This window comes from Streptomyces sp. A0592 (assembly GCF_004795115.1).
Classification (GTDB): domain Bacteria; phylum Actinomycetota; class Actinomycetes; order Streptomycetales; family Streptomycetaceae; genus Streptomyces; species Streptomyces erythrochromogenes.
In genome coordinates, this window is sequence record NZ_SSBM01000037.1 from 1 (window position 1) to 55,127 (window position 55,127).

The window sequence follows — 55,127 nt, forward strand, 5'->3', positions numbered from 1 at the left end:
AAGGCCCGACAGGTCTTTTTCAAAGGAACCTCATCCACCGAAGTGGACGGGGTATCAACTTCTGGCGTTGATTTTTGGCACGCTGTTGAGTTCTCAAGGAACGGACGCTTCCTTTGTACTCACCCTCAGCAACATCGGCTGGGGCTTTCCTCCGGGCTTTCGTTCTGCTGTCTTGCGTTTCCAACTCTACCAGATCATTTCCGCGCCCTGCTTCTCGAAAGTCGCAGTGGCTTCGGATTTGAATTCGGTGACCGTTGGGGGTCTTTGCCTTTCGGCTTCCACCACGTTAGCGCTTTTCCCTTGTGACGCATAATCGAGTCACCGGCCGGGAATTCGGGCATGCCGAATAGAACCCCGCCAGGGGGTAAGTCGTAGGTAGTGGGTTGGCCGCTCGGAGGTCTGCCGATGGCAGTGCCCCGTAAAAGCGGCTCGAGCTACGTTAGGCGTCCGGCAAGGCCGAGTCAAGTTGAGCGGCGGCGTGGCGCGTGGGCTCGGTACGGGCTCACCGTCGGGTCGCGGGTGATCCAGAAGCGGTACGGGTGCTCCGCGCCGGCTCCGCCCACTCCCGTGCGCGGACCACTGCTCACCAGGTCGGGCGAGGTGGGAGTGCCCGTGAGGAGGGACAGGGGGGACTCGGGCCCCCCGCAGAGGTCGGTCCCGTCCAGCGAGCGGTCCACGTCCAGGGCCGTGGCCAGGCGGGCCGGCCCTTTGGCGAGTTCTCGCGGGCTTCTGGCGGAAAGTCGACGTTTGGCGGCGAGCTCGGCCCCTGTGGTGATCTCCCCGGCGCGCAGCAGGACACCGCTCGCGTGGCCGCGCGGGCCGCACACCAGGTTGAGGCTGAACCACATGCCGTAGATGAAGTAGACGTACGCGTGTCCGGGTGGGCCGAACATCGATGCGTTCCGTGGCGTGCGCCCGCGGTAGGCGTGCGAGCCCGGATCGGACTCCCCTTCGTACGCCTCCACCTCTGTGATGCGCAGTTCCAGGGGGCCCTCCTCCGTACGGCGCACGAGGGTGCGGCCGAGGAGGTCCGGGGCCACAGTGAGGACCGGGCGGTCGAAGAAGGACCGGGAAAGGGGCGTACGGTCGGGACGCGCGCTCATCCGGTCGAGCGTAGTGGACCGCGCCCACCTGCAACCGGGACCTAGGGTTCCGCGTTTGTAAGGGGTAGTCGCGGCGTAGTCGCCAGATCGTTCAAGGGGAGTTTGAGCATGGGCTTCAAGAAGCTGTTCGCGAGCCTGGGTGCCGGTGGTGCTTCGGTGGACACGATCATCACCGAGCCGAACGTCGTTCCGGGCGGGATCGTCCAGGGCGAGGTGCGGATCCAGGGCGGATCCGTGGAGCAGCAGATCGAGGGTCTGTCCGTCGGACTGCAGGCGCGGGTCGAGGTCGAGGGCGGTGACCAGGAGTACAAGCAGGACGTCGTCTTCACCAAGCAGCGCCTCGGCGGTGCCTTCCAGGTACAGGCCGGTGCGCTGCACGTGGTGCCGTTCGCGCTGGAGATCCCCTGGGAGACGCCGATCACCCACTTCGCGGGTCAGCACCTGCACGGCATGAACATCGGGGTCAGCACCGAGCTGGAGATCGCGCGCGCGGTGGACGCGGGCGACCTGGACGCGATCAACGTGCACCCGGTGCCGGCGCAGCAGGCGATCCTGGACGCCTTCCGCCAGCTCGGCTTCACCTTCCGCAGCGCGGACATGGAGCGGGGGCACATCCGCGGGACGCGGCAGACGCTGCCCTTCTACCAGGAGATCGAGTTCCTGCCGCCGTCGCAGTACCGGGGGCTGAACCAGGTCGAGCTGACCTTCATCTCGGACGGCCGGGAGATGGACGTCGTCCTGGAGATGGACAAGAAGCCCGGGCTGTTCAGCGAGGGCAGCGACACCTACCGCTGCTTCCAGGTGGGTCTGCAGTCGTACCAGGGGACGGACTGGACCGCGTACCTGAACCAGTGGATCGCCTCGGTGGGCTCGCAGCGCAACTGGTTCTGACCTGCGTGTGAAGCCAGGGACGACAGGGACGGGCCCCGGACGCCAGTGGCGTCCGGGGCCCGTCCCCGTTCCGCGGGTGCGGGGCTACATGCGGGCGTAGCCCGTGGCGGTGATCTTCTCGAAGGAGAGGTGGGCCACCGTGGCGCGGTCGGTCGCGGGCACCGTGTTGCCGGCCCGCAGGGCCGTGGTCTCGGTGTCCGAGAGGGCCCGGCGGACGAGGGTGAACTCGTCGAGGGAGCCTTTGAAGCGGGACGGTCCGTAGCCGTCGGGGCGGGCACCGAGGTGGAAGCCGGTCACCTTGAAGGCGTCGCCGTGGGTGAGGGAGCCGGGTCGGCAGGTACCGGGGGCCGGCGGGCAGGACAGCGGTTCGGTTCCGTCGACGGCGTTCGCCCGGGAGCCGTCGATGCTCAGGGTCAGCCTGCCCGCCTCCCGCTTGAGCACCACGTGGTGGAACTGGTCCTTGGCGGTGCGGAACGGGCTGTCGGGGATGCTCGCCACGGTGGTGGCGTTAGACGATCTTGTACGTTTCACGTTCCGCACGGTAAGTAACGATCTTGCCGGAGCCATAGGCTCCGTGTTGACCGCGATTCCCGATTCCGACCAGGAGGTTTCGACGTGACCGAACGTGACAGGCCGCCGCTCCCGCACGATTTCCACCCCGAGGTGCACGGGTTCACCGTGACGAGCGAGGACGTCTCCCACGGCGGCGACCTGCACGCCGCCCAGGTCCTGACGGGGAAGAACGTCTCGCCGCAGCTGCGCTGGGAGGGCTTCCCCGAGGGGACGAAGAGCTTCGCCGTGACCTGTTTCGACCCGGACGCGCCGACGGGCAGCGGGTTCTGGCACTGGGTCCTCTTCGACCTGCCCGTTTCGGTGACGGAGCTGCCGGCCGGGGCGGGCACCGGGGACTTCCCCGGTCTGCCGGAGGGTGCCGTGCACGCGCGCAACGACTACGGGACGAGGGACTTCGGCGGGGCGGCCCCGCCGCGCGGGGAGCGCCACCGCTACGTGTTCACCGTGTACGCGGTGGACCGGGAGCAGCTCGGCCCGGACGAGGACTCGTCTCCGGCGGTCGTCGGTTTCCATCTGCGCTTCCACGCGCTGGGGCGTGCGCAGCTCGTCGCCGAGTACGAGGCGCCCGCGGCGCGCTGATCGTTCGTCCGGCGTTTGCCCGGTCCTGGTCTAAAGAAGGCCGGGACCGGGCATTTTTATTGCGTTGTCCCGCGTGGCGCGCGCGGCCAGAGTGGTTCCGGGCCCTGCCGCCATGGTGGTCGCGGGCCTGCACACGGGAGGTGGGCGAGATGCGGGACACGCTGGTGCTGAATGCGAGCTTCGAGCCGCTGTCGACGGTGACGCTGAACCGGGCTGTGGTCCTGGTGCTCCAGGACAAGGCCGTCGTCGAACAGTCGCACCCGGATCTGCGTGTCCGCGCCGCCACCATGGATCTTCCGATGCCCCGGGTGATCAGGCTCTGCCGGTACGTCAGGGTGCCCTTCCGAAGACATGCTCCCTGGTCACGGAGGGGGGTGCTGGTCCGGGACCAGCACCGGTGCGCGTACTGCGGCCGGCGCGCTACCACGGTGGACCACGTACTCCCGAGGGCTCAGGGTGGTGGCGACACCTGGCTGAACACGGTGGCCTCCTGCGCCGAGGACAACCACCGCAAAGCGGCCCGGACTCCGGAGGAGGCGGGGATGCCGCTCCTCCGGAAGCCCTTCGTGCCGTCGCCGGCGGACGCCATGCTCCTCGCGCTGGGGGTGGCCGGGCAGGAGGGGCTCCCGGAGTGGCTGGAGCGTTCCGCTTAGGACGCCTGCGCTGAGTGGCGTAGATCTGCTACGTCACTCAGCGGATGAGCAGTTGGACGATCGCGAGGATGCCGACCGTCACGATGACTCCGCGCAGGATGGTCGGCGGGAGACGGCGGCCGACCTTGGCGCCGATCTGGCCGCCGATCGTCGAGCCGACGGCGATGAGCAGCACGGCCGTCCAGTCGAACTCGGCGACGAAGAGGAAGAAGACGGCCGCGATGCCGTTCACGAGGGCGGCGATGACGTTCTTGACGGCGTTGATGCGTTGCAGGTCGTCCTGGAGCAGCAGGCCCATGAGGCCGAGGTAGAGCACGCCCTGGGCCGCGCCGAAGTAGCCGCCGTAGGCGCTGGAGAACAGCATGCCGCCGAGCAGGAGCGGGCCGCCGTCGGGGTGGCCGGTGTCGCCTCCGGCGGCTTCCTGGCGTCGGCGCAGGGAAGCGGCGAGCCGGGGCTGCAGGACGACGAGGACGAGGGCCAGTGCGATCAGTACGGGCACGATCGTGTCGAAGGAGTCGGACGGCAGGGCGAGGAGCAGGGCAGCCCCCGCGAGTCCTCCGACCAGGGAGACCGAGCCGAGGCGCAGGATGCGGGCGCGCTGCCCCCGGAGTTCCTTGCGGTAGCCGATGGCCCCGCTGATCGAACCGGGCACCAGGCCGAGGGTGTTGGACACGTTGGCGGTGACCGGCGGCAGGCCGGTGGCCAGCAGCACCGGGAAGGTGATGAGGGTGCCGGAGCCGACGATGGTGTTGATCGTGCCCGCGCCGATGCCGGCGGCGAGGACCGCGAGTGATTCCCAGATGGACATGGACGGTGCCATCCCCTTTGCATGAGTGAGTCGCCTCCCCGCCGTGAAGGTCGAGGGGCCTCACCGATCATGCATCAGGGGGCTTATGGGGTCAGTCGATGGGGGGCTGCTCGCGGCGCTCGGCGCCGTCCTTGTCCCGTGCGGCCGGGATGCCGCCGCCGTCCTTGCCGGAGTTCTGCGGGTTGAAGCCCGAACCGCCGCCCAGGGGGCCGAAGTTGCCCATGGCTCCGGAGAGGCCCTTGAGTGCGTCGCCGATCTCGCTGGGGACGATCCACAGCTTGTTGGCGTCGCCTTCGGCGATCTTCGGGAGCATCTGGAGGTACTGGTAGGCGAGGAGCTTCTGGTCGGCGTCGCCGGCGTGGATCGACTCGAAGACCGTACGGATGGCCTGCGCTTCACCCTCGGCCCTGAGTGCGGCGGCCTTGGCCTCACCCTCGGCGCGCAGGATGGAGGACTGCTTCTCGCCCTCGGCGCGCAGGATCTCGGACTGCCGGACGCCCTCGGCCTGGAGGATCGCGGCGCGCTTGTCGCGGTCGGCGCGCATCTGCTTCTCCATCGAGTCCTGGATGGAGGTCGGCGGCTCGATGGCCTTGAGCTCGACGCGGTTGACGCGGATGCCCCACTTGCCGGTGGCCTCGTCGAGGACCCCGCGCAGGGCGGCGTTGATCTCCTCGCGGGAGGTGAGGGTCCGCTCCAGGTCCATGCCGCCGATGATGTTGCGCAGCGTGGTGACGGTGAGCTGCTCGATGGCCTGGATGTAGCTGGCCACTTCGTACGTCGCCGCCCGGGCGTCGGTCACCTGGTAGTAGATGACGGTGTCGATGTTGACGACGAGGTTGTCCTGGGTGATGACGGGCTGCGGCGGGAACGGGACGACCTGTTCACGCAGGTCGATCCGGTTGCGGATCGAGTCGATGAACGGGACGACGATGTTGAGGCCCGCGTTGAGGGTGCGGGTGTAGCGGCCGAACCGCTCGACGATGGCGGCGCTGGCCTGCGGGATCACCTGGATCGTCTTGACCAGTGCGATGAAGACCAGAACCACCAGAATGATCAGGACGATGATGATCGGTTGCATGCGGTTCCCCGTGCCCTTCCGGCTGTCTGTGCTGCCCCGTTGATCGGAGTCTCGCAGACCTGGGGGCCGCGAGCAGGCTGCTTGTTCACATCACGACGGCGGTCGCCCCGTCGATCTCCACCACGTCGACGGACTGGCCGGGTTCGAAGCTGGTGCCGGTGTCGAGCGCGCGGGCGGACCAGACCTCGCCGGCGAGCTTGATGCGGCCGCCGCTGCCGTCGACGCGTTCGAGGACGACGGCCGTCCTGCCCCTCAACGCGTCGATTCCGCTGCGGTGTTGGGGGCGCTGGTCGCGGTGCCGGTGGGCGATGGGCCGGACGACGGCGATGAGCGCGACCGACACGACCACGAAGACCAGGACTTGGGCCACCACTCCCCCGCCGAGTGCCGCCGTGACGGCTGCCGCCACCGCCCCGACGGCGAACATGCCGAACTCCGGCATGGCGGTCAGGACCAGGGGGATGCCCAGTCCGACCGCACCGATGAGCCACCACACCCACGCGTCGATGTCCACGTGGTCATGGTAGGTCGGGTGGGCGCGGTCGGGACAGGGTGCGGGGGCCCGCACCCGGAGGGTGACCGGGGCCGGCTGCCCTCATCGGTGGCCGTCAGCCGAGCGGGAGGCCCTGGGCGGTCCAGCGGTCGGTCCCGTTGCGCGCCACGACCAGGGGGAGGCCGAAGCAGAGCGAGAGGTTGCGGGAGGTCAGTTCGAGGTCGATGGGACCGGCGGCGACGACCTTGCCCTGACGGATCATCAGGACGTGGGTGAAGCCGGGGGCGATCTCCTCGACGTGGTGCGTGACCATGACCATGGAGGGGGCGAACGGGTCGCGGGCGAGGCGGCCGAGGCGGCGTACGAGGTCCTCGCGGCCGCCGAGGTCGAGGCCTGCGGCGGGCTCGTCGAGGAGCAGCAGCTCGGGGTCGGTCATCAGCGCGCGGGCGATCAGCGTGCGCTTGCGCTCGCCCTCGGAGAGGGTGCCGAACTTCCGGTCGAGGTACTCGGTCATGCCGAGCCGGTCCAGGAAGGCGCGGGCGCGCTGCTCGTCGACCGCCTCGTACTCCTCCTGCCAGGTCGCCGTCATGCCGTAGGCGGCGGTGAGGACGGTCTGCAGGACGGTCTGCCGCTTCGGGAGCTTGTCGGCCATCGCGATGCCGGCCATGCCGATGCGGGGGCGCAGCTCGAAGACGTCGACCTTGCCGAGGGTGCTGCCGAGGATGGTGGCGGAGCCCTTGGTGGGGAAGAGGTAGCTGGAGGCGAGGTTCAGCAGTGTGGTCTTGCCGGCGCCGTTGGGTCCGAGGATCACCCAGCGCTCGCCCTCCTTCACCGACCAGGAGACCTGGTCCACCAGAGCCCGGCCCTCGCGGACCACGGATACGTCCACCAGCTCCAGAACATCGCTCATGAGCGTGTTGTCACCCCTTGCAGTCACGGTTCACTGTGCGCCGGTAGACGCAGCCCCAGGGGAAAACCTACGCCACTCGGGATGGGGTCCGGGGCCGGGGCCCGATGCGGGTGGTGATCCGTAAAGTGGGGGGATGCTTTTCGAACCACGTTCAGGGCGGCTGGCCGCCTGGGGGAACGCTCTGCTGGCCGGTCTGGTCTCGCCCGACGAGGCCGCGATGTCGATCGTGGGCGAGGACGCCGTGCACCGGGTGGAGGGTCTGCCGGGCGAGTCGGGTCCGGTGGGGCTCACCCTGGCGCTCGGCCGGCTCCGCGCGCTGGGGGTGAGCGGGCTGCGGGTGGCGCTGCCGACGCCCGGGCACCCGCTGGGGCTGAGCGGCCCGCCGGAGTTCAACGCGCGGGCGCTGGAGGCCGAGGAGGCCGCCGTCGCGGTGGGGGCGGCGGTGGGGCTGGTGCCGGAGGTGGCCGAGGCAGGTCCGGCCGGGGACGTCCACGTGTCGGTGACCTGGCACTGCCTGCCGGTACGGGAGGCACCGCCGGCGGACGTGCCGTCGCTCGGCGAGGCGGAGCGGGAGCTGGCGGAGGCGCTGCGCGAGGCGACCGTGGTACTGACGCGGTTGGACGTGGCGGGGTCGGGTCCGGTGGCCGATGCGGCGCTGTCGGCGTACCGGGCGCGGGCGGAGGCGGGACGGGAAGCACTGGCACCGGGGTATCCGCCGCGGGCGGTGCGGGTGCTGGCGCTGGCGCAGCGGGTGGACCTGATGGTGTCGCTGGCGTACGAGAGCGGGCACGGGGGTGCGGTGGCCGCCTCGGAGATGGCGGCGCGGGCGGAGGCGCTGCGGCCGGTGGAGCGGGTCGCCCGGCGGGCGCTCGTGGCGGCGTACAACGCGGCCGTCGAGGCGCGCGAGCGGGACTGACGGCTCACTGGGCGCCGCCGCGGGGGTTCGCGCCGGGCTGCCGCCCGGGCTTCGTGGGGCTCCGCCCTACACCCCGGGCCTGGAACGCCGGCGGGGCTCAGTTCGCGACGCCGGTCGGGCCGTCGCCGACCCGGACGGTGGCCGTGGTCCGGGACGTTCTGGTGTCGATCACCGACAGGGTGTCCGAGTCGACGTTGCGGCCGAGCCGCTCGGACGGTGCGGCCGTCGTGCCCGTCAGGACCGCCGCCGCGCAGAGCACGGCGGCGGCCCGACCGGCGGTGTCCCGGTTCCTCGTCATGCGGGTCACGCCAGGACTGCCGGTGGGGCGGCGAGGCGGGGCTCGCGCGGGGATCACCCGACCGACGTGCCGGTACGGCCCCGCTTCCAGGGGAGAGGGGGAAGCGGAGCCGCAGGTCCGAACGGGTCAGGCGTTGACGCCGCTGTTGCCGAACGCGCCGTTGAGCAGGCCGATCACGTTGACCGTGTTGCCCACGACGTTCACGGGGACGTGCACCGGGGCCTGGATCAGGTTCCCGGAGGCCACACCGGGCGAGTTCAGGGCCTCGCCCTCCGCCGACGCACCGCCGTGCGCCGAGGAGACACCGGCGCCGGCGGCGAGGAGGCCGCCCGCGATCATGGTGACGGCTGCGGCCTTCTTGAAGTTCTTCACGTTCTCGTCCTCCAGTACGTCGGCCGCGACCAGCCGTCGCGGCACGCCATGGAGAACGGCCGGTCCGGGCCCGGGGGTACGCCATGTGGGCTACATACACCCGACCGTATGAATCTCAGCCCGGAAGGAGACGGTCCGATTCGGGCGTCCTAGTCGGCGATTCCGTGCCTGACCGCCCACAATGCGGCCTGGGTCCGGTCGGAAAGGTCCAACTTCATCAGGATGTTCGAGACGTGGGTCTTGACCGTCTTCTCGGACAGCACCAGGGCGCGGGCGATCTCACGGTTGGAACGGCCGTCCGCGATCAGGCCGAGGACCTCGCGCTCTCGGTCGGTCAGTGATCCGGGCCGGCCCGCCGGGGAGCCCTGCTCCTCCTGGGAGAGCAGGGCCTCCGCCACCTCCGGCTGGAGCAGGACGTGGCCGGCGTGGACGGAGCGGATGGCTCCGGCCAGGGCGTCGGGGTCGATGTCCTTGTAGACGTATCCCGCCGCGCCCGCGCGCAGAGCGGGCACCACGGTGCGCTGCTCCGTGAAGCTGGTGACGACCAGGACCCGCGCGGGGTTCGCCAGCCCGCGCAGCCGGCGCAGGGCCTCGATGCCGTCGGTGCCCGGCATCTTCACGTCCATGAGGATCACGTCGGGCCGCAGCTCCTCGGCGCGGGCGATGCCCTCGTCGCCGTCGGAGGCCTCCCCGACCACCTCGATGTCCTCCTGGACCTCCAGGAAGGTGCGCAGGCCCCTCCGGACCACCTGGTGGTCGTCCACGAGCAGGACACGGATACGGCTGCCGCGGCCGCCGCTTCGGCCGGTGCTGTCAGCCACCGGGAACCTCCATCTCGATCGTGGTGCCCCGACCGGGCTCCGAGTGCACGGTGAGGCCGCCTCCGACACCGCTCGCGCGGTCCCGCATGGAGACCAGGCCCAGATGGCGGCCCGCACGGCGGACGGCCCGGGGGTCGAAGCCCTTGCCGGAGTCGACGACCTTGAGGACCGCTCCCCCGGTGGGGGTGCGGGCCAGGGTGACCTCGACGCGGTCCCCGTCCGAGTGGCGCAGGGCGTTGTGGAGGGCCTCCTGGGCGACGCGGAGCACCGCCTCCTCCTGGGCCGCGGGAAGGACACGTACGCCGTCGCAGGTGAAGGTGACGTGTGCGGTGTGGGCGCGGTCGAGTACGTGCACGTGGGTGCGCAGGGTGGCCACCAGGCCGTCCTCGTCCAGGGCCGCCGGGCGCAGCTCGGTCACGGCGGCCCGCAGTTCGTCGGCGGCCTCCGCGGCGAGGGCGGCCACCTGCTGGAGCTCGTCCTTGGCCCGGGCCGGGTCGCGGTCGACGAGGGCCGCGGCGGCCTGGGCGGTGAGGCGCAGGGAGAAGAGCTTCTGGCTGACGGCGTCGTGCAGCTCGTGCGCGAGGCGGGAGCGCTCCTCGGCGATGGTGAGCTCGCGGCTGCGTTCGTAGAGCCGGGCGTTGGTGAGGGCGATCGCCGCGTGCTGTGCGAGGAGGGAGAGGAGTTCCTGGTCCTCGTCGGTGAAGACCCGGTCGGCACCGTCGGGGGCGCTGCGCTTGTTCGCGAGGAAGATCGCTCCGAGGATCTCGTCGCCGTCGCGGACGGGTATGCCCAGGAAGTCGGACATCTCGGGGTGGGCGGAGGGCCAGCCGCCGAAGCGGGGGTCCTTGCGTACGTCGGCCAGTCGCTCGGGGCCGTTCTCGTGGAGCATCGCGGCGAGGATGCCGTGCTGCCGGGGCAGCGGGCCGATCTGCCGCCACTGTTCGGCGCTGATGCCGTCGACGACGAACTGGGCGAAGCCGCCGTGGTCGTCCGGGACGCCCAGGGCCGCGTACTCGGCGTCCAGCAGTTCGCGGGCCGACACCACGATCGTGCGCAGGACGTCGCGGACCTCCAGGCGGCGGCTCATGGCCAGCAGTGCGGTGCTCACGGCGGCCAGGCCGCTGCGGGGCCCGCCCTGCAGGGGGCTTGAGGTCATGGCCTCACCGTACCGGCGGGCCGTGACCTGCGGGATCGGGCGGTGGGGGGACCCGGGGCGGGCCGCAGGGCGTAGGTCCAAGGGACCTGTACGGGTGGGGCCGGCGGCCGACGCGGCGGGAGGCCGCCCCTTCCTAGGTTGAGGGCATCTGCTGATCGGAACGAAGGCGAGGTGCTGTCATGTCGGTGGCGATCGTGACGGGGGCTTCCAGGGGGCTCGGCCGGGCGCTGGCCGGGGAGCTGGCGGCGCGCGGCTGGGACCTGGTGCTGAGTGCGCGGGGCGCGGCGGCGCTGGAGGAGGCGGCGGCCGGGCTGGAGCGGGCCGCGGGGGCGCGGGTCGTGGCGGTGGCCGGGGACGTGTCCTCGGAGGCGCACCGGGCGGCGCTGGTGGCGACCGCGCGGGGGCTGGGCGGGTTGGACCTGCTGGTGAACAACGCGGGGGTGCTCGGGGCCGAGCCGCTGGTGCCGCTGGCGGTGCAGCCGCCGGCCGGGCTGCGCGAGGCGTTCGAGGTCAATGTGCTGGGGCCGCTGGGGCTGGTCCAGGAGGGGCTGGCGCTGCTGCGGGCCTCGGCGGCGGGGGCGGTGCTGAACATCAGCTCGGACGCCGCGGTCGTTCCGTACGCCACGTGGGGTGCGTACGGGGCGACCAAGGCGGCCGTGGACCTGCTGTCGGCGGTGCTGGCGGTGGAGGAGCCGGGGCTGCGGGTGTGGTGGGCGGATCCGGGCTCGATGCGGACGCGGATGATGGCGGCGGCCGAGCCGGACGAGGACCTGGCGGGGCTGCCGGCTCCGGAGGAGGTGGCTCCGGTGCTGCTGCGGCTGCTGGAGCGGGGCCTGCCGAGCGGGCGGTACACGGCGGAGGGGCTGGCCGCGGCCCCGGCGGGCGGCGGGGCGCGGCGATGAGCGGGAACGGTGGCGGGGGCCGGGACGGGGGCCGGACCGGGACGGGGAGTCGGGTGGCGGTGTCGGTGGGAAGTGAGGAGTCGATTTCGGGACTGTATATAACGGACATACCTCGCGAACTGTTGGCCCGGGTTCCGGCCGAGCAGCGGGGGCCGGGGCTGGGGCGGGACGCGGTGCGGCTGCTGGTGTCCCGGGGCAGCACGCAGGTCTCGCTGCACGCCTTCCGGGAGCTGCCGCACCTGCTGCGGGCCGGTGACGTGCTGGCGGTGAACACCTCGGCCACCCTCGCGGCGGCCGTGGACGCCCGGCTGGGCGGCGAGGACCTGGTCGTGCACTTCTCGACCCGCGGGGACGACGGCCGCTGGGCGGTGGAGCTGCGCACCCCGGCGGGCCGCGGGACGACCCGGCCGCACCCCGGCGGCCCGGCCGGTGCGGTGGTGGAGCTGCCGGGCGGCCGCCGCCTGGTCCTGGAGGAGCCCCTCGCCGCGGACGCGGACCGGCTGTGGTGGGCGCGGCCCTCCCCCGTGCCGTACGCGGTTGCGGAGCTGCTGCGGGAGCACGGGCGGCCGATCCGGTACGCCTACACGGAGCGGGACCAGCCGCTGTCGGCGTACCAGACGGTGTTCGCGGTGCCGGCGGCCGACGGGGCGGGGTCGGCGGAGATGCCGAGCGCGGGCCGGCCCTTCACGGCGGAGCTGGTGGCGCGGCTGGTGAGCCGGGGGGTGCAGTTCGCGCCGCTGACCCTGCACACGGGGGTGGCCTCGCAGGAGGCGCACGAGCCGCCGTACCCCGAGCGGTACGCGGTGCCGGCCGCAACGGCGGCGCTGGTGAACGCCGCGCGGGCCGGGGGCGGGCGGGTGATCGCGGTGGGGACCACCGCGGTACGGGCCCTGGAGTCGGCGGCGGACTCGCGGGGCGTGGTCCGCGCGTCGGGCGGGTGGACCGATCTGGTGGTGACGCCGGAGCGCGGGGTGCGGGTGGTGGACGGCCTGCTGACCGGGCTGCACGAGCCCGAGGCCTCCCACCTCCTGATGCTGGAGGCGGTGGCGGGGCGTGCCGCCGTACGCCTCGGGTATGCGCAGGCGCTGGCCCGGCTCTGCCTCTGGCACGAGTTCGGCGACGTCCACCTCCTCCTGAAGGATGACAATCGTCACGGAACGCATTGCTGAAGCAACTCATGGTGAGAACGGCGTAAGGGCGGTGTGAGCCCCGGCATAGGACCCACATCACTTACGAAGCTCCCTAGTGGAAGAGCCCAGGTCCCGCCAGGGCGGACAGGGCGGGAGGAGGGGCCGGAAATCGACCCTCCGCGCCCGCCCCTGATCCACTAAGCAGGATCGTACGTCACACCTTTGCCACAGGATTTTGCCGCCGCTAAGAATTGCTCCCGTCGCCAGGCGCCGCGGATCCCGGATCCGCAAGGCGCCTTCCTGCGGCCCCCGCTATTCGAAGAGGTTGCCCCGCCATGTCTGCTTCCCGCACCCCCGGTCACAGTCGTCTGACGAAGGCACACAAGCTGTCCATCGCCGGTGTCGCCACGCTGAGCGCCGCCGCCGTCGCCTTCTCCCTCGTCCCCGCCGACGCCGCCGAGGCCGAGACCATCTCGGCCGCCCCCGTCGCCTGGACCCAGGCCGTGAACGGCACGCAGACCCAGGCGCTGTACGGTCACCTCTCCACGCAGCAGGTCATCGCCAACGCCAACGCCAAGGCCGCCGCCGTCGCCGCCAAGGCGAAGGCCGACGCCGACGCCAAGGCCAAGGCCGAGGCCGCCGCGAAGAAGGCCCGCGAGCAGAAGGCCGCCGCGAGCCGCTCCGCCGCCCGCACCCCGGTGTTCGCGAACAACCTGGACGGCTGGATCAAGGAAGCCCTCTTCATCATGAAGAAGGAAGGCATTCCGGGCACCTACGCCGGCATCCACAAGAACATCATGCGCGAGTCCAGCGGCAACCCGATGGCGATCAACAACTGGGACATCAACGCCCAGAACGGCATCCCCAGCAAGGGTCTGCTCCAGGTCATCCTCCCGACCTTCAAGGCGTACCACGTCAAGGGCACCAAGTTCGACCAGTACGACCCGGTCGCCAACATCGTCGCCGCCTGCAACTACGCGGCCGACCGGTACGGCTCGATGGACAACGTCAACAGCGCCTACTAGGCCTGCGGCGGTCCTCGCCCCACCCCCACACGCGCCGAAGGGCGGCACCCGGATCCCGGGTGCCGCCCTTCGGCCGTCTGCCGTCCGGTGTCACTTGCCCGCGCGCATGACCTCGGGCTCGTGGCGGCGCAGCAGGCGCTGCACCAGGAACCCGCAGGCGATGCCGAGGGCCAGCAGGATGATGATGTTCAGGCTCCACTGGCCGACCGTGGCGTCCCAGAGCGGGTCGGTGTTGGTCGGGTTGTCCTGGTCCCACGGCGGCATGAGCTTGCCGAGGTTCAGCGTGGTGCCGGCGGCGGCGACCGCCCAGCGGGACGGCATCAGCCAGGCGAACTGCTCCAGGCCCGGGGAGTCGTAGACCTGGAAGAGGATGCCGGTGAAGACGACCTGGACGATCGCGAACATGACCAGCAGCGGCATCGTCTTCTCGGCGGTCTTCACCAGCGAGGAGATCACCAGGCCGAACATCATCGAGGTGAAGCCGAGCGCGATCACCGACACGCACAGCTCGACGGCCGGCGGCATCAGCAGGCCCTCGGTGGGCAGGTCGCGCGGGGCGAAGCCGATCGCGCAGATGACCACGCCCTGGATGGCCGTGATGAAGCCGAGGACGATCACCTTCGACATGAGGTACGCCGACCGGGACAGGCCGGTCGCGCGCTCACGCTCGTAGATGACGCGTTCCTTGATCAGCTCACGGACCGAGTTGGCGGCACCGGAGAAGCACATGCCGACCGCGAGGATCAGCATGATCGTGCCCGCGTCGCCGTTGAAGCGCGACGGCGGGGTCGGCGGTGCCAGGCCGAAGGTCGCGGGGATGACCGTGGAGACCACGCCCAGGACCGCCGGCAGGATCAGCATCAGGCCCATGAAGCCCTTGTCCGACGCGATCACCGAGACGTAGCGGCGGACCAGCGTCCACAGCTGCGAGCCCCAGCCCTGCGGCTTGGTCGGGCGCATCTGCTGGGCCGACGGCATGACGACCGGCTGCGGGGCGACCGCGTCGAGCTCGGCGGCGTACAGCTGGTAGTGCTGGGAGCCCTTCCAGCGGCCGGCCCAGTCGTAGTCGCGGTAGTTCTCGAAGGCCGAGAAGACGTCCGCCCACGTGCTGTAGCCGAAGAAGTTCAGCGCCTCGTCCGGCGGGCCGAAGTAGGCGACGGACCCGCCCGGGGCCATGACCAGCAGCTTGTCGCAGAGCGACAGCTCGGCGACGGAGTGCGTGACGACCAGGACCGTGCGGCCGTCGTCGGCGAGGCCGCGCAGCAGCTGCATGACGTCGCGGTCCATGCCCGGGTCGAGGCCGGAGGTCGGCTCGTCCAGGAAGATCAGCGAGGGCTTGGTGAGCAGCTCCAGGGCGACGGAGACGCGCTTGCGCTGACCACCGGAGAGCGCGGTGATCTTCTTGTCCTTGTGGATGTCGAGCTTGAGCTCGCGCAGCACCTCGTCGACGCGAGCGGCGCGCTCGGACTCGGCGGTGTCGCCAGGGAAGCGGAGTTTGGCCGCGTACTTGAGCGCCGTGCTGACCTTCAGCTCCTTGTGCAGGATGTCGTCCTGCGGGACCAGGCCGATGCGCTGGCGGAGCTCCGCGAACTGCTTGTACAGGTTGCGGTTGTCGTAGAGGACGTCGCCCTGGTCGGCGGGCCGGTAGCCGGTCAGCGCCTTGAGCAGGGTGGACTTGCCGGAGCCGGACGGGCCGATGACGCCGATCAGCGACTTCTCCGGGACGCCGAAGGTGACGTCCTTGAGGATCTGCTTGCCGCCGTCGACCGTGACCGTGAGATGGCGGGCCGAGAAGGAGACCTCACCGGTGTCGACGAACTCCTCGAGGCGGTCGCCGATGATCCGGAAGGTCGAGTGGCCGACGCCGACGATGTCGTTCGGGCCGAGGAGCTGGGTGCCGGACTTGGGCAGCAGCTGACCGTTGACGTAGGTGCCGTTGTGGCTGCCGAGGTCGCGGATCTCGAAGCGGCCGCCGGGCATCGAGTGGAATTCGGCGTGGTGGCGCGAGACCTGGAGGTCGGAGACCACCAGCTCGTTCTCCAGCGCACGGCCGATCCGCATGACGTGGCCCAGCGAGAGCTGGTGGAACGTCGTCGGGCTGCGGTCGCCGCCGTAGTGCGGTGCTCCGCCCTGCGGCTGGCGGGGCGCGGCGCCGCCCTGCTGCTGCGGGAGGTGGACCTGGGCCTGCTGCGGCTGCGGCTGCTGGTTCCAGGCCTGCTGGGGCTGCTGGGGCTGCTGGTAGCCCGCGGCCTGGGGCTGGGCGTACGCCTGGGCCGGGGTCTGCTGCGCCTGCTGCTGTGCCACGGCCGGCTGCGGCGCGGCGGCGGCGCTCAGATTCAGCCGCGGTCCGTCGGTGGCGTTGCCCAGGTGGACCGGCGTGCCGGGCACGAGCGCGGTCTGCTGGACCCTCGCCCCCTGCACGTAGGTGCCGTTGGTGCTGCCGTGGTCCTCGAGCCCCCAACCCTGGCCGTTCCAGGCGATGGTGGCGTGCCGCCACGACACCCGCGCATCGTCGATCACCATGTCTCCCTGGGGGTCGCGCCCCAGCGAGTACGACCTGGACGGATCGAGCGTCCAGGTCCTGCCATTCAATTCCAGTACGAGTTCCGGCACTCCAGCCCCACTTAAGTCCCCCGAGAATCCCCCATGACGTCAGGGAGTCTAGGGATGGCGAACATCCGGGGGAACTATTTCAGGCCTGCAGCCGTATGTGGAATCCGGGCCTTGCCCGGGCGTCTACGTCTGCCCGTTGACGGGGTCGAAAGTCACCCGGAGAGTGAGATACGGGACTTCTCGCCCGGGGGTCCCGTCGCGTACCGCTCGGCATGCATCGGGGGTCCACCGCGTGCGCCGCATCCGTTGGGGAGACGTGCTCCTGTCCGCCGTGGCCGCCGTGGGCTGGGCCCTGATCGTGATGGCGGGGGTGGCAGGCCTGGGGCTGCACCTGCTGGGCGCCGACGCCGCCGGGGGTTCGCTCGGGCCGATGACGGCCGCCGTGGTGGTTCTCGCGGTCGGTGGAACCGTGGACCCCTCGGGTGACGTCTCGGTGTTCGGGGTCGCCGGGGCGGGGGCCGAAACCTCCCTGGACGTCATGCCCTTGGGCGTGTCCCTGGCCGGCGCCCTGGTGCTGGCGGGGGTGTTCCTGCGCTCGCTGCGGGCCGGGGCGGGGCCGGGCGAGACTGCGGCCAGAATCGTGGCGGTCACGGCGCTGCTCGTCGCGACGGCGGGCGGGCTGGCGTGGGCCGGGCACGACATGGTCACCCTCGACGGTGCGGCGCTGCCGAGCACCCCGGTGAGGGTCGAGGTGCCGGGGATCGGGGACATCGGCGGGCTCCTGCCGGACCGTGTGGGGGACCTGATCGAGGCGCGAACCCGGGTGGGCTTCTCCGTGGATACCGGGCCGACCCTGCTGGGCGCGGGCGTGTGGGCGCTCGCGGTGCCGGCGGTGGCGCTGCTGGTCTCGCGGCGCGGGCCCGCCGCGCTCGCCCCGGTGCGGCCCGCCGCATCGGCCGTGGTGACGGTGCTGCTGGTCGCGGTGGCGGCGGGGCTGGCCGCCTCGGTGTGGGCGGCGGCGGGCGACGAACAACCCGAGCGGGTGCTCGGCGCCGCGCTGCTGGGCGCTCCGAACGGGAGCTGGCTGGGGGTGCTGCTGGGGCTGTTCGTTCCACTGCGCGGCGGGGCCACGGGCGAGCCGGCCCGGTTGCTGCCCGAGCCGCTGGACGAGCTCCTGTCGGCCTCCCCGCAGGAGCCGGTGACGGTGGCCCGGCTCGCGGAGTACGACGAGCGGGTCTGGCTCCTGGTGGCGGGGGTGTCGCTGCTGCTGCTCGCCGCGGGCGTGCTGGCGGCCGTACGGACTCCCGGGCGCGGTGTCACGGGGTGCGCGGTGCGGATGGGGGCGGTGACCGGGGTGGCCCTGGCGCTGCTGGTGCGGCTGACGCGGCTGTCGGCGGACGCCTCGCTCGCGGTGCTGGGCGTGGACATGGTGGACGCCGGGCTGGAGCTGCGGGGGGACGTCCCGTACGCCCTGCTGCTGGGCTCGGTGTGGGGTGCGCTGGCGGGTGCGGCCGGGGCGCTGCTGGCGGGCCGGCGCCGGGCCGCGGCCGTCCCGGGCGGGGATCCTGCCGGGGCCCGGGACGGCTGGCCGGCCCCGGTGGATCCCGGCGCGCCCGCGGCTCCGTACGGGGCGGGACCGGGTAGGCCGGGTGCGTCGGGTGCGCCGCCGGAGTGGGCCGTGCCGTATGTGGATCCGGACGTCTCCTGGGACGTGACGGTCACCGGTGTCCCGCCGCATTCGCCGCACCCGCCGCGGCGCACCCGGCCCCCGCAGCGGCCGCCCTTCACCCCGCCGCCCCCGCCGGGCGCACCGCCGCCGCCGAAACCGCCGGGTCCGCCCGGGCCGCCGCGGTGACGACCGGGCAGGACGCGGCACGTTCAGGAAATGGGACGGGGGTCCTGTCGCGGGAGCCGGGAAGATACGGTGAGGGCACCATGAGCGCATCGCAGACCTCCGACGTCCCCACCCTCCTCGTCAAGATCTTCGGCAAGGACCGTCCCGGGATCACCGCCGGGCTGTTCGACACCCTCGCCGCCTACTCCGTCGACGTCGTCGACATCGAGCAGGTCGTCACCCGTGGCCGCATCGTCCTGTGCGCCCTCGTCACCAAGCCCGTCGGCAGCACCGAGGGCGACCTGCGGGCCACCGTCCACAGCTGGGCCGAGTCGCTCAAGCTGCAGGCCGAGATCCTCTCCGGTACCGGCGACAACCGGCCGCGCGGCAGCGGCCGGTCCCATGTCACCGTGCTCGGGCACCCGCTCACCGCCGAGTCCACGGCCGCGATCGCCTCGGAGATCACCGGGGCCGGCGGCAACATCGACCGTATCTTCCGGCTCGCCAAGTACCCGGTGACGGCGGTGGAGTTCGCCGTCTCCGGTGTGGAGACCGAGCCGCTGCGCACGGCGCTGGCCACGGCCGCCTCGCACATCGGCGTGGACATCGCCGTCGTCTCGGCCGGCCTGCACCGCCGGGCGCAGCGCCTGGTCGTCATGGACGTGGACTCGACCCTCATCCAGGACGAGGTCATCGAGCTCTTCGCGGCCCACGCCGGGTGCGAGGCCGAGGTCGCCGAGGTCACCGAGCGGGCCATGCGGGGCGAGCTGGACTTCGAGCAGTCGCTGCACGCCCGTGTGGCGCTGCTGGCGGGTCTGGACGCGTCCGTCGTCGACAAGGTCCGCGCCGAGGTCCAGTTGACCCCGGGTGCGCGGACCCTGATCCGTACGCTCAAGCGGCTCGGCTACCAGGTGGGCGTGGTCTCGGGCGGCTTCACCCAGGTGACGGACGACCTGCGGGAGCGGCTGGGGCTGGACTTCGCCTCCGCCAACACCCTGGAGATCGTCGACGGGAAGCTGACGGGCAAGGTCACCGGGGAGATCGTGGACCGGGCGGGCAAGGCCCGGCTGCTGCGCCGCTTCGCCGCCGAGGCCGACGTACCGCTGTCCCAGACCGTGGCCATCGGTGACGGCGCCAACGACCTCGACATGCTGAACGCGGCCGGGCTGGGCGTGGCCTTCAACGCCAAGCCGGTGGTCCGCGAGGCCGCGCACACCGCGGTGAACGTGCCCTTCCTCGACGCGGTGCTGTACCTGCTGGGGATCACCCGCGAGGAGATCGAGGCCGCCGACCTGGCCTGACCGCTCACGGGTGCGCGAGGCACCCGGATCCCGGACATGAGTGGGCCCCGGCGGCCGGTGCGGCTGCCGGGGCCCCTTCGCGTGCGGCGCCGGTCAGTGCCCCTTGGGGGTCCAATAGTCCAGCAGGGTGCCCACCCCGTGCTCCAGGGACTTCCACGAGCCGGTGAAGGAGATGACGGCGAGCGCGGCGGTCGGGAATCCCGTACGGGTCATCCGCGCCAGGGTGTCGCCCTCCGCGCGCCCGGCGAGGGCGTCGGCGAGGGCGTGCATGCCGGGGTTGTGACCGATGACGAGGAGGTCCGAGACCTCGTCGGAGGTCTCGTTCAGCAGGGCGATGAGCTCACCCGGCGATGCGTCGTAGATCCGCTCCTCGTAGTGGGTCTTCGGCCGGTGCGGCATCTCCTGCACGGCGAGCTTCCAGGTCTCGCGGGTGCGGGCCGCGGTGGAGCAGAGGGCCAGGTCGAAGACGATGCCGGTCTCGGCGAGCTTCAGACCGACGGCCGGCGCGTCCTTGCGGCCCCGTTCCGCCAGCGGGCGGTCGTGGTCGGACACCTCGGGCCAGTCGGCCTTGGCATGCCGGAGGAGGGCGATCCTGCGGGGTGTGTCTGCGCTCATGGCTCCCAGCTTCGCACGAAACGGGCCATGGGGCGCAGGGTGTTGAGGGGGCTCATCCCAGGTGGTGAGGGGCGCTCGGGAGGTCAGCCGACGGCGCGCAGGAGCTGTTCGGCGACCTGGACGAGACCGGAGACCTCACCGGTGGCCGCGTGGGCCTCGCCGGATCCGGCGAGGAGCAGCAGGAGGAAGCCGAAGGCGAGCGCGGGCAGGGCCAGCGCCCACCAGTGCAGTCGGGTGCTTGCGGCGGTGGCGGCGCGCGTCCGGCGGACGGACGGGAGGGACCGGGTGTGCATGGGGGCCGACATGGCCGCCTCCGTGGGTGTGTGGACCGGACTGGCTCGCTGCCTTCGAATCTATGGATTCGGGACGGCGGTTCCCATCCGGGGCACACCTCACTTCACCCTGAGCCTGGCCCCCTAGGGGTTGGTGGGGATATCCCCACCCCCGCGTGCGGCGGCCGGCGTCACGTTCACGTTCACGTTCACGGTCGCGGTCGCGGTCGCGGTCACGGGGAGGCGATCGTCGCGATCACGGAAATGATCACGGAGACGACGAGCATGGCGCCGAGGACGAGGCCGAGCTTCCTGCGGCCGCCCTCCGGGTTCGGTTCGAGTACGGGTGACATGCCGGTCAGTCTCGCATGCCGCATTCGTCCTCGATCGTGCGGTCCCTGCCCGCGAGGACGCCGAGGGCGATCTGCGGGACGAGCAGGCCCGCCATCAGGGCGAGGGGCAGGTCCCAGCCGCCGCTGTGCTGGTAGAGGGTGCCGATGACGAGCGGTCCGGGGATGGAGATGAGGTAGCCCGTGCTCTGGGCGAAGGCGGAGAGCCTGACCACGCCGGCCGGGGACTTGGCGCGCAGCCCGATCATGGTGATGACGAGGGGGAACGCGCAGTTGGAGACGCCGAGCAGGAGCGCCCAGGCCCAGGCTCCGGCGGCGGGGGCGAAGTAGAGCCCGAGGTAGCCGGTGAGGCCGAAGACGCCGAGGGTGACGGCGATGGCGCCCTGGTTCTTCATACGGCCTGCGAGGCCCGGGATGACGAAGGCGAGCGGGACGCCCATGACCATGGTGACGGCGAGCAGGACGCCGGCGGTGGAGGCGGAGACCCCGGCGTCGCGGAAGATCTGCGGGAGCCAGCCCATGGTGATGTAGGCGCCCGTGGCCTGGAGGCCGAAGTAGCAGGCCAGCGCCCAGGCGGTGCGGCTGCGGCCGACGCGCGGGCCCGCGTCGGCCCGTACGGCGGCGCTCGTGCCGGAGCCGGCGGCCGCCGCCTGGGCCCGGTCGGCGCGCCGGGCGGCGCGGGCGATGGGCAGCCACAGCAGTACGGCGGCCACGGCGAGGGAGGCCCACACCAGCAAGCCGGTGCGCCAGCTGCCGCCGAGGGCGCCGGTCAGCGGGACGGTCGCGGCGGCCGCGAGTGAGGTGCCGGCGGCCAGGGCCATGGAGTAGAGGCCGGTCATCGTGCCGACCCGGTCCGGGAAGTAGCGCTTGACGATCACCGGGAGCAGCACGTTGGTGAGGGCTATGCCGGCCAGGGACAGGGCGCTGGCGGCGAGGAAGCCGGCCGCACCGCTCGCGAGGGGGCGGATCAGCAGTCCGGCGGCGACGGCGGCCATGCCGGCGCAGACGACGGCGACCGGCCCGAAGCGGCGGGACAGCCGGGGCGCGGTGACGCCGAAGACGGCGAAGCACAGGGCGGGGACGGAGGTGATCAGTCCGGCGACGGTGCCGCTCATGCCCAGACCGGTGCGGGTCTCCTCGAAGAGGGCGCCGAGGCTGGTGATGGCGGGGCGCAGGTTGAGGGCGGCCAGGACGATTCCGACGATGAGCACCGGGCCGAGCCAGGTCGGCTGCGCCGTCGCGTGCGGGATGGGGACCCTCGCGCGGTCTGCGGCGGGCCGGTCGAGCGTCTTGGTTTCTTCGTCGGACATTCACGCATCATAGAATCATGGGATGATTGGTTGTCCAGTCGCAGTCCGCACGTGAGAGGAACCCATGCCGCCGCTGACCTCGCCCCGGCGCTCCGCGCTCGTCGATCAGGTGATCGCCCAGCTGCGCAACCAGATCACCTCCGGCGAGTGGCCGGTCGGCTCGCGCATCCCCACGGAGCCGGAGCTCGTGGAGCTGATGGGCGTCGCCCGCAACACCGTGCGGGAGGCCGTGCGCGCGCTGGCGCACAACGGGCTGCTGGACATCCGGCAGGGCTCGGGCACGTACGTCATCGCGACCAGCGAGCTGGCCGGCGTGATGCACCGGCGTTTCGCCGGGGCCGAGCCGAGGCACATCGCCGAGGTCCGCTCCACGCTGGAGTCCTCGGCGGCCCGGCTGGCGGCGGAGCGGCGCACGGAGCGGGACCTGCTCCAGCTGGACGCCCTGCTGGCGCGCCGCGAGGAGGCCTGGGCGGGCGGGGACGCGGAGGTCTTCGTGGCGGCGGACGTGAGCCTGCACATGGCGGTGGTGACGGCCTCGCACAACGACGTGCTGATCGAGCTGTACGCGGACCTCGGCGAGCTGGTGGCCGACTGGCTGCGGGCCGATGTCGGCACGGTGCTGGACCCGGCCGCCCACGTCGACCACGCGCGGCTGATCGAGGCGATCCGGCGCGGGGACGGGGACGCGGCGGCCTCGGAGGCCGCGGGCTACCCCTTCGTCTGCCTCGGCAGGTGAATCGAGGAGGCCGGAGCCCTGCCCTCGGACGCGCAGGAGGATCCGGTCACGGCCGTCGGTGGCTGACCCAGGCCGCGCGGACCTCCTTCCAGCAGCGGCCGGTGAGCTCGGCGCGGGCGGCCGGGCCGACGGCCACGGGCGCGCCGTCACCGTCCAGGTCCCACCACCGGTCGCACTCGACGTGCAGGCTCACCAGGTCGGTCTCGGGATAGGCGTTGTGGCAGTGCGCGGTCACCTGGGAGCCGTCGATCGAGGTGGCGCAGTCGGCGCCGAAGAGTTCGTCGGCGGCGGGGCGCGAGGGCTGTACGGGGGGTTCGGCGGGGATGCCGGAGAGGTCCACGGCCGCCGGGGCCCCCACCTCCGTACCCGGTACCACCCCGTCCCCGGACGGCTGCGCGGCCACGGCCGGGATCAGGAGTCCGGTCACGATCACCGATGTGACCAGTATCGATACCGCTCGGCTCGGCCTGGTGCGCACTCCTGCCTCCTCCCCGCCGGAGCCGGGAAGATCCCGACTTGGCCAGTTTGCAGGCATCTGTCCCGGTTTTCGACTCGGGAAGATCCGGCCGACCGGTGGACATGCGAGCGAAGGGCGCCGCGGCGCGGACGGCCGTCGGCGGACGCGAGAACGGCGGCGGCCGCGCCCCCTGCAGGGAAGCGCGGCCGCCGCCGTACGGACACCCGGTGCTGACCTGGGGTCAGGCACCCATCGCGTGGACGCCGCCGTCCACGTGGACGATCTCGCCGGTGGTCTTCGGGAACCAGTCCGACAGCAGGGCGACGACGCCGCGGCCGGTCGGCTCCGGGTCGCTCATGTCCCACGACAGCATGGAGCGGGTGTTCCAGACCTCGGCCAGCTCGCCGAATCCCGGGATGGACTTCGCGGCCATGGAGCCGATCGGACCCGCCGAGACCAGGTTGCAGCGGATGTTCTCCTTGCCCAGGTCGCGGGCGAGGTAGCGGCTGGTGGCCTCCAGGGCGGCCTTGGCCGGGCCCATCCAGTCGTACTGCGGCCAGGCGAACTGCGCGTCGAAGGTGAGGCCGACCACGGCCCCGCCCTCCGCCGGGAAGAGCGGCTTGCAGGCCATGGTCAGCGACTTCAGCGAGAACGCCGAGACGTGCATGGCAGTGGCGACCGACTCGAACGGCGTGTTCAGGAAGTTGCCGCCGAGGGCGTCCTGCGGCGCGAAGCCGATGGAGTGCACGACACCGTCGAGGCCGCCGAGCTCGTCGCGGACGAGGCCCTCCAGGCGGGCCAGGTGCTCGTCGTTGGTGACGTCGAGCTCGATCACCTTGACCGGCTTGGGCAGCTTCTTCGCGATGCGCTCCGTCAGTGACGGGCGCGGCCACGCCGTGAGGATGACCTCGGCGCCCTGCTCCTGCGCCAGCTTGGCCGTGTGGAAGGCGATGGAGGACTCCATCAGCACACCCGTGATGAGGATGCGCTTGCCCTCGAGAATTCCGCTCATGGTGATCAGTGACCCATGCCCAATCCGCCGTCAACGGGAATGACGGCTCCGGTGATGTACGCGGCGTCGTCGGACGCCAGGAAGCGGACGGCTGCCGCGATCTCCTCGGGCTGCGCGTAGCGGGCGAGCGGCACCTGAGCCACGATCCCCGCGCGCTGCTCGTCGGTGAGCACCTTCGTCATGTCGGTGTCCACGAAACCGGGCGCGACGACGTTGAAGGTGATGTTGCGGGAGCCCAGCTCGCGGGCGAGCGAGCGGGCGAAGCCGACCAGCGCGGCCTTGGAGGCGGCGTAGTTCGCCTGCCCCGCCGAGCCGAGGAGCCCGACGACCGAGGAGATCAGGACGACACGGCCCTTCTTCGCGCGGAGCATGCCGCGGTTCGCGCGCTTGACCACCCGGAAGGTGCCGGTGAGGTTGGTGTCGACGACCGAGGCGAAGTCCTCCTCGGACATCCGCATCAGCAGCGTGTCCTTGGTGATGCCGGCGTTGGCCACGAGCACCTCGACCGCGCCGTGCGCGTCCTCGATCTGCTTGTAGGCCTGCTCCACCTGCTCGGAGTCGGTGATGTCGCACCGCACCGCCAGGACACCGAGCTCGGTGAGGGCCTGCGGCGGCTCACCCGACCGGTACGTGATCGCGACCTTGTCGCCCGCCTCCGCGAAGGCTCGGGCGATGGCGAGGCCGATGCCCCGGTTTCCTCCGGTGACGAGAACCGAGCGGCTCAACGGATCACCCTTTCGCTAGCGGTCTGAATACCGAAAACCTATAGGTCGCATCGCTCGTACGAGGAATCGAGCCCCGACAGGGCCTCGCAGCGGGCTCTGTCGAGTCCCTACAGAAAGATGTAGGCACAAGGGCCCCGATCGCGACATGATCGGGGCGACCGTCCCCGACCCCGGGAGGACTTCCGTGCCCCATTCCATCGACGCGGCCTTCACCGCGCTGCCCCTGCGGGCGCTCGCCGACGCGGCGCTCGCCCGGGCCCGCGCGCTGGGCGCCGAGCATGCCGACTTCCGGCTGGAGCGGATCCGCAGTGCCTCGTGGCGGCTGCGCGATGCCAAGCCCTCCGGCGGTTCCGACACCACCGACCTCGGCTACGCGGTCCGGGTCGTGCACGCGGGCAGCTGGGGGTTCGCGTCCGGCGTGGACCTGACCATGGACGGCGCGGCCAAGGTGGCCTCGCAGGCCGTGGCCATGGCGAAGCTGTCCGCCCAGGTGATCAAGGCCGCCGGTTCGGACGAGCGCGTGGAGCTCGCCGAGGAGCCGGTGCACTCGGACAGGACGTGGATCTCCGCCTACGAGGTCAACCCCTTCGAGGTGCCGGACGCCGAGAAGGCGGCGCTGCTCGCCGACTGGAGCTCCCGGCTGCTGGCGGCCGACGGCGTCGCGCACGTGGACGCCTCGCTGCTCGCCGTCCACGAGAACAAGTTCTACGCCGACACCGCGGGCACCTCGACCACGCAGCAGCGGGTCCGGGTTCATCCGCAGGTCACGGCGGTCGCCGTGAACGGCACCACCGGCGAGTTCGACTCGATGCGCACCATCGCCCCGCCCGCCGGCCGCGGCTGGGAGTACCTGACGGGCACCGGCTGGGACTGGAACGCCGAGCTGGAGGAGATCCCCGGCCTGCTCGCCGAGAAGATGCGGGCGCCGAGCGTGCAGGCCGGGCGCTACGACCTGGTGGTGGACCCGTCCAACCTGTGGCTCACCATCCACGAGTCCATCGGCCACGCCACCGAGCTCGACCGGGCGCTGGGCTACGAGGCGGCGTACGCGGGGACCTCCTTCGCCACCTTCGACCAGCTGGGCAAGCTCAAGTACGGCTCTCCGATCATGAACGTGACGGGCGACCGCACCGCCGAGCACGGGCTGGCCACCGTCGGCTTCGACGACGAGGGCGTCCAGGCGCAGAGCTGGGACCTGGTCAAGGACGGCACCCTGGTCGGCTACCAGCTGGACCGGCGGATCGCGAAGCTGACCGGCCTCGGCCGCTCCAACGGCTGCGCCTTCGCCGACTCCCCCGGGCACGTGCCCGTGCAGCGCATGGCGAACGTGTCCCTCCAGCCGGATCCCGGCGGGCTGTCGACCGAGGACCTGATCGGCGGCGTGGAGCGCGGGATCTACGTGGTCGGCGACCGCTCCTGGTCGATCGACATGCAGCGCTACAACTTCCAGTTCACCGGGCAGCGGTTCTTCCGGATCGAGAACGGCCGGCTGGCCGGGCAGCTGCGCGACGTCGCCTACCAGGCCACCACCACCGACTTCTGGGGCTCGATGGAGAAGGTCGGCGGCCCGCAGACCTATGTCCTGGGCGGCGCCTTCAACTGCGGCAAGGCCCAGCCGGCGCAGGTCGCGGCGGTCTCGCACGGCTGCCCGTCCGCGCTGTTCCGCGACGTGAACATCCTGAACACCACGCAGGAGGCCGGCCGATGACCACGCACGATCACCACGAGATCTGCCGGGGGTCCGGGGGTCGCCTCCCGGGACAGCACAGTCTGAACACCACGCAGGAGGCCGGCCGATGAGCCGATCGACCAAGCCGCACGAGATCGTCGAGCGGGCCCTGGAGCTGTCCACCGCCGACGGATGCGTCGTCATCGCCGACGAGGAGTCGAGCGCCAACCTGCGCTGGGCCGGCAACGCCCTGACCACCAACGGCGTCACCCGCGGCCGGACCCTGACGGTCATCGCCACCGTCGACGGCAAGGAGGGCGCGGCCTCGGGGGTCGTGTCGCGTTCCGCCGTCACCGCGCAGGACCTGGAGCCGCTGGTGCGGGCCGCCGAGGCGGCCGCTCGGGGCGCGGGTCCCGCCGAGGACGCCCAGCCGCTGGTCACCGGGACCCCGGCGTCGCCGGACTTCACCGACGCGCCGGCCGAGACCACCTCGGCCGTGTTCGCGGACTTCGCCCCGGCGCTCGGCGAGGCCTTCGCCCGGGCCCGGGCGGGCGGCCGGGAGCTGTACGGCTTCGCCAACCACGAGCTGGTCTCCACCTACGTCGGCACCTCGACCGGCCTGCGGCTGCGCCACGACCAGCCCAGCGGCACCCTGGAGCTCAACGCGAAGTCCCCGGACCGCCAGCGCTCGGCGTGGGCCGGCCGCTCCACCCGGGACTTCAAGGACGTGGACCCGACCGTCCTGGACGCGGAGCTCGCCGTACGCCTGGGCTGGGCGGAGCGGAAGATCGACCTGCCCGCCGGGCGGTACGAGACCCTGCTGCCGCCGACGGCCGTGGCGGACCTGCTGATCTACCAGATGTGGTCGGCGACGGCCCGGGACGCGGTGGAGGGCCGTACGGTCTTCTCCAAGCCCGGCGGCGGCACCCGGCTCGGCGAGAAGCTGACCGACCTGCCGCTGACCCTGCGCAGCGACCCGAACGCGGCGGGCCTGGAGTCCGCCCCGTTCGTCATCGCGCACAGCTCCGGCGACAGCGGCTCGGTCTTCGACAACGGCCTGCCGGTCCCGGCGACCGAGTGGATCCGGGACGGCGAGCTGGCCAGGCTGTCCACGACCCGGCACACGGCCGGCCTGACCGGCCTGCCGGTCTCCCCCGGCTTCGGGAACCTGATCCTGGACGGCGGCGGCGACAAGTCCCTCGACGAGATGGTCGCGGACACCGAGCGGGGCCTGCTGCTCACCTGTCTCTGGTACATCCGCGAGGTGGACCCGGCCACGCTGCTGCTCACGGGCCTCACCCGGGACGGCGTCTACCTGGTGGAGAACGGCCAGGTCGTGGGCGAGGTGAACAACTTCCGCTTCAACGAGTCCCCCGTGGACCTGCTGTCGCGGGCCTCGGAGGCGGGCCGGACGGAGAAGACCCTGCCGCGCGAATGGAGCGACTGGTTCACGCGGGCCGCGATGCCGGCTGTCCGCATCCCGGACTTCAACATGAGTTCGGTGAGCAAGGGCGTCTGACCCACCTAGACTGAGCACGGCATTTCCACAAAACGTAAGGAGTCGAGAGACCGTGACGGACATCGTCGACGAACTGAAGTGGCGCGGGCTCTTCGCCCAGTCCACCGACGAAGAAGCGCTGCGCAAGGCCTTCGCGGACGGTCCGGTCACGTTCTATTGCGGCTATGACCCGACCGCCGCCTCGCTGCACGTCGGCCACCTGGTGCAGGTGCTCACGATGCGGCGGCTGCAGCTGGCGGGCAACCGGCCGCTCGCGCTGGTAGGCGGGGCGACCGGTCAGATCGGCGACCCCCGTCCGACCGCCGAGCGCACTCTGAACGACCCCGCGGTCATCGCGGAGTGGGTGAACCGACTGCGCTCGCAGATCGAGCCGTTCCTGTCCTTCGAGGGCGAGAACGCCGCGGTCATGGTCAACAACCTGGACTGGACGGCGGGCATGTCCGCCATCGAGTTCCTGCGGGACATCGGCAAGCACTTCCGCGTCAACAAGATGCTGACGAAGGACTCGGTCGCCAAGCGGCTGGAGTCGGACCAGGGCATCAGCTACACGGAGTTCAGCTACCAGCTGCTCCAGGGCATGGACTTCCTGGAGCTGTACCGGCGCCACGGCTGCACTCTGCAGCAGGGCGGCTCGGACCAGTGGGGCAACCTGACGGCCGGCCTCGACCTGATCCACCGGGTCGAGACGGACGCGCACGTCCACGCGATGGCGACCCCGCTGATGGTCAAGGCGGACGGCACGAAGTTCGGCAAGACCGAGGGCGGGGCCGTCTGGCTGGACCCGGAGATGACCACGCCGTACGCGTTCTACCAGTTCTGGCTGAACGTGGACGACCGGGACATCTCCACCTACATGCGGATCCTCTCCTTCAAGTCCCGCGAGGAGCTGGAGGCGCTGGAGGCGCAGACCGCCGAGCGGCCGCAGGCGCGTGCCGCGCAGCGGGCGCTGGCGGAGGAGCTGACCACGCTGGTGCACGGCGCCGACCAGTGCGCCGCCGTGATCGCCGCGTCGCGCGCACTGTTCGGCCAGGGCGACCTGGCGGAGCTGGACGAGGCCACGCTGGCCGCGGCCCTGTCCGAGCTGCCGCACGCCAAGGTGTCGGAGCCCGCCCTGGTGGTGGACCTCCTGGCGGAGACGGGTCTGGTCGCGAGCAAGTCGGCCGGCCGCCGGACCGTGAAGGAGGGCGGCGCGTACGTGAACAACGCGAAGGTCACCTCCGAGGACGCGGTCCCCGCCAAGGAGGACCTGCTGCACGGGCGCTGGCTGGTCCTGCGCCGCGGCAAGAAGAACCTGGCGGCGGTCGAGGTCACCGGCGCCTGACGCCCGACGGGTGGCGCGGAGCACGGCGGAGGGGCCGGTTCGGACTCATGGTCCGGCCGGCCCCTCCGGCATGTGCCGCGCCGCGGCCTAGGTGGTCCGGCGACTGCCGCCGCGCATCGCCTTGTAGGCCATCTCTCCGAGGAAGACGAAGAGGACCGCTCCCACGAGCTGCAGCAGGTGGCGGGTCCAGTCGATGCCCCGGGTGTCGGCGACGCCGATCCAGGCGGCGACGGCGTTGCCGAGGACGCTGCCGATGATGCCCATCAGCGTGGTCAGCCACAGCGGCTGGTGCTGTTTGCCCGGCAGGATGGCCTTGGCTATCAGCCCCAGCACGAAACCGACGATGATCGCCCACAACCAGCTCATGTCCAGCCTCCTCCTGGCGCGGTGTGCGCACGTGGGCCCAGTTTCGACCCGTCCGGCGTACCGCGCATTTCGGGCGGCACCATCGGGGGTCCCCCTGTCCCCACGGCGGCGGGGGCCGCGTACCGTGGGAGTGTCCGGTCCGGGGAAGGACCGGCCGGCGATCGGGTGGTAGGACGTGGAACGGGTGAAGCGACAGAAGCAGAACGGGGCCGAGGTCTTCCGGATCACCGGCGCCCGGATGGGGCTCGCCGAGGACGTGCGGGGCCGCCAGCGGCGCTATGTGATCTCGATGGTCGTCAGGACCCTGTCGGTCATCGCGACCGTGCTGCTGTGGAACGTGTCGCGCCCCGTGGCCGTCGTGACGCTCGTCGCGGGCGCCCTGCTCCCGTACGTGGCCGTGGTCATCGCCAACGCGGGCCGCGAGTCGACGCCGTCGCTCCCCTCCCACTTCGTCCCGACTCCCGTCCGCCCGGCACTGGACGCGGGAAACCTCAATAAAAGCTCAGATCAATCATGAAGTTCCGGTGCACCGCACCGGGTCCTGCGTGACATACTGCTCACGCGCTCCGCATCCCCCGTCGGAGCGACGGACCGACGCCGGGCAGCTCCCCCCGTGGCTGCTCGGCGTCGCCTTTCCGTTCTAGGGTGAGGTCGTGACTTCCTCCGACTCCCCCGCTCCCGACGAAATCCCCACCTGCTCGGCCAAGGGCTGCCGTGACGCGGCCGTCTGGGTCCTCGCGTGGAACAACCCGACGCTGCACACGCCGGAACGGCGCAAGACGTGGCTGGCGTGCGAGGAACACCGCGAGCACCTCTCCCAGTTCCTGGGGGTGCGCGGCTTCCTCAAGGACGTCGTGAAGCTCGACGAGTGGGTGCAGCCGGAAGGCTCGGAGCGCCTGCGCTGACGCGGCGCTTCCGCTGACCCGGCCCTTCTGCCGACCGGGCACGGCGGCCGGTCCGTACCGGCCGCCGGTACGGAGCGGTCAGCCGCCGATCGCGGACATCGGGCGGTCGGGCTGGAGGAACGACGGGTCGTCGAGGCCGGAACCGGCCTTCTTGCCCCACATCGCCACCTTCCACAGCCGGGCGATCTCCTCGTCCGGGGCGCCCGAGCGCAGGGCGGCGCGCAGGTCCGACTCCTCGGTGGCGAACAGGCACGTGCGGACCTGGCCGTCGGCCGTGAGCCGGGTACGGTCGCAGGCGCCGCAGAACGGGCGCGTGACCGAGGCGATGACGCCGACGGTGGCGGGGCCGCCGTCGACCACCCACCGCTCGGCCGGGGCGGAGCCGCGCTCGTCGGCGCCCTCCTCGGTGAGCGTGAAGCGCGTGCGCAGCGACTCCAGGATGTCCCCGGCGGTGATCATGCCGTCCCGCTTCCAGCCGTGCTGGGCGTCGAGGGGCATCTGCTCGATGAAGCGGAGTTCGTACTCGTTCTCGACGGCCCAGGCCAGCAGGTCGGGGGCCTCGTCGTCGTTGAGTCCGGGCATGAGTACGGCATTGACCTTGACGGGGGTCAGGCCGGCCTCGCGGGCCGCGGCCATGCCCTCGATGACGTCCTTGTGCCGGTCGCGGCGGGTGAGGGTCTTGAAGACCTCGGGGCGCAGGGTGTCCAGGGAGACGTTCACCCGGTCCAGGCCGGCGGCCTTCAGGGCCTGCGCGGTGCGCTTGAGCCCGATGCCGTTGGTGGTCAGCGACATCTTGGGGCGGGGTTCCAGCGCCGCGCACTGTTCGACGATCCCGACCAGGCCGGGTCGCAGCAGCGGTTCGCCGCCGGTGAAGCGGACCTCGGTGATGCCGAGCTGCGTGACGGCGATGCGGATCAGCCTGACGATCTCGTCGTCGGTGAGCAGGTCGGACTTTCCGAGCCACTGCAGGCCCTCTTCGGGCATGCAGTAGGTACAGCGCAGATTGCACCGGTCGGTGAGCGAGACGCGCAGGTCAGTGGCCACGCGGCCATAGGTGTCGAGAAGCACTGTGGGCCCCCTCCCCTGTCCGGAAGTAGACATACGCGCGACATTGGCTCTACTGCACGCGTTCTATTTCGAGACTACGGGACGCATGTGTCGTTCTGTGGTGCCGGAACGAACGAGACGTGACGTGGCCGTGTCGTAGGGACCTACGACACGGCCACGCTGGGTGTTCGGACGATGTCAGACCGCCCCTGTTCCGGTGAGGGAGCGCACTTCCAGCTCGGCGAACTTCTGCGGGTCGGCCTTCTCCTTGGTGAGGACCGTTCCCAGCCATCCCAGGAGGAAGCCGAGGGGGATGGAGATGATGCCCGGGTTCTCCAGGGGGAACCAGAAGAAGTCCGCGTCCTTGAACATCGAGGTGGGCTTGCCGGAGACGACCGGGGAGAACAGCACCAGGCCGACGGCCGAGACGAGCCCGCCGTAGATGGACCAGAGCGCGCCCTGGGTGTTGAAGCGCTTCCAGAAGAGGCTGTAGAGGATCGTCGGCAGGTTGGCGGAGGCGGCGACCGCGAAGGCGAGCGCGACGAGTCCGGCCACGTTCAGGTCGCGGGCCAGGGCTCCCAGGCCGATGGCGACGGCGCCGATGACGACTGTGGACCAGCGGGCGGCGCGCACCTCCTCCTGCTCGGTGGCCCTGCCCTTGCGGATCACGTTCACGTACAGGTCGTGGGCGAAGGACGAGGAGGAGGCGAGGGTGAGGCCCGCGACCACGGCGAGGATGGTGGCGAAGGCGACGGCGGAGATCACGGCGAGCAGGACGGCCCCGCCGGTGGAGTCCGCGCCGCCGCCGACGGCCTGGGCCAGCAGGGGTGCGGCGGTGTTGCCGGCCTTGTTCGAGGCCAGGATGTCGGCGCGCTCCAGCAGGGCCGCGGCGCCGAAGCCGAGGGCGATGGTCATGAGGTAGAAGGCGCCGATGATGCCGATGGCCCAGTTCACCGACTTACGGGCGGCCTTCGCGGTGGGCACGGTGTAGAAGCGGATCAGGATGTGCGGGAGGCCGGCGGTGCCGAGGACGAGAGCGAGGCCGAGGGAGATGAAGTCCAGCTTCGACGTCGAGTCCTTGCCGTACTTCAGGCCCGGTTCGAGGAACTTGGCCCCCTGGCCGCTGTTCTCGGCCGCCTTGCCCAGCAGGTCGGAGACGTTGAAGTTGAACTCCAGCAGCACCAGGAAGGTGATCAGCAGGGCACCCGCGATCAGCAGGACCGCCTTGATCATCTGGACCCAGGTGGTGCCCTTCATACCGCCGATGGTCACGTAGACGATCATCAGGACGCCGACCAGCGCGACGACCGCCACCTTGCCGGCGTCGCTGGTGATGCCGAGGAGCAGCGAGACCAGCACGCCGGCGCCGGCCATCTGGGCGAGCAGGTAGAAGATCGAGACCACGATGGTGGAGGTGCCGGCGGCGGTGCGCACGGGCCGCTGACGCATCCGGTACGCGAGGACGTCGCCCATCGTGTAGCGGCCGGAGTTGCGCAGCGGCTCGGCGACGAGCAGCAGGGCGACCAGCCAGGCCACGAGGAAGCCGATGGAGTAGAGGAAGCCGTCGTAGCCGAAGAGGGCGATGGCTCCGGCGATGCCGAGGAAGGAGGCGGCGGACATGTAGTCGCCGGAGATGGCCAGGCCGTTCTGGAAACCGGTGAACTGGCGGCCGCCCGCGTAGAAGTCCGCGGCGCCCTTGGTCTGGCGGCCGGCCCAGACGGTGATGACCAGGGTGGCGACGACGAACAGCCCGAACAGGGTGATGATGAGCGGCCGGTGCTCGGAGGCGCCGGCCGCGACGGTCGTCAGGTGCTGCGTTCCGTTCATTCGGAGGCCTCCATCCGCGCCTTGATGGCCGCTGCCCGGGGGTCGAGCCGGGCGGCGGCGTGGCGCGCGTAGAGCCAGGCGATGAGGAAGGTCGTCGCGAACTGTGCGAGGCCGAGCACCAGGGCGACGTTGATGTTGCCGAAGACCTTGGTCCCCATGAAGCCGCCCGCGTAGTTGGACAGCAGGACGTAGAGCAGGTACCAGGCGATGAAGGCCACGGTGAGCGGGAAGGCGAAGGAGCGGTAGGAGCGGCGGAGTTCGGCGAACTCGGGACTCTGCTGGACGCTCACGAACTCATCGGCCGTGGGGCCCGCCAGGGGCGTTCCCGCGCTGCCCGGGGGCGGCGCTGCTTCGGTGGTCACGGGGGAATCTCCTTGTGACGCAGGTGCGGTGGGGACGACGGACAAAACAACCTCCGTGTGGGGGTCGATGGCGCTGAGCCCCCTCTGTCAACGGCACGGCCGGCGTGTCGGGACGGTTCAACACCCGTGGATTCTTCGGAAACTGATTTCTCGAACTGATGGCGGAAAGGGGAACGGCGGCACTAGGTTCACTTGTCATGGACCCGTCCGACGCGACCGCGTGCGGACGGCTTTTTCAAGATGATCTGGAGAACCCATGGCTCATCTGGGATCCGTCCGCCGGCGTGCCCTCGCCGTACCGGTCGGCCTGGCGCTCACCGCCTCGCTCGCCCTGCTGCCCTCGGTGTCGGCCTCCGCCGCCCCGCTGGCCGGCTCCGCGGACGCGGCGACGGCTTCGAAGGCCGCGACCACCGGCCCCAAGCTGTCGTACGTGGCGAACCTGAACGCGTACGCCACGGTGAAGGCGGCGAAGAAGGCCGTCGAGCGGGCCGGCGGAACGGTGGTGACGGCCTATGAGCAGATCGGGGTCGTCGTCGCACACTCCCAGAACCCCGACTTCGCCAAGCAGCTGCGCGCCCAGCGTGGGCTGTTCGTGTCGGTCGGCGCCACCCGGACGGCCCCGATGTCGGCCGTGCAGACCACCGAGGAGGGCGCGACCCATCTCCTGAGCGAGGCGGACGCCGCCAAGGCGGCGGCCCAGGCCCAGGAGGGTCAGGAGCCGCTCGAGCCCAACCAGTGGGACCTGCGGACGATCAAGGCCGACGAGGCTCACAAGATCAACGATGGCAGCCGGAACGTCACCGTGGGCATCATCGACACGGGTGTGGACGACACCCACCCCGACCTCGCCCCGAACTTCTCCAAGGGCCAGTCGGCCAACTGCGTCGGCGGCGTCGCGGACACCACCGAGGGCGCCTGGCGCCCGTACGCGGACGGCAGCGACCACGGCACGCACGTGGCCGGCACCATCGGCGCCCCGCGCAACGGCGTCGGCATCAGCGGTGTGGCGCCCGGCGTGAAGATCGCCGCGATCAAGGTGAGCGAGCCCGGGACCAGCCTCTTCTACACCGAGGCGGTTGTCTGCGGCTTCATGTTCGCCGCCGAGAAGGGGATCGAGGTGACGAACAACAGCTACTACGTCGACCCGTGGCTCTTCAACTGCAAGTCGGACGACGACCAGAAGGCGCTGGTGGAGGCCATCGGGCGGGCGACCAAGTACGCCGAGCGCAAGGGCACGCTGCACGTGGCCTCGGCCGGCAACTCCAACCAGGACCTGGCCGCGGCCTCCCTGGAGGACACGACCAGCCCGAACGACACCACCCCGGTCACCCGCACCATCGACCCGAAGGTCTGCCTGGACCTGCCCACGCAGCTGCCCGGCGTGGTCACCGTCTCCGCGACCGGCGACAAGGGCCTGCGCTCGTACTACTCCAGCTACGGCCTCGGGGTCGTGGACGTCGCGGCCCCCGGCGGCGACAAGTGGCAGGTCCCGGCCACGCCTGACGCCAACGGGCGCGTGCTGTCGACCGTCCCGGGCGGCGGCTACGGCTACAAGCAGGGCACCTCTATGGCCGCCCCGCACGTAGCGGGCGTCGCGGCGCTGCTCAAGAGCGCCCACCCCTCGGCCACGCCCTCGCAGCTCCAGGCGATGCTGAAGGCGCAGTCCACCAAGGCGGCCTGCCCGGCGCAGATCTACGACGCCACGGGCGCGCTGATCAATGCCACCACCTGCCAGGCCAAGTGGGGCCAGACCGGCTACTACGGCTACGGCGTCGTGGACGCCCTCAAGGCCGTGAAGTAGTCCGAAGCGGCGAACGGACGGACGGGCCGGGCGGGAATCACCCCGCCCGGCCCGTCCGCGCTCGTGTCCGCCGAGAGGTCAGGGCTTGATCAGCACCTTGAGCGCGCTGCGGTCGTCCATCGCGCGGTAGCCGTCCGGGACCTCGTCCAGGGACACGGCGCGGTCGAAGACGGGCGCCGGGTCGATCGCCCCGCTGAGCACGTCCTCCAGGAGCTCCGGGATGTAGGCGCGGACCGGTGCCACACCGCCGCGCAGGGTGATGTTGCGGTCGAACATGACACCGAGGTCGAGGCCCGTGCCGCTGCCGTGCGGGACGCCGACGTAGCCGACGGCCCCGCCGTCGCGGGTGATGTTCACCGCGGTGCGCATGCTCTGCTCGGTGCCGACCGCCTCGATGACGCAAGTGGCGCCGCGGCCGCCGGTGAGCTCGCGCACGGCCGCCTCGGCGGCCTCGCCGCGCTCGGCGACGACGTCGGTGGCCCCGAAGAGCCTGGCTGTGTCGGTGCGGACCGTGTGGCGGCCCAGTGCGATGATCCGCTCGGCTCCGAGGCGCTTGGCGGCGAGGACGCCGCACAGGCCGACCGCGCCGTCGCCGACCACGGCGACCGTGGAGCCCGGGCGCACGCCCGCGCCCAGTGCGGCGTGGTGACCGGTGCCCATGACGTCGGAGAGGGCGAGCAGGCCCGTGAGCAGGTGGTCGTCGGAGACGGCCTCGGCGGGCAGCTTCACCAGCGTTCCGTCGGCGTGCGGGACGCGCACGGCCTCGCCCTGGCCGCCGTCGTGGCCGACCGAGCCCCAGAAGCCGCCGTGGTCGCAGGAGGTGTAGAGGCCCTCCTTGCAGTACTCGCAGGTGCCGTCGGACCACATGAAGGGCGCCACGACCAGGTCGCCGGCGCGCACGCCGGAGACGGCCGGGCCGGTCTCCTCGACGACACCCAGGAACTCGTGGCCGATGCGCTGGCCCGGCTGGCGCGCGGCCTCGCCGCGGTAGGCCCACAGGTCGCTGCCGCAGATGCAGGCACGCAGGACGCGGACGACGGCGTCCTCGGGGCGCTGGATCGCAGCGTCGGGCACCTCCTCCACGCGGATGTCGTGCGGGGCGTGGATGACGGTGGCGCGCATGGTGGTGCAGTCCTCCGGCTCGGGGTTGTTCAGTCTTGTACGACTGATGGCCGTCCTACGGTACGCCTGCTTCGCGGGTGGTCGCTCCGGTGGCCAGCAGGTACTGGGCGGCCAGGTAGGTGGCCATGATCCAGAAGTCGGGGCGGGGCAGCTGGGGCCATTCCGCGACGCCGGTGGCGATGAGGGTGTCGGACAGCAGGAACAGCGCGCCGCCGATGCCGGCCCGCAGCCCGAGGGCGCTGGAGCGGAAGGCCATGGCGGTCAGCAGCAGGCTGTAGCCGGCCACGGGGATCCGCAGGTCCGCCGGCAGATCGGACCAGAGCAGGGCGACGGTCCCGAGGAGGGCCAGGGCGTAGCCGCCCCCGAGCAGCGCGTTCGCGGGCCGCTTGCCGAACAGGACCAGGTAGCAGACGTGCCCGACGGCGAAGGAGCCCATGCCGACGAGGAAGGCGGCCTCGGCGTCGAAGAGCAGGGCCAGGTCCCCGCCCCAGCCGAACAGCAGGGCGGCGACCAGCAGGCGGGGCGCGCCGCGCGTGATCACGTAGGCGACGAGCAGCGGCATCAGCAGCGGCTTGGCGATGACGTGCCCGAGGTGCCAGTCGGCCAGCAGCGACCCGAGGTCGGCGGCGGCGGCCACGGCGAAGGACGCGAGGGCCGCGCGGCCGAGCCGTTCGCGGCCGGGCACCGCCCGGTCGGCGGCCCAGGAGGGGCCGGGGCGGCCGGTGGACTCTGCGGTGCTCACGCGGTGGTCTCCTGTACGGCGGCCGGGTCGGCGACGGGCGCGGCGGCCGGGGTCGCGGGGGCGGCCTGGGCGGCGGCGGCCTGGGCGGGCGGGGCCGCCTGGGCCGGTGCCGCGGGCTGCCAGCCGGGACCGCGGAAGACCCGGCCGGCCCGCTCGCTCCAGCTCCGGGCGGCGCGCACGTCCCGCGCGATGGCGGCGTACTCGTGGGTGGCGACGCGCAGCGGGTTGTAGGTGTTGATGTTCTTGGTGAGCCCGTAGACGGGCCTGTCCGTCTCGCCCACCCAGGAGCCGAACATCCGGTCCCAGATGATCAGGATGCCGCCGTAGTTGCGGTCGAGGTAGCCGCCCTGGGACGCGTGGTGGACGCGGTGGTGGGACGGGGTGTTGAAGACGTACTCGTAGGCCCGCGGCAGCTTGCCGATGCGCTCGGTGTGGACCCAGAACTGGTAGAGCAGGTTGATGCCGTAGCAGAACGGGATCACGGCCGGGTGCACCCCGACGGCCACCATCGGCAGGTAGAACCAGTAGGTCGTGGCACTGGTCCAGGGCTGGCGCAGGGCGGTGGTGAGGTTGAACTTCCGGCTGCTGTGGTGGACCACGTGGCAGGCCCACAGGATGCGGATCACGTGGTGGCCGCGGTGCTGCCAGTAGTAGAGGAAGTCCTGGGCGAGCAGCATCAGCGGGATGGTCCACCACAGCAACGGCACCCGCATCGGGGTGAGTTCGTAGACGGCGGTGAAGACCGCGACCACCGGGATCTTCCAGAGCAGGTCGAAACCGATGCTGCCGAGCCCCATGCTGATGCTGGTGACGGCGTCCTTCGTCTCGTAGCCGTCCGCATCCTCGTCGGGATGGAGGCGGTAGCTCACCAGCTCGATGACGGTGAGCAGCACGAAGGCGGGTATGGACCACAGCACGACATCGGGCAGGTTCGGCATGTCCGCACCATAGAGGCGCCTTCGGGGCTGCCGCTAGAGGTTGTTACCGATCGGTATCCATCGAGGTTACCGTCGGTTCGGGGAGGGTGGGGAATGACGGGATTCGAGACGGTTCTCTTACGTGTGGCGGGGACGGCGGCGAGCGCCCTGGTCAGGTCCGCCCTCTCCCGGACCCCCGGCGCGGGCCTGACGACCGATCCCGCGCGCCCGGTCCAGCGGTGGCGCAAGCCTCCGGCGGAACTGGGCGGGCCGGAGATCCGCCGCCTCACCGAGACCCTCGCGACCCGCCTGACCGAGGCGACCGCCCACCTCCCGGAACACGAGCGGCTGGCGGCGGTGGCCGCGGTCGGCGACGCCTTCGCCGCGTTGGGCCCGCTGGACGCGGAGGCCCTCTTCGCGGCGGACCTCGACCCGGACACCTTGGCGACGACGCTGCCCCCACCCCCACCGGGGCTGGGCGAGGCGGCCGAGGCCCTGTACGGGCGGCTGGTCCGGCTGTGCTGCGAGCACGCACTGGAGTACCTGACGACCCTGCCGGCCTTCGGCGCCCGGGCGGACGTGGAACTGGTCCGCAGGACGGGGAACCTGGCGCGCGCGGTGGACCGGCTCGGCGCCGCCGGGAACGGGACGGCGTACGCCTTCGAAGAGCGCTACGCGCAGTACATCGCCGCGACCCACGGCCGCCTCCAGCTCTTCGGCTTGACCCTCAGCCGCTCCCGCCAGGACTGGCCGCTGGACGTGGCGTACATCAGCCTCGCGGTCAGCGGCGCGGAGCAGCTCCTGCCGGGCGAACCGGCGGTGCACCGGACCCAGGTCCGGGCCGAGCAGGCCCTCGCCTCCGTGGACCGGATCCTGCTGCGCGGCCCGGCGGGGTCGGGAAAGTCCACCCTGGTGCAGTGGCTGGCCCTCAACGCGGCCCGGCAGGCCGAGCGGCCGTGGGCCATGTACGTCCCGTTCGTCCTGCGGCTGCGCTCCTTCACCGCGTCGGGCGACCTGCCGCTGCCGGAGGACTTCCTGCGCGCGGGCGCCGTCCCGTTGTCGGCGCCGCCGGGCTGGGTCGAGGACCTCATGCTGAGCGGCCGTGCGCTGGTCCTCGTGGACGGAGTGGACGAGGTTCCGCAACGGCTGCGCGCCCGCACGGAGACCTGGCTGCGCTCGCTCGTCTCCGCGTTCCCGAAGGCGCGGTACGTGGTGACCACCCGCCCCTCGGCGGTCCCGGAGGACTGGCTCGCGGGCCTCGGATTCGCCACCCACTCGATGCTGCCGATGGAACAGCGGGACATCCGGGCCTTCGTGGAGCACTGGCACGCGGCAGCCCGGGCGCAGGGGCAGGAGGTCGACGCGTACGAGGCGTCGCTGCTGGAAGCGGTCTCCTCCCGGCGGGATCTGGCCCGGCTGGCGACGAACCCGCTGATGTGCGCGCTGCTGTGCGCACTGAACCAGGACCGGCGGATGCAGCTCCCGCGTGCCCGCAAGGAGGTGTACGACGCCGCCCTGGACATGCTGCTGGTCCGGCGGGACACGGAACGGGAGATCAGCGGGGTCGAGGGGGTCTACCTCACTCGTGAGGAACAGATCGCGCTGCTCCAGCGGCTCGCGTACTGGCTGATCCGCAACGGGCAGTTGGAGGCGGGCCGGGACGAGGCCGTCGAGATGGTGGACGAGTGGCTGAATTCGATGCCGCAGGTTGCTGCGCAGGGCGGCGCGGAGCAAGTCTTCACCCACCTGCTGATCCGCAGCGGTCTGCTCCTGGAGCCGGTGCCGGGCTCTGTCGTCTTCGTCCACCGCACCTTCCAGGACTACCTCGGCGCCAAGGCGGCGGTGGAGTCGCGGGACTTCGGCGTGCTCGTGAGGAACGCGCACGACGACTCCTGGGACGACGTGGTCCGCATGGCGGTGGGCCACGCCCGTCCGGACGAGCGCACCCGCATCCTGCGGGGCCTGCTGAAGCGCGCGGACAAGGTCAAGGGCGCCCGCAACCGCCTGGTCCTCCTGGCGGCGGCCTGCTTGGAACACGCCCCCGAACTGGACCCTGCGATGTGTTCGGAAGTCAAGGTCCGAGTGGCGGAACTCCTTCCGCCACGCAGCCCGCAGCAGGCAGAAGAGCTGTCCAAGGCCGGCGCGTTGGTCCTGGACCTGCTTCCTCGGCCCGGCGACGACCTGAGCGAGCCGCAGACGGCGGCGACCATCCGGACGGCCTCCCTGGTGGGTGGGGAGCCGGCGCTGGAGGTGATCCGGCGGTTCCGCGAGGAGGTATGGCCCGAGGCTCTGTCCGAACTCGATCAGGCGTGGGGCCGCTTCGATGCCGCCGCCTATGCCTCAGCCGTGCTTTCGGGGATCACGGACGAAAGCGCTCTGCTGTCCCTGCACACGCCTGAGCAACTGGCTTGCCTCGAGCTCCTGCCGAACTTCCGCAGGCTCCGGCTGGTCAAGGCCGATCGCATCCCCCCGGAGGTAGCCAGGAGGACCGACCTCCAGATGCTGTACGCCCTCGACTCCCCCGAGCTGACCGACGTCGGTCCGCTGTCCTCTCTCCGGGAGCTCGAGCACCTGGCTCTCACCGCCTGTCCCGCCGTCAGGGACATCCACGCCGTCGCCGGCAGCCACCTGCAGAGCCTCTTCCTCTCCGGGAGCCCGAACGTCCGACTCGACGTGCTCCGGGAGCTGCCCTCACTCAGTACCCTCGGGCTCAGTTCCACCGATGGCTACCGGTCGGTGGGCGAGCTGCCCACGCTCAACGAGCTCACCGGGCTCTGGCTGTTCGAGGGTACGGAGGACACCTCATTGGACGGCCTGGGGCGCTGGACGGGACTGCGGTCACTCAGCATCGTTGGGGACCGACAGGGTGCGGAACTGCGCACCATGGCACAGGTGCCGGACCTGCAGTTCCTCCAGATGATCCACCGGCGGCGACCGGAGCCCGAGGAGTTCCTGCGCTTCCCTGGCCTGACCAGCATGTTCCTGTCCGACTGCGACTTCCCATCACAGGTCTCGCGCCACATCGCCGGGCTCACGAGACTGCGGACACTGTCGCTGAGCGCCTGCGGCACGGTGGACTTGTCCCCCCTCGCCGAGCTGCCAGACCTCACGATCCACGTCTACGACGGCAGCGACGTGCGCGGGGGTGAGGCGCTCCCGCCGGGGCGGCTCCGGTTCCACTAGGTCCTGTCGTCAAAGTGGCGCCGCGGGCCAGGCGAGACTTTGACGACAGGACCTCGGAGCCGGCCCGGCGGGAGACGGGGTCACCAGACGCGGACCGAGCCGCCCTTGGCGAAGGCCGGGCTGGTGGCTTCCGGCGGGACCTCCGTCAGGGGTTCGGCGATCTCCGAGACCAGCGGGCCGTGTTGCGCGGCCAGCGCGTCCAGCAGGGCCAGGTCGAAGCCGTACACGCGGGCCGCGTTGCCGCCGGCCATCGCGGCGACCTCGTCCCGCGGGAGGCCCGCGTAGGCGATGCGGAGGCCTTCGCGGGAGTACGGCGTCGTGCCCTCGTCGTGGGGGTAGTCGCTGCCCCACATGATCTTGTCGAGGCCGATCCGGTCCCGCAGCGGGACCTCGTGGGGGCGCATGAAGCTGGCCCCCACGAAGCAGTTGTCCCGCCAGACCTCGCTCGGGCCGCTGCCCATCGCCTCGGCGAGGCCCGCACCGAACTTGGACTCGGCCGTGGCCGATGCCGCGACCAGGCGGCCGTGGTAGTAGTCCAGCATCTCCAGCACGCCCGGGATCCAGCCGGAGCCCTGCTCCGTCAGGACCAGCTTCAGGCCCGGGTGGCGCCGGAACGCCCCGCCGAAGACCAGGTGCCACAGGGCCCGGTGCGAGAACCAGGTGGTCTCCACCATGAAGACGGCCCGGGCCGCCGGTTCGTCGCCCAGCGGCGGCGAGGCCGAGCCGCCGTGGTGGTTGACCGGGACGTCCAACTCGTCGCACACCGCCCAGATGGGGTCGTAGGCGGCCGAGTACAGCTCGGGGACCGTGGATCCGGGCGGCACGCCGGGGAGCAGGATGCCGCCCGTCAGGCCCGCCGCCTTCGTCCGGCGGATCTCCTGCACCGCCGCGTCGACGTCGTTGAGGAGGATCTGCGCGACGCCGGCCCGCCGCCCCGGGGCGTCCGCGCAGAAGTCCGCCAGCCAGCGGTTGTGGGCCTGGAGCCCGGCCCAGCGCATCGTGTACTCCGCGGCCGTCGGCGGCTGCGCCATCAGGGATGCCTTGGGGAAGAACGGCGGGATGGTGTTGGGGAAGACGACCTCGGCGACGATGCCGTCCGCCTCCAGCTCCGCCAGGCGCCGCGCCGAGTTCCAGTTGCGGTCCGCCGTGTCCGCGAGGAGGTCCTCGTACGGGTTCACGTAGGTGGCGGCCCAGGCGTCGAAGTCGTCGTGGTACCGCTTCTCCAGGTACGGCTTGTAGTCCAGGAGGTCGGCGCCCGCGTGGCAGTCCGCCGAGATCACCGTGTAGCGGTCGTCGCCGGTCACCGCGAGACCCCCAGTACCGGGAAGTCGTGGTCGGTCAGCCAGTGCCGGCCCACCTCGCGCGAACGCGCCCAGGAGGCCGCCACCGCCGCCTGGTCCGGGGACTGGCCCAGTTCGGCCGGGGTGGGGCCGATCCGTCGGGCGATCGGGGCCAGCTTCGCGGTGTCGAAGCCGAAGACCTCCGCCGCGGCGAGGCCCAGCATCCGGCGGGTCTCCTCGACCGGGATGTCGTGGAAGGTGTTCTTCAGCCAGGTCCGGGTGTTCGGCCAGGTGCCCTCGGGGTGCGGGAAGTCCGAGCCCCACAGGATGTTGTCCACGCCGATCTCGTAGCGCTGGGCCAGTTCGCGCCGCTTGGTGTTCGTGGCGCAGACGAAGACCTGGCGGTCCAGGTACTCGCTCGGCGGCCGCTTCAGCTCCTCGAACGGCGAGAGCTTCTTGCCGCCGTGCGCGCCGAGGTAGAGCCGGTCCATGAACCACAGCTGGTTCGGCAGCCACCAGCAGCCCGACTCGGCGACCCCGAACTTCAGGCCCGGGTGCCGCTCGAACACCCCGGACCAGAGCAGGAACCACAGCGGGCGGGCCGGCCACCAGGTGACCTCGGAGACGAAGATGCCCAGGTGGTCGCCGTACTCGTGGCGCGGCGAGGACCCGGAGTGGGTGACGATCGGCATCCGCGTCTCGGCCGCCGCCGCCCAGACGGGGTCGTAGCGGCGGTCGTGGTAGGGCGCCTTGTCCACCCACATGGCGGGGATCATCAGCGCGCCCAGCCCGGACTCCCTGGCCCGGTGGATCTCGGCGACGACCTGGTCCGGCTCGCCGGTGATGGGCAGCAGGGCGACGCCGCAGTGGCGTTCGGGGGTCTGGGAGACGAACTCGGCCAGCCAGCGGTTGTGCGCCTGCGCGCCTGCCATGCCGAGCTCGGGGTCCTGGTCGCCGGAGAGCCCGAGGCCGACCCCGAAGGGGGCCGCGGTCTGGCTGTCGACGGCGTCCGCGTCGGGGAAGACGACCTCGGCGGCCACGCCGTCGCCGTCGAGCTCCTTCAGCCGCTGTCCGGTGTCCCAGCCTCCCCGCAGGCCCTCCTCGTGGTCGTGGAACCACTTCTCGGCGAAGGCCTCGTTGCGGACGCCGAGCCGGGTGGCCTCCGCGCGGCGGGCGTCGCGCTGGCCGAGGAACTCGTCGAACTGGCGGTGGAAGCGGGAGTCGAGGTAGGGGCGGTACTGCTCGGTGGGCAGGCCCGCGTGGCAGTCGGAGGAGATGATCAGGTAGGGGTCTTCGTACGGTGTGCCACCCGTGCTGTCACACGTGCTGTCACCCGTGCTGTCGCTTGTGCTGTCACTCATGGCGGACGCTCCTCAGTCGAGGATGAAGCTCTCCAGGTAGGCGGGATCGGCGCGGTCGAGCATCGACTGCGACCGGGCGCGGATCTGCCGGTCGCTGTGCTCGCTCGGCGGCAGCATCCAGAAGCGGTCGGCGCGGATGCCGTCGACGACGTGCTCGGCGACCTCCTCGACCGGGGTGAAGTTCACCTCGTGGCCGGCCTGCTTCATGGCGGCCTCGTACTGGTCGAGGCTGCGGTACGGGGTCCTGCGCGGGCGCTGCTTCGCGTACCGCTCGGGCCGGTTGCGGTGGGACTCCCACAGTCCGGTGCGCAGCATGTGCGGGCCGGGGAAGAGCACGGAGGCGCCGACGGCCGCGCCCTCCGCCTTGAGGTGGGCGTAGAGGGACTCGGTCATGGTGACCACGGCGGCCTTGGTGACGGCGTAGACGGAGGCCGTGGGCAGCGGGGCGATGCCGCCGTCGCCGGAGGAGGTGTTGACGACGTGGCCGGGGGCGCCGCCGGCGATCATGCGGGGGACGAAGGCCTGGATGCCGTGGAAGACGCCCCACACGTTGACGGAGAAGGCCCACTTCCAGTCGTTGGGCTCGTGCTCCCACATCCGGCCCTCCGCGCCGGAGCCGACGCCCGCGTTGTTGCAGAGGACGTGGACGGCGCCGAAGGCGTCGTAGGCCGCGTCGGCGAGGGCGAGCACGCTGTCGCGGTCGCTGACGTCGACGGTCCGGGCGAGTACCTGTGCCCCGTCCGCGGCGAGTTCGTCGGCGGCCTTGCGCAGGGCGGCCTCCTCGACGTCGGCGAGGACCACCTTCAGTCCCTCGGCGGCGAAGCGGCGGGCCATGGCGAGGCCGATACCGCTCGCCGCGCCGGTGACGACGGCCGCCTGTCCCGGTTCGAGCCTCATCTCACAGGCTCCCTTCCGGGGGGCCGTCGAGGATCTGCATCGGGTCGTCGTAGCGCTGGTGGATGTACGGAAGCAGGGCCCGGGCGCTGACCCGCTCGACGACCCGGCCCTTCTGGTCGGTGGTCTTCTCGCCGAGGGTGATCTCCACGATCCGGCGGACGGGGAGGTCGGCCACGGGATCGAACATCGACTCGCGCAGGACGATGTCACCGGTGATGTGCTCCAGCTTGCGGACCTTCTCGTTGCGGACGCAGTGGACGAGGACCGGGTCCGCGTCGAAGCCGGAACCGTCCACGGCGGGCAGGAACTTGAAGTAGAAGTCGGTCTTCCGGGTGGGCTCGGGCAGCGGGAGCGGGCGGTCCACGGCGCCGCGCACCTCGACGAAGGCGATCCCGTGCCGGGCGAGGGCGGCCCGCACGACGAGGCCGTCGCGCTCGACGGTGACCTCGCCCAGCTTCTTCGGTTCGCCGAAGACCTCGCGGCCGCCGGTCAGGGCGCGCTCGTGGGTCATCGGCATGACCAGCGGGTACCAGCCCTCCACACCGTCGTGGTGGGCGGCGACGGCCACCGAGCCGGCGCCGAGCGGGTAGCCGGGCAGGTCGACCTTGCTGATGTTCGCCCGCACGAGCGGCCGCCCGGCCGGCTTGAGGGGCGGCGGGAGGACCTCGGCGACCACGTCGGGGTCGGTCTCCCAGACGGCCACCACGCCGGTGGACCAGATGTCGGGGAGCTTGGAACTCTTCTCGCGCGACGCGGCGATCTCGGCCTCGGTGCGCGCTCCGTACCGTACGCGTGCCATGTCTCGCACCACCTCTCGGTTCGGGTCTGTAACACAGTTACACCGCGAGCGATGAAGGGTAAACCCCCGTGCATACACGGAAACTGACGCATCGACAGATCGGTGGACCACTGACATGGCCAGATCCTCGCTGACCCGGGACGAGGTGCTGGACGCCGCCGCGTCCCTGGTCAAGCAGCGCGGTCCGGCCGCCCTCACGATGCGGGGGCTCGCCGCCGTGCTGGGCACCGCCGTGACGTCCATCTACTGGCACGTCGGCAACCGCGAATCGCTGCTCGACGCCCTCGTGGAGCGGACGGTGCAGGAGATGGGCGCGATCTCCCCGGTCGGGCGCACCCCGGCCGAGCGGATCGAATCGGTCGCCCGGATCCTGCGCCGCGAGCTGCGCGAGCGCCCGCACCTGATCGCGATGGTCCACGAACGCGGGCTCACGGAGCGGATGTTCCTGCCCGCGCAGCAGGCGCTCGTCCACGAGGTGCACGCCGCGGGACTGCGCGGCGCCCGGGCGGCCGACGCGGTGCGCGCCGTGCAGTTCCAGATCGTCGGGTTCCTGCTGGTCGAGCGCAACCGCGAGCGCTCCCCCGCCCAGTCCCCGGCCGAGAGCGAGCTCTGGGACCCGGCCGCGGCCCCCCACGACCCGGCCCTCGCCCGCGCGCTGGCCCGGCCCGCGGATCCGGAACGGCTCTTCCTGCTGTCCGTACGGGCCCTGGTGACAGCCCTGCTGGCGGCGCCGCCGCAGGGGCCGAGGACCGGTCGGTAAATCGGTTTGCGCCTCGGCCCGGCCGTGGTTGTATCTGCTGCGCGGGGGCGGCTCCGCGACGTGCTTCCTTCTCACCTCTCCGATGACCACGCAGCGCGTCCCCTCTCCGCCCCCGCCCCACCCCTCTCCCCGGTTCCGGAGGACTCTCCCCTTTGCCCGAGCTGTCGACCGTCCTGCTGCGCCGTCTCCACACCGTGTACGTCGACCAGGCCGGGCCGCGCCCCGGCGATCCGTCCACGGCCGAGGGCCTGACCGCCCTCGAGGCCGAACTCCTCGACCGGGGCTTCGCCCTGACGGCGCCGCTGCGCTCCGCACTCGCCTGGCTCGGCCCCACCGGGCTCGCCGACGCCGGCACCTCGCTCGTCCGCGACATCGACGTCCTGCTGGGCGCGGACCGCACCCACATGCCGCTGTTCCGCACGTTCCCGGCCTCCGTGCCCGACGACACCGTCGCCCTGTGGCTCGACCGGGTCTTCGCACTGCTCCTGCAGTGGCCCGCCCAGCCGTGCGTGCTGTGCGCGACCGTCGGCAGCGTCCACCCCGTGTCGCCCTGCGCCCACCTGGTCTGCCGGACCTGCTGGGACGGCGCCGTCTACACGGGCTGCCCGATCTGCCACCGCCGGATCGACCTCGCGGACCCCTTCCTGGACCCGGCCGCCGAGCGGCCCGGCCGGCCCGCGCCCGGCGAAAGCGCGGGCCCGCTGCGGCTGCTGGGCCTGGGCACCGACCGCGCGGCCGACTCCGTCACCGCCCTCGGCCGGCTGCTCGCCCGCCGAACCCCGCTGTCGGCCCAGGACACCGAGGAGGCGCGGGTGCTGCTCGCCGCCGCGCCGGCCGGCCTCGACTGGCTGCCGGACGACATCCCGGTGCGGGAGACCAAGGCCATGGTGCTCGGCACCCTGCTGCGCGAGCGCCGCACCCGGGAGGCCGCACGCGCCCTGCTGCCCGGCCGGCTGACCACCGCCACCGACGTCCTGCGGCTGCTGGCCGTCTGGTCCGGAGGCGAGGCCGACCTGCTGTCGCCGCCCCGGATGCGGTCCCTGCCGCGCCCTCTGCGCCGCGAACTGCTCGCCCTGCTGGACGCACTGGACCCCGCCCTGCTCGTCGAGGACGTCCTGCGCCACCCCGACCCGTGGAAGCGGGCCGCCGAGATCCTGCACCCCTTCGAGCAGTACGGGCGCCACCCGCGGGCCGCCCTGGCCTTCGCCGTGCTGCGCGGGACCGACGTCCGGGGCACCGCGCTGGGCGAGGCCCTGCTGGCCACGGCCGCCCGGTACCCGCAGGCCGTACGGGTCGACGGCTCCCGCATCAGGGCCGCCACCTGGACGGGCCGCGTGGAGGAGGCCCTGCGCGGGGCGGACCCGGACCTGGCCCTCGCCGTCCTCGCCGAGCGGCCCGGAGAGCTCGTACGGCGCCTCGACCACCTGCTGCGCCGGTACGCGGCCGACGCCCTGCCCGAGCGGGTGGCGGCGGTCCTGGCGGAGCGCCTGCCGAAGGCGGGGCCGGGGCCGGTGCTGTCCGCGCTGGGACGGCTGCGGATCCGCCATCTGCCCGGCACCCGGAGGGTGTTCTTCCCCCGCGGCCAGGTCGCGCACTCGTACACCGTGGACGACACCCGGGCGCCGCTCGCCGAGCCCGTGACCCGTGCGGTGACCGGCCTGTTCGAGCGGGAGCTGCTGCGCAGGCTGGCCGCGGCCGAGCCGTACGACGTGGCGGTCCTCGACTCGCGCCTGGCCCACCTGCACGTCCCCTCGGCGGAGCGGGCCGCGGCCAAGACCCTGGTCACCGTCCCCAAGGGCAGTTTCCAGGCGCTGCCCGACGGCGAGGTGCTGCGGATGTTCCTGCACTGGATGGAGCCGCCGAAGAAGAGGGTGGACCTCGACCTGTCGGTGGTGCTGTTCGACTCCGACTGGAACTACGCGGGCCTGTGCGACTTCACCCGCCTCGTGTACGGCCGACGGGCCGTGGTGCACTCCGGTGACCTCACCTCCGCCCCCGCGCCCGCCGGGGCCAGCGAGTACGTGGACATCGACCTCGACGCCCTCGCCGACACCGGCGTCCGCTTCGCCATGCCGGTCGTCTTCAGCTACAACAACATCCCCTTCGAGCTGCTGCCCGACGCCTTCGCCGGCTTCATGGCGCTGCCGAGCCGCTCCGGGCGCACCGCGCGCTACGACCCGCGGACCGTGCGGCAGCGCTACGACCTGGTCGGCAACTCCCGGATCCACGTGCCGATGCTGGTCGACCTGGAGCGGCGCGGCTTCCTGTGGACCGACGTGCACCTGCCCGACGACGAGGGCTACCACAGCGTGTCCGCGCACCAGGAGGACCTGGCCCGGATCGGCCGCGACCTCTTCCAGTACTTCTCCACCGGCCGCACCACCCTGTGGGAGCTGGCGGGCTGGCACGCGGCGGCGCGCTGCGGAGAGGCCGTCGTGCTGCGCCGCACGCCCCGGCCCGGCGACCCCGACGAGCTGTGGACCTACCGGCGCCGGTCGGACGAGGACACCGCGGCCTTCGCCGGGCGGCTGCTCGGGCTGGAGGATCCGGACTCCGTGCTGCCGTCGTCCGATGTGGAGGCCCTCGCGGGCGCCGCCGCCTCGGGGAGGTCGGCGCTGCTCGCACTGGTGGACGGCGACGTGGCGCCGGCCGGGGCGCGGGGGTCCGTATACCGGCTGCTGCCGGGGCCCGTTGACGGCTGCGGGCTCGAACAGCTGGCCGCCGGGGACCTGGTCTCCGCCCTGGGCTGACCGAGGGTGGGGCCGCGGTGTCAGTCCGTGCCGATATCCTCTGTGACCATGCTCGACGACCGTACGACCGCAGAGACGACGTGGCCGACCGCGTACCCACAGGGGTACGCGGTCGTCGACGTGGAGACCACCGGGCTCGCTCGCGACGACCGGATAGTCTCCGCCGCCGTCTACCGGCTCGACGCCCTGGGCAACGTGGAGGACCACTGGTACAGCCTGGTCAACCCGCAGCGGGACCCGGGACCGGTGTGGATCCACGGTCTGACGAGTGACGTGCTCGAAGGCGCGCCGCTCTTCAAGGACATCGCCGAGGAGTTCGCCGGCAGGCTCGCGGACCGCGTGCTGGTCGCGCACAACGCCATCTTCGACTGGCAGATGATCGCCCGGGAGTACGCGCGCGCCGAGACGACCGCGCCGGTCCGTCAGCGGCTGTGCACCATCGCCCTGTCGAAGGAGCTGAACCTCCCGCTGCCCAACCACAAGCTGGAGTCGCTCGCCGCGCACTTCGGTGTGGTCCAGCAGCGCGCCCACCACGCGCTCGACGACGCCCGGGTGCTCGCGGAGGCATTCCGTCCGTCGCTGCACGCCGCGGCGCAGGGCGGCGTACGGCTGCCCCTGCTGGAATGCCGTCCGCTGACGGAGTGGTCGGACTCGGCCGCCACCCCGCGCGTGGGCCACCAGGCGTCGTACCGGGGCGGCAGCTGGCGGCCCTCGCGCAAGCGTCCGCCGTGCCCGCACCCCAACCCGGGGCGCTTCGAGGACGGCAAGCCGCTGAAGCAGGGCATGCGGATCGCCTTCTCCGGCGACACCTCGGTGGAACGGGAGCTGCTGGAGGACCGGGCGATCGAGGCGGGCCTGCACGTCGCGACGAGTGTGTCGCGGCTCACCAGCCTCCTGGTGACGAACGACCCGGACTCGGCGACCTCGAAGACGGTCAAGGCGAAGTCCTTCGGCACCCCGGTCGTCGACGAGGCGGCCTTCACGCAGCTGCTGCGGGACGTGGCCCCGGCCGGGGAATGACCTGGGAATGAGGGGGCCGGCCGCCTGCCGTTGGTCCGGGCGGGTGTCCGCGCGGCGACTCACCAGGGTGGATCTTGTTCCGCCGCTCCGCCGTGCGCAGCATGCGGCGCATGGCACGTTGTGAGGTCTGCGGAAACGATTACGGCATGTCCTTCGAGGTGCACGCGCAGGGCGCCGTGCACGTCTTCGACTGCTTCTCCTGCGCCATCCACCGCATGGCGCCCATCTGCGAGCACTGCCGGGTCCAGATCATCGGACAGGGCGTCGAGGTCGAGGGCCAGTGGTACTGCGGCGGGCACTGCGCCCGCGCGGAAGGGAAGGTGGGCATCGTCGACCACGTCTGACCGCTTCCTTCTCCTCCCCGCGACCCCGGAGGGCCACCCGGCCGCCGGGGTCCTCGTCGGCCGGGGTACCGTCGTGGGCGTGTACCGCTTTGTGCTGACCCGGCAGTGGGTGTGCCTCACCCTCATGGCCCTCGTCCTCATCCCCGTGATGATCAAGCTCGGGTTCTGGCAGTACCACCGCCATGTGCACCGGGTCGCGCAGAACCAGCTGATCGAGGCGAACCTGCGGGCGAAGCCGGTCCCGATGACGGAGGTCACCTCCCCCGGCCACAAGGTCCCCCGCGCCGACTTCTGGCGCGCGGTCACCGCCACCGGCACCTACGACTCCGCGCACGAGGTGGTCGTACGGATGCGGACCTCCAACGACGACAAGGTCGGCTTCCACGTCCTGACCCCGCTCGTCCTCGCCGACGGCCGGGTGGTGCTGGTCGACCGCGGCTGGGTGGCCGGCGGCGGCGACCCGCGCGCCTACCCGCCGGTGCCGGCCGCGCCCGCGGGCGAGGTGACGGTCACCGGCCGGCTGAAGGCCGACGAGACGAGCGGCGGCAGCGGCATCAAGGACCGCAAGGGCCTGCCCGACCGTCAGGTGATGCTCATCAACAGCGAGCAGCAGGCCGAGTCCCTGGGCCGGGCGGTCCTCGGCGGGTACCTGGAACTGACCGATCCGGCTCCGGCGGACGGCAGCCCCGAGACCGTCGCCGACCCCGACCACGACTCGATCGGCGCGCACATGGCCTACGCGGTCCAGTGGTGGCTGTTCGCCTCCGCGGTGCCGGTGGGCTGGCTGGTCCTCGTACGGCGCGAGAAGCGCGACCGCGAGGAGGCCGCGGCCCGGGCCGAAGCGGCCGAACAGGAGCCCGCGACGGCGTAGCGTGTCGGGCATGGATCTTGGACTGAAAGACCGTGTCTACATCGTCACCGGGGCCACCCGCGGCCTCGGTTTCGCCTCCGCCCGGGAACTGATCGCCGACGGCGCGAAGGTCCTCGTGACGGGCCGGGACGAGAAGCGGACGGCCGACGCCGCCGCCGAACTCGGTCCGAACGCCGTGGGGTCGGCCGCGGACAACGCGGACCCGGCGGCTGCCGCGCGGCTCATCGCCACGGCGCGCGAGCACTTCGGCCGCTTCGACGGCATCCTCATCAGCGTCGGCGGCCCGGTCCCGGGCTTCGCAGTCGACAGCACCGACGAGCAGTGGTCGGCCGCCTTCGAGTCGGTCTTCCTCGGTGCGGTGCGCCTCGCCCGGGCGGCCGCCGCGGTGCTGGACGAGGGCGGGGTCATCGGCTTCGTCCTGTCGGGCTCGGTCCACGAGCCGATCCCCGGCCTGACCATCTCCAACGGCCTGCGGCCGGGCCTGGCCGGCTTCGCGAAGTCCCTCTCGGTGGAGCTCGGTCCGCGCGGGATCCGCGTCATCGGACTGCTGCCGGCCCGTATCGACACCGACCGGGTACGGGAGCTCGACGCGCTGTCCGGCGACGCCGCCACGGCCCGCGCGGGCAACGAGTCCCGCATCCCGCTGCGCCGGTACGGCTCCCCGCAGGAGTTCGGCCGCACGGCCGCGTTCCTGCTGTCGCCGGCCGCCTCTTACCTGACGGGCGTGATGCTCCCGGTCGACGGCGGCTCCCGGCACGGCTTCTGAGCGTCCGTCCCGGCGCTCCGCGTCCGGCCCCGGCGCGTCCTCAGCTGACGCGCCGGGCCCGGTGGGACGTCACCCTGAAGCGGGCCTCCGCCGGCAGTTCCGGGAGCCCCGCCGAGGTCCGGGCGTGGGTCAGGACCGGGCCCGCCAGCCCCGCCAGCGCGTCCGCGGGGACCGCGTGGGGCTCCAGCTCGACCGCCACCCGCAGGGCGGGCGCACCGCGCCGCCCGCGCAGGACGACCCGGCAGCCGGCGACCCCGTCCAGGGCTCCGGCCTCCGCGGCGACGGCGTCGGACAGGGCGCGCCCGCGCAGTACGGCGAAGGCCCCGTCCCCGGTGTCCACGGCGACCTCGCGCAGCCTGGAGCGCCGCAGCTGGGACAGCAGCCACCACAGTGCCAGCAGCAGGCACAGGGTGAGGGCCGCGACCAGCACCCACCAGGCCCAGCCCTCGGCGTGCAGGTACCGGCGCCGGTCCTCGGCGCTCAGCAGCGGCGCCGCACGGCCCTTGAGCGGGCGTGCCGCCGTCAGCAGTACGACCCCGGCCGCCAGCAGGACCGCTCCGGCCACCGCCAGCAGGATCCGGTTCACCGTCCCGAGCAACCCGCTCACCTCCTGACCCGAACGCGCCGCCGCAGCGGGCGCACGAGGCCCAGCTCTTCGATGCCGACGGCCATGACCGCGTCCAGGTCGGCCCGCACCTCGTCCAGTTCCCGGAAGTGGGACGTGGCCCGCACCCGGACGCGGGAGCGGCCCATCCGTACCCGGGCCGACCGCACCCCGGGCACCTCCATGGCCCGGTCCCGCAGCACTTGGGCCGCGTCCCTGCGGCCGATCCCGGCGCGCAGCGGCGGGGCCGCGCCCGCTTCCCCGTCCTGGTGCGGGCTCAGCATGGGGAGGATCCGGCGGATCCCCGGGGTGACGGCCAGCAGCAGGAGCGCCGCCCCTACCAGGGCCAGGGCCCCGCCGGCCAGCTGCACCGCCAGGTCCGCCGGGGTGTGGGCCTCCAGCCGGTGGGCGAGTTCGCGGCGCCACGCCATGGCGGGCCGGTCGGCCCGTACGGCGGCCAGGTCGTACAGGAGCAGCCCCACCGCCCCGAGCACGACCAGGGCGACGAGGGCCGCGGGGATCCGGCGGGCGGACCGGAACCGGGTCGCCGTCACCGCAGCCGCCGGTCCCGCCCGGCGGCGGTGCGGGTGTGCCCGGAGTGCAGGTGTTCGATGTCGATGTCGACCTCGGGTACGGACATCTGCGCGTACTCCTCGACACGGCGGGTGACCCGGCTGCGCACGGCCGCGCACTGCGCGGCCAGGTCGGAGGGGTAGTGGAGTTCCAGGCTCACCCGGACCCGCGCGATGTCGTGGTGCACGGTGACGGTGGCCTGCGGGGGCGCGCCGGAGCTGGCGGGGAGCGCCTCCCGGGCGGCCTGTGCGGCGATCTTGGCGACGACCCGGTCGGCGATGCGGGTGGCCCCGCGGTCGGCGGCGGCCACCGCGTGCGGGGTCGCCCGAGCGGCGACCCCCGGCGCGGCGGGGCCCGGTGGGGTGGCCTGCGGCAGGGTGCTCACCGCGCCTCACCTGCGCCGGTCGTCGCGGCGGCGGAACAGGTCCCCGGGATCCAGGTCCCCGTCGAGGAAGCGGCCGGCGACGAAGCCCACGGCTCCGAGGGCCGCCACCAGCAGGAAGGCACCGAATCCGCCGAAATAGCCGGCGAACCCCAGGGCCATGCCGGCCAACATGCCGGCAACCGCCATGCTCATGTGCGGGCTCCTCTCGGCTACTGGAGTCGGGATTCCGGCTCCTCGTCGGGCTCGTCCGGCAGCTTGACGTCGCTCACGGCGATGTTGACCTCGACGACCTCCAGGCCGGTCATACGCTCGACCGCGGAGACGACGTTCTCACGGACAGCCCGTGCCACGTCACGGATCGACACGCCGTAGTCGACGACGATCTCCAGGTCGAGAGCGGTCTGCACCTCGCCGACCTCGGCCTTGACCCCACGGCTGACCGCGGCCTTCCCGCCGCCGGGAACCCGGTCCCGGACGGCACCGAAGGTGCGGGAGAGGCCGCTGCCCAGAGCGTGCACGCCGACCACTTCGCGGGCGGCCAGTCCGGCGATCTTCTCGACCACCCCGTCCGCGATGGTCGTGCGCCCCCGGTCACCTGCAGCCTTGTGGGAGCCCCCTGATGCGGTTTCGGTCATCGCGTGTCCCTTCACGTGTACGGACTCACTCCGCACCACGTTAGGCGCGCGGCGGCCGCGGCGCCCCGGGACTACGCCGGTCGGCGTCGTCCCGGGTCGGTTTCCGGGCCCGGGGATCGAGGACGACGGGTCAGTCCGACAGGCTCGCGAGGTCGCGCAGGCGACGGGCCTGGGCAGCGCGCTCGGCGGCGCGCTGGTCGTCGTAGGTACGGGTCTGCGCGCTGCGTAGCAGGGTCTTGGTCTCGATCACGGCATCCCGCGGCGGGGCCAGCAGGGCGGTGGTCAGGTCCTGGACGGCGGCGTCGAGCTCGTCCGCCGGTACCACCAGGTTGGCGAGGCCGACGCGCTCCGCCTCCTCGGCATGCACGAAGCGGCCCGTCGCGCAGATTTCCAGCGCGCGGGCGTACCCGACCAGGGAGGCCAGCGGC

At 72.0% G+C, this 55,127-nt stretch carries 59 protein-coding genes (1 of these 59 running past the window's edge); 24 read left to right on the forward strand and 35 right to left on the reverse strand.

Features of this window, described 5'->3' with window-relative positions; translation table 11 throughout:
* The coding region (locus tag E6U81_RS40625; RefSeq protein ID WP_206310079.1) for a hypothetical protein at positions 1–306 on the forward strand (306 nt) is incomplete at its 5' end.
* A gap of 155 nt (positions 307–461) precedes the next feature.
* Here the strand turns inward: E6U81_RS40625 and E6U81_RS32845 are convergent.
* Positions 462–1,103 (reverse strand): DNA-3-methyladenine glycosylase, encoded by a 642-nt coding sequence (locus E6U81_RS32845; RefSeq protein WP_136233670.1) that lies wholly within the window; start codon positions 1,101–1,103, stop codon positions 462–464.
* A 108-nt stretch (positions 1,104–1,211) separates the two neighbouring features.
* Here E6U81_RS32845 and E6U81_RS32850 point away from each other — a divergent pair, with 108 nt between their 5' ends.
* The gene (locus tag E6U81_RS32850) at positions 1,212–1,994 is read left to right on the forward strand and encodes a sporulation protein (protein ID WP_136233671.1); all 783 of its coding nucleotides are present in this window, start codon (positions 1,212–1,214) and stop codon (positions 1,992–1,994) included.
* 84 nt (positions 1,995–2,078) lie between these two features.
* On the opposite strand, the gene E6U81_RS32855 is transcribed toward E6U81_RS32850, so the two are convergent.
* Positions 2,079–2,525, reverse strand: coding sequence for a LamG domain-containing protein (locus E6U81_RS32855; RefSeq protein ID WP_136233672.1), 447 nt, complete (start codon positions 2,523–2,525; stop codon positions 2,079–2,081).
* Between the two features lie 84 nt (positions 2,526–2,609).
* Here E6U81_RS32855 and E6U81_RS32860 point away from each other — a divergent pair, with 84 nt between their 5' ends.
* Together E6U81_RS32860 and E6U81_RS32865 are read left to right on the forward strand one after the other, a co-directional pair.
* On the forward strand, positions 2,610–3,146 hold the full coding sequence (locus tag E6U81_RS32860; RefSeq protein WP_031148924.1) for a YbhB/YbcL family Raf kinase inhibitor-like protein: 537 nt from the start codon (positions 2,610–2,612) through the stop codon (positions 3,144–3,146).
* A 149-nt stretch (positions 3,147–3,295) separates the two neighbouring features.
* Positions 3,296–3,799 (forward strand): HNH endonuclease, encoded by a 504-nt coding sequence (locus E6U81_RS32865; RefSeq protein ID WP_030665776.1) that lies wholly within the window; start codon positions 3,296–3,298, stop codon positions 3,797–3,799.
* Positions 3,800–3,836: 37 nt separating this feature from the next.
* Here the strand turns inward: E6U81_RS32865 and E6U81_RS32870 are convergent, their stop codons facing one another.
* The 4 genes from E6U81_RS32870 to E6U81_RS32885 form a co-directional block, all read right to left on the reverse strand.
* On the reverse strand, positions 3,837–4,607 hold the full coding sequence (locus tag E6U81_RS32870; protein WP_136233673.1) for a sulfite exporter TauE/SafE family protein: 771 nt from the start codon (positions 4,605–4,607) through the stop codon (positions 3,837–3,839).
* 91 nt (positions 4,608–4,698) lie between these two features.
* Complete coding sequence (locus E6U81_RS32875) at positions 4,699–5,685, reverse strand: SPFH domain-containing protein (RefSeq protein WP_136233674.1); 987 nt, start codon at positions 5,683–5,685, stop codon at positions 4,699–4,701.
* Between the two features lie 85 nt (positions 5,686–5,770).
* Positions 5,771–6,199, reverse strand: a complete 429-nt coding sequence (locus E6U81_RS32880; protein WP_136233675.1) for an NfeD family protein — start codon at positions 6,197–6,199, stop codon at positions 5,771–5,773.
* A gap of 94 nt (positions 6,200–6,293) precedes the next feature.
* Positions 6,294–7,088, reverse strand: a complete 795-nt coding sequence (locus E6U81_RS32885; protein ID WP_136233676.1) for an ABC transporter ATP-binding protein — start codon at positions 7,086–7,088, stop codon at positions 6,294–6,296.
* A gap of 133 nt (positions 7,089–7,221) precedes the next feature.
* Here E6U81_RS32885 and E6U81_RS32890 point away from each other — a divergent pair, with 133 nt between their 5' ends.
* Positions 7,222–8,004, forward strand: coding sequence for a hypothetical protein (locus E6U81_RS32890; protein ID WP_136233677.1), 783 nt, complete (start codon positions 7,222–7,224; stop codon positions 8,002–8,004).
* A 97-nt stretch (positions 8,005–8,101) separates the two neighbouring features.
* Here the strand turns inward: E6U81_RS32890 and E6U81_RS32895 are convergent, their stop codons facing one another.
* From E6U81_RS32895 to E6U81_RS32910, 4 genes are all read right to left on the reverse strand, one after another.
* Entirely contained in the window at positions 8,102–8,302 is a 201-nt protein-coding gene (locus tag E6U81_RS32895) for a hypothetical protein (RefSeq protein WP_136233678.1), read from the reverse strand.
* 126 nt (positions 8,303–8,428) lie between these two features.
* Entirely contained in the window at positions 8,429–8,674 is a 246-nt protein-coding gene (locus tag E6U81_RS32900) for a chaplin (protein WP_031148940.1), read from the reverse strand.
* A gap of 149 nt (positions 8,675–8,823) precedes the next feature.
* Complete coding sequence (locus E6U81_RS32905) at positions 8,824–9,495, reverse strand: response regulator transcription factor (protein ID WP_240804146.1); 672 nt, start codon at positions 9,493–9,495, stop codon at positions 8,824–8,826.
* Positions 9,488–10,636, reverse strand: a complete 1,149-nt coding sequence (locus E6U81_RS32910; RefSeq protein ID WP_136233714.1) for a GAF domain-containing sensor histidine kinase — start codon at positions 10,634–10,636, stop codon at positions 9,488–9,490. Before E6U81_RS32910 ends, E6U81_RS32905 begins: the two co-directional genes overlap by 8 nt.
* 194 nt (positions 10,637–10,830) lie before the next feature.
* On the opposite strand from E6U81_RS32910, the gene E6U81_RS32915 reads away from it, so the two are divergent.
* The 3 genes from E6U81_RS32915 to E6U81_RS32925 all read left to right on the forward strand — a co-directional run bounded on the left by E6U81_RS32915 (position 10,831) and on the right by E6U81_RS32925 (position 13,708).
* Positions 10,831–11,553: an SDR family oxidoreductase gene (locus E6U81_RS32915; protein ID WP_136233679.1), complete on the forward strand. Its 723-nt coding sequence runs from the start codon at positions 10,831–10,833 to the stop codon at positions 11,551–11,553.
* Positions 11,550–12,722 (forward strand): S-adenosylmethionine:tRNA ribosyltransferase-isomerase, encoded by a 1,173-nt coding sequence (locus E6U81_RS32920; RefSeq protein WP_136233680.1) that lies wholly within the window; start codon positions 11,550–11,552, stop codon positions 12,720–12,722. The genes E6U81_RS32915 and E6U81_RS32920 overlap by 4 nt, the downstream gene beginning before the upstream one ends.
* A gap of 296 nt (positions 12,723–13,018) precedes the next feature.
* Positions 13,019–13,708, forward strand: a complete 690-nt coding sequence (locus tag E6U81_RS32925) for a transglycosylase SLT domain-containing protein (protein WP_136233681.1) — start codon at positions 13,019–13,021, stop codon at positions 13,706–13,708.
* A gap of 90 nt (positions 13,709–13,798) precedes the next feature.
* On the opposite strand, the gene E6U81_RS32930 is transcribed toward E6U81_RS32925, so the two are convergent.
* Positions 13,799–16,300, reverse strand: a complete 2,502-nt coding sequence (locus E6U81_RS32930; RefSeq protein WP_240804152.1) for an FHA domain-containing protein — start codon at positions 16,298–16,300, stop codon at positions 13,799–13,801.
* Positions 16,301–16,553: 253 nt separating this feature from the next.
* Between E6U81_RS32930 and E6U81_RS32935 the strand changes: the two genes are divergently transcribed.
* Positions 16,554–18,116, forward strand: coding sequence for a streptophobe family protein (locus E6U81_RS32935; protein ID WP_136233683.1), 1,563 nt, complete (start codon positions 16,554–16,556; stop codon positions 18,114–18,116).
* Positions 18,117–18,196: 80 nt separating this feature from the next.
* A complete protein-coding gene (gene serB / locus E6U81_RS32940; protein ID WP_136233684.1) occupies positions 18,197–19,396 on the forward strand; it encodes a phosphoserine phosphatase SerB in 1,200 nt (399 codons plus the stop codon).
* A gap of 93 nt (positions 19,397–19,489) precedes the next feature.
* Here the strand turns inward: serB and E6U81_RS32945 are convergent, their stop codons facing one another.
* The 4 genes from E6U81_RS32945 to E6U81_RS32955 form a co-directional block, all read right to left on the reverse strand.
* Positions 19,490–20,011 (reverse strand): histidine phosphatase family protein, encoded by a 522-nt coding sequence (locus E6U81_RS32945; protein WP_136233685.1) that lies wholly within the window; start codon positions 20,009–20,011, stop codon positions 19,490–19,492.
* Between the two features lie 83 nt (positions 20,012–20,094).
* Positions 20,095–20,316 (reverse strand): hypothetical protein, encoded by a 222-nt coding sequence (locus tag E6U81_RS32950; protein ID WP_240804147.1) that lies wholly within the window; start codon positions 20,314–20,316, stop codon positions 20,095–20,097.
* Positions 20,317–20,516: 200 nt separating this feature from the next.
* A complete protein-coding gene (locus E6U81_RS41800; protein WP_257855467.1) occupies positions 20,517–20,636 on the reverse strand; it encodes an SGM_5486 family transporter-associated protein in 120 nt (39 codons plus the stop codon).
* 5 nt (positions 20,637–20,641) lie between these two features.
* Complete coding sequence (locus E6U81_RS32955) at positions 20,642–21,943, reverse strand: MFS transporter (RefSeq protein WP_136233686.1); 1,302 nt, start codon at positions 21,941–21,943, stop codon at positions 20,642–20,644.
* 64 nt (positions 21,944–22,007) lie between these two features.
* On the opposite strand from E6U81_RS32955, the gene E6U81_RS32960 reads away from it, so the two are divergent.
* The gene (locus E6U81_RS32960; protein WP_136233687.1) at positions 22,008–22,679 is read left to right on the forward strand and encodes a FadR/GntR family transcriptional regulator; all 672 of its coding nucleotides are present in this window, start codon (positions 22,008–22,010) and stop codon (positions 22,677–22,679) included.
* Between the two features lie 46 nt (positions 22,680–22,725).
* Here the strand turns inward: E6U81_RS32960 and E6U81_RS32965 are convergent, their stop codons facing one another.
* The 3 genes from E6U81_RS32965 to fabG form a co-directional block, all read right to left on the reverse strand.
* Positions 22,726–23,106 carry a hypothetical protein gene (locus E6U81_RS32965; protein ID WP_240804148.1) on the reverse strand — a complete coding sequence of 127 codons (381 nt, stop codon included), beginning with the start codon at positions 23,104–23,106 and terminating at the stop codon, positions 22,726–22,728.
* A gap of 271 nt (positions 23,107–23,377) precedes the next feature.
* Positions 23,378–24,148, reverse strand: a complete 771-nt coding sequence (fabI, locus tag E6U81_RS32970; RefSeq protein ID WP_030849743.1) for an enoyl-ACP reductase FabI — start codon at positions 24,146–24,148, stop codon at positions 23,378–23,380.
* Between the two features lie 5 nt (positions 24,149–24,153).
* Positions 24,154–24,873, reverse strand: a complete 720-nt coding sequence (gene fabG / locus E6U81_RS32975; RefSeq protein ID WP_031148971.1) for a 3-oxoacyl-[acyl-carrier-protein] reductase — start codon at positions 24,871–24,873, stop codon at positions 24,154–24,156.
* Between the two features lie 184 nt (positions 24,874–25,057).
* On the opposite strand from fabG, the gene E6U81_RS32980 reads away from it, so the two are divergent.
* The 3 genes from E6U81_RS32980 to tyrS all read left to right on the forward strand — a co-directional run bounded on the left by E6U81_RS32980 (position 25,058) and on the right by tyrS (position 29,382).
* Entirely contained in the window at positions 25,058–26,581 is a 1,524-nt protein-coding gene (locus tag E6U81_RS32980) for a TldD/PmbA family protein (RefSeq protein ID WP_136233689.1), read from the forward strand.
* Between the two features lie 88 nt (positions 26,582–26,669).
* Entirely contained in the window at positions 26,670–28,061 is a 1,392-nt protein-coding gene (locus tag E6U81_RS32985; protein ID WP_136233690.1) for a metallopeptidase TldD-related protein, read from the forward strand.
* Between the two features lie 52 nt (positions 28,062–28,113).
* Entirely contained in the window at positions 28,114–29,382 is a 1,269-nt protein-coding gene (gene tyrS / locus E6U81_RS32990; RefSeq protein WP_136233691.1) for a tyrosine--tRNA ligase, read from the forward strand.
* 87 nt (positions 29,383–29,469) lie between these two features.
* On the opposite strand, the gene E6U81_RS32995 is transcribed toward tyrS, so the two are convergent.
* Complete coding sequence (locus E6U81_RS32995; protein ID WP_136233692.1) at positions 29,470–29,748, reverse strand: GlsB/YeaQ/YmgE family stress response membrane protein; 279 nt, start codon at positions 29,746–29,748, stop codon at positions 29,470–29,472.
* Between the two features lie 238 nt (positions 29,749–29,986).
* Between E6U81_RS32995 and E6U81_RS33000 the strand changes: the two genes are divergently transcribed.
* Together E6U81_RS33000 and E6U81_RS33005 are read left to right on the forward strand one after the other, a co-directional pair.
* Positions 29,987–30,265, forward strand: coding sequence for a DUF3099 domain-containing protein (locus E6U81_RS33000; RefSeq protein ID WP_240804153.1), 279 nt, complete (start codon positions 29,987–29,989; stop codon positions 30,263–30,265).
* 136 nt (positions 30,266–30,401) lie between these two features.
* Positions 30,402–30,653, forward strand: coding sequence for a hypothetical protein (locus E6U81_RS33005; protein ID WP_136233694.1), 252 nt, complete (start codon positions 30,402–30,404; stop codon positions 30,651–30,653).
* A gap of 78 nt (positions 30,654–30,731) precedes the next feature.
* On the opposite strand, the gene moaA is transcribed toward E6U81_RS33005, so the two are convergent.
* The 3 genes from moaA to E6U81_RS33020 form a co-directional block, all read right to left on the reverse strand.
* Entirely contained in the window at positions 30,732–31,721 is a 990-nt protein-coding gene (gene moaA, locus E6U81_RS33010) for a GTP 3',8-cyclase MoaA (RefSeq protein ID WP_031148986.1), read from the reverse strand.
* 177 nt (positions 31,722–31,898) lie between these two features.
* Positions 31,899–33,527, reverse strand: a complete 1,629-nt coding sequence (locus E6U81_RS33015; protein WP_136233696.1) for a cation acetate symporter — start codon at positions 33,525–33,527, stop codon at positions 31,899–31,901.
* Positions 33,524–33,889, reverse strand: a complete 366-nt coding sequence (locus E6U81_RS33020; RefSeq protein ID WP_136233697.1) for a DUF485 domain-containing protein — start codon at positions 33,887–33,889, stop codon at positions 33,524–33,526. Before E6U81_RS33020 ends, E6U81_RS33015 begins: the two co-directional genes overlap by 4 nt.
* Positions 33,890–34,145: 256 nt before the next feature.
* On the opposite strand from E6U81_RS33020, the gene E6U81_RS33025 reads away from it, so the two are divergent.
* The gene (locus tag E6U81_RS33025; RefSeq protein WP_136233698.1) at positions 34,146–35,690 is read left to right on the forward strand and encodes a S8 family serine peptidase; all 1,545 of its coding nucleotides are present in this window, start codon (positions 34,146–34,148) and stop codon (positions 35,688–35,690) included.
* Positions 35,691–35,768: 78 nt separating this feature from the next.
* On the opposite strand, the gene E6U81_RS33030 is transcribed toward E6U81_RS33025, so the two are convergent.
* The 3 genes from E6U81_RS33030 to E6U81_RS33040 are packed head-to-tail and all read right to left on the reverse strand — an operon-like array spanning position 35,769 to position 38,492.
* Complete coding sequence (locus tag E6U81_RS33030) at positions 35,769–36,812, reverse strand: zinc-dependent alcohol dehydrogenase family protein (RefSeq protein ID WP_136233699.1); 1,044 nt, start codon at positions 36,810–36,812, stop codon at positions 35,769–35,771.
* A 55-nt stretch (positions 36,813–36,867) separates the two neighbouring features.
* Complete coding sequence (locus tag E6U81_RS33035) at positions 36,868–37,497, reverse strand: lysoplasmalogenase (protein WP_240804154.1); 630 nt, start codon at positions 37,495–37,497, stop codon at positions 36,868–36,870.
* Between the two features lie 53 nt (positions 37,498–37,550).
* Positions 37,551–38,492: a sterol desaturase family protein gene (locus E6U81_RS33040; protein ID WP_240804149.1), complete on the reverse strand. Its 942-nt coding sequence runs from the start codon at positions 38,490–38,492 to the stop codon at positions 37,551–37,553.
* A 93-nt stretch (positions 38,493–38,585) separates the two neighbouring features.
* Between E6U81_RS33040 and E6U81_RS33045 the strand changes: the two genes are divergently transcribed.
* The gene (locus tag E6U81_RS33045; RefSeq protein WP_136233701.1) at positions 38,586–41,654 is read left to right on the forward strand and encodes an NACHT domain-containing protein; all 3,069 of its coding nucleotides are present in this window, start codon (positions 38,586–38,588) and stop codon (positions 41,652–41,654) included.
* An 80-nt stretch (positions 41,655–41,734) separates the two neighbouring features.
* Here the strand turns inward: E6U81_RS33045 and E6U81_RS33050 are convergent, their stop codons facing one another.
* From E6U81_RS33050 to E6U81_RS33065, 4 genes are read right to left on the reverse strand one after another with little or no spacing between them, the layout of a single operon-like run.
* Positions 41,735–42,958, reverse strand: a complete 1,224-nt coding sequence (locus E6U81_RS33050; protein WP_136233702.1) for an amidohydrolase family protein — start codon at positions 42,956–42,958, stop codon at positions 41,735–41,737.
* A complete protein-coding gene (locus E6U81_RS33055; RefSeq protein ID WP_240804150.1) occupies positions 42,955–44,295 on the reverse strand; it encodes an amidohydrolase family protein in 1,341 nt (446 codons plus the stop codon). Before E6U81_RS33055 ends, E6U81_RS33050 begins: the two co-directional genes overlap by 4 nt.
* 12 nt (positions 44,296–44,307) lie before the next feature.
* Positions 44,308–45,192, reverse strand: a complete 885-nt coding sequence (locus E6U81_RS33060; protein WP_136233703.1) for an SDR family NAD(P)-dependent oxidoreductase — start codon at positions 45,190–45,192, stop codon at positions 44,308–44,310.
* Position 45,193: 1 nt separating this feature from the next.
* Positions 45,194–45,991, reverse strand: a complete 798-nt coding sequence (locus E6U81_RS33065; protein WP_136233704.1) for an acetoacetate decarboxylase family protein — start codon at positions 45,989–45,991, stop codon at positions 45,194–45,196.
* Between the two features lie 115 nt (positions 45,992–46,106).
* On the opposite strand from E6U81_RS33065, the gene E6U81_RS33070 reads away from it, so the two are divergent.
* The 6 genes from E6U81_RS33070 (at position 46,107) to E6U81_RS33095 (ending at position 52,502) form a co-directional block, all read left to right on the forward strand.
* On the forward strand, positions 46,107–46,751 hold the full coding sequence (locus tag E6U81_RS33070) for a TetR family transcriptional regulator (protein ID WP_136233705.1): 645 nt from the start codon (positions 46,107–46,109) through the stop codon (positions 46,749–46,751).
* Positions 46,752–46,903: 152 nt separating this feature from the next.
* Positions 46,904–49,501 (forward strand): MXAN_6230/SCO0854 family RING domain-containing protein, encoded by a 2,598-nt coding sequence (locus E6U81_RS33075; RefSeq protein ID WP_136233706.1) that lies wholly within the window; start codon positions 46,904–46,906, stop codon positions 49,499–49,501.
* A 42-nt stretch (positions 49,502–49,543) separates the two neighbouring features.
* Complete coding sequence (locus E6U81_RS33080; protein ID WP_136233717.1) at positions 49,544–50,521, forward strand: DEDDh family exonuclease; 978 nt, start codon at positions 49,544–49,546, stop codon at positions 50,519–50,521.
* A 110-nt stretch (positions 50,522–50,631) separates the two neighbouring features.
* Positions 50,632–50,865, forward strand: coding sequence for a hypothetical protein (locus E6U81_RS33085; protein ID WP_007263378.1), 234 nt, complete (start codon positions 50,632–50,634; stop codon positions 50,863–50,865).
* Between the two features lie 79 nt (positions 50,866–50,944).
* Positions 50,945–51,736, forward strand: coding sequence for an SURF1 family protein (locus tag E6U81_RS33090; RefSeq protein ID WP_136233707.1), 792 nt, complete (start codon positions 50,945–50,947; stop codon positions 51,734–51,736).
* Between the two features lie 10 nt (positions 51,737–51,746).
* A complete protein-coding gene (locus tag E6U81_RS33095) occupies positions 51,747–52,502 on the forward strand; it encodes an SDR family oxidoreductase (protein WP_136233708.1) in 756 nt (251 codons plus the stop codon).
* 40 nt (positions 52,503–52,542) lie between these two features.
* Here the strand turns inward: E6U81_RS33095 and amaP are convergent, their stop codons facing one another.
* The 6 genes from amaP to E6U81_RS33125 form a co-directional block, all read right to left on the reverse strand.
* Positions 52,543–53,109 (reverse strand): alkaline shock response membrane anchor protein AmaP, encoded by a 567-nt coding sequence (gene amaP, locus E6U81_RS33100; RefSeq protein WP_136233709.1) that lies wholly within the window; start codon positions 53,107–53,109, stop codon positions 52,543–52,545.
* Complete coding sequence (locus tag E6U81_RS33105) at positions 53,106–53,660, reverse strand: DUF6286 domain-containing protein (RefSeq protein ID WP_136233710.1); 555 nt, start codon at positions 53,658–53,660, stop codon at positions 53,106–53,108. Before E6U81_RS33105 ends, amaP begins: the two co-directional genes overlap by 4 nt.
* Positions 53,657–53,989, reverse strand: a complete 333-nt coding sequence (locus E6U81_RS33110; protein ID WP_136233718.1) for an Asp23/Gls24 family envelope stress response protein — start codon at positions 53,987–53,989, stop codon at positions 53,657–53,659. Before E6U81_RS33110 ends, E6U81_RS33105 begins: the two co-directional genes overlap by 4 nt.
* 81 nt (positions 53,990–54,070) lie before the next feature.
* Positions 54,071–54,256, reverse strand: coding sequence for a hypothetical protein (locus E6U81_RS33115; protein WP_030662934.1), 186 nt, complete (start codon positions 54,254–54,256; stop codon positions 54,071–54,073).
* A 17-nt stretch (positions 54,257–54,273) separates the two neighbouring features.
* Positions 54,274–54,699 carry an Asp23/Gls24 family envelope stress response protein gene (locus E6U81_RS33120; RefSeq protein ID WP_136233711.1) on the reverse strand — a complete coding sequence of 142 codons (426 nt, stop codon included), beginning with the start codon at positions 54,697–54,699 and terminating at the stop codon, positions 54,274–54,276.
* Between the two features lie 130 nt (positions 54,700–54,829).
* A protein-coding gene (locus E6U81_RS33125) for an enoyl-CoA hydratase/isomerase family protein (RefSeq protein ID WP_136233712.1) crosses the window boundary here: on the reverse strand, positions 54,830–55,127 show its 3' portion. The gene runs 482 nt beyond the window's last position; only the last 298 of its 780 coding nucleotides appear in the window; the start codon falls outside the window, past its right edge — the gene reads right to left on this strand; it ends in the stop codon at positions 54,830–54,832.

Bases quoted from the DNA above. Each gene is read 5' to 3' on its own strand.
- E6U81_RS33060 (WP_136233703.1), bottom strand. From the start codon at position 45,192: ATGAGGCTCGAACCGGGACAGGCGGCCGTCGTCACCGGCGCGGCGAGC.
- E6U81_RS32945 (WP_136233685.1), bottom strand. From the start codon at position 20,011: ATGAGCGCAGACACACCCCGCAGGATCGCCCTCCTCCGGCATGCCAAG.
- E6U81_RS32985 (WP_136233690.1), top strand. From the start codon at position 26,670: ATGAGCCGATCGACCAAGCCGCACGAGATCGTCGAGCGGGCCCTGGAG.
- E6U81_RS32920 (WP_136233680.1), top strand. From the start codon at position 11,550: ATGAGCGGGAACGGTGGCGGGGGCCGGGACGGGGGCCGGACCGGGACG.
- E6U81_RS32960 (WP_136233687.1), top strand. From the start codon at position 22,008: ATGCCGCCGCTGACCTCGCCCCGGCGCTCCGCGCTCGTCGATCAGGTG.
- E6U81_RS33070 (WP_136233705.1), top strand. From the start codon at position 46,107: ATGGCCAGATCCTCGCTGACCCGGGACGAGGTGCTGGACGCCGCCGCG.
- E6U81_RS33030 (WP_136233699.1), bottom strand. From the start codon at position 36,812: ATGCGCGCCACCGTCATCCACGCCCCGCACGACATCCGCGTGGAGGAG.
- E6U81_RS33115 (WP_030662934.1), bottom strand. From the start codon at position 54,256: ATGAGCATGGCGGTTGCCGGCATGTTGGCCGGCATGGCCCTGGGGTTC.
- E6U81_RS32875 (WP_136233674.1), bottom strand. From the start codon at position 5,685: ATGCAACCGATCATCATCGTCCTGATCATTCTGGTGGTTCTGGTCTTC.
- E6U81_RS33015 (WP_136233696.1), bottom strand. From the start codon at position 33,527: ATGAACGGAACGCAGCACCTGACGACCGTCGCGGCCGGCGCCTCCGAG.
- E6U81_RS41800 (WP_257855467.1), bottom strand. From the start codon at position 20,636: ATGTCACCCGTACTCGAACCGAACCCGGAGGGCGGCCGCAGGAAGCTC.
- E6U81_RS33040 (WP_240804149.1), bottom strand. From the start codon at position 38,492: ATGCCGAACCTGCCCGATGTCGTGCTGTGGTCCATACCCGCCTTCGTG.
- E6U81_RS32955 (WP_136233686.1), bottom strand. From the start codon at position 21,943: ATGTCCGACGAAGAAACCAAGACGCTCGACCGGCCCGCCGCAGACCGC.
- E6U81_RS32865 (WP_030665776.1), top strand. From the start codon at position 3,296: ATGCGGGACACGCTGGTGCTGAATGCGAGCTTCGAGCCGCTGTCGACG.
- E6U81_RS32845 (WP_136233670.1), bottom strand. From the start codon at position 1,103: ATGAGCGCGCGTCCCGACCGTACGCCCCTTTCCCGGTCCTTCTTCGAC.
- E6U81_RS33065 (WP_136233704.1), bottom strand. From the start codon at position 45,991: ATGGCACGCGTACGGTACGGAGCGCGCACCGAGGCCGAGATCGCCGCG.
- E6U81_RS33000 (WP_240804153.1), top strand. From the start codon at position 29,987: ATGGGGCTCGCCGAGGACGTGCGGGGCCGCCAGCGGCGCTATGTGATC.
- E6U81_RS33025 (WP_136233698.1), top strand. From the start codon at position 34,146: ATGGCTCATCTGGGATCCGTCCGCCGGCGTGCCCTCGCCGTACCGGTC.
- E6U81_RS32950 (WP_240804147.1), bottom strand. From the start codon at position 20,316: ATGTCGGCCCCCATGCACACCCGGTCCCTCCCGTCCGTCCGCCGGACG.
- fabI (WP_030849743.1), bottom strand. From the start codon at position 24,148: ATGAGCGGAATTCTCGAGGGCAAGCGCATCCTCATCACGGGTGTGCTG.
- E6U81_RS32870 (WP_136233673.1), bottom strand. From the start codon at position 4,607: ATGTCCATCTGGGAATCACTCGCGGTCCTCGCCGCCGGCATCGGCGCG.
- E6U81_RS33085 (WP_007263378.1), top strand. From the start codon at position 50,632: ATGGCACGTTGTGAGGTCTGCGGAAACGATTACGGCATGTCCTTCGAG.
- E6U81_RS32890 (WP_136233677.1), top strand. From the start codon at position 7,222: ATGCTTTTCGAACCACGTTCAGGGCGGCTGGCCGCCTGGGGGAACGCT.
- E6U81_RS32925 (WP_136233681.1), top strand. From the start codon at position 13,019: ATGTCTGCTTCCCGCACCCCCGGTCACAGTCGTCTGACGAAGGCACAC.
- serB (WP_136233684.1), top strand. From the start codon at position 18,197: ATGAGCGCATCGCAGACCTCCGACGTCCCCACCCTCCTCGTCAAGATC.
- E6U81_RS33095 (WP_136233708.1), top strand. From the start codon at position 51,747: ATGGATCTTGGACTGAAAGACCGTGTCTACATCGTCACCGGGGCCACC.
- E6U81_RS32895 (WP_136233678.1), bottom strand. From the start codon at position 8,302: ATGACGAGGAACCGGGACACCGCCGGTCGGGCCGCCGCCGTGCTCTGC.
- E6U81_RS32995 (WP_136233692.1), bottom strand. From the start codon at position 29,748: ATGAGCTGGTTGTGGGCGATCATCGTCGGTTTCGTGCTGGGGCTGATA.
- E6U81_RS33120 (WP_136233711.1), bottom strand. From the start codon at position 54,699: ATGACCGAAACCGCATCAGGGGGCTCCCACAAGGCTGCAGGTGACCGG.
- E6U81_RS33045 (WP_136233701.1), top strand. From the start codon at position 38,586: ATGACGGGATTCGAGACGGTTCTCTTACGTGTGGCGGGGACGGCGGCG.
- E6U81_RS32885 (WP_136233676.1), bottom strand. From the start codon at position 7,088: ATGAGCGATGTTCTGGAGCTGGTGGACGTATCCGTGGTCCGCGAGGGC.
- E6U81_RS32850 (WP_136233671.1), top strand. From the start codon at position 1,212: ATGGGCTTCAAGAAGCTGTTCGCGAGCCTGGGTGCCGGTGGTGCTTCG.
- E6U81_RS33055 (WP_240804150.1), bottom strand. From the start codon at position 44,295: ATGAGTGACAGCACAAGCGACAGCACGGGTGACAGCACGTGTGACAGC.
- E6U81_RS32915 (WP_136233679.1), top strand. From the start codon at position 10,831: ATGTCGGTGGCGATCGTGACGGGGGCTTCCAGGGGGCTCGGCCGGGCG.